Origin of the sequence: Pseudoxanthomonas sangjuensis (genome assembly GCF_010211755.1) — a bacterium.
Taxonomy (GTDB): Bacteria; Pseudomonadota; Gammaproteobacteria; order Xanthomonadales; family Xanthomonadaceae; genus Pseudoxanthomonas_A; species Pseudoxanthomonas_A sangjuensis.
This window is the reverse complement of sequence record NZ_PDWR01000007.1, coordinates 56926-114596: the sequence shown is the minus strand read 5'-3', so window position 1 is coordinate 114596 and position 57671 is coordinate 56926. Positions and strand designations below refer to the sequence as shown.

General features: G+C 69.3%; 50 protein-coding genes and 1 tRNA gene (2 of these 51 only partly in view). 32 read left to right on the top strand and 19 right to left on the bottom strand.

The features are described from left to right. On the bottom strand, nt 1-996 hold the 5' portion of the coding sequence (locus tag CSC71_RS05435; RefSeq protein WP_162373334.1) for an efflux RND transporter periplasmic adaptor subunit. Its footprint begins 276 nt before the window's first position; the window shows 996 of its 1272 coding nt (coding positions 1-996); it begins with the start codon at nt 994-996; the stop codon falls past the left edge of the window. A 218-nt stretch (nt 997-1214) separates the two neighbouring features. Between CSC71_RS05435 and glmS the strand changes: the two genes are divergently transcribed. Then, nucleotides 1215-3044, top strand: coding sequence for a glutamine--fructose-6-phosphate transaminase (isomerizing) (gene glmS / locus CSC71_RS05430; RefSeq protein WP_162373333.1), 1830 nt, complete (start codon nt 1215-1217; stop codon nt 3042-3044). A gap of 61 nt (nt 3045-3105) precedes the next feature. Here the strand turns inward: glmS and CSC71_RS05425 are convergent, their stop codons facing one another. The 8 genes from CSC71_RS05425 to CSC71_RS05390 form a co-directional block, all read right to left on the bottom strand. Next, nucleotides 3106-3417, bottom strand: coding sequence for an HPF/RaiA family ribosome-associated protein (locus tag CSC71_RS05425; protein ID WP_162373332.1), 312 nt, complete (start codon nt 3415-3417; stop codon nt 3106-3108). A gap of 146 nt (nt 3418-3563) precedes the next feature. Then, complete coding sequence (locus tag CSC71_RS05420; protein ID WP_162373331.1) at nt 3564-6101, bottom strand: DNA topoisomerase I; 2538 nt, start codon at nt 6099-6101, stop codon at nt 3564-3566. A gap of 174 nt (nt 6102-6275) precedes the next feature. Further along, a complete protein-coding gene (locus CSC71_RS05415) occupies nt 6276-7262 on the bottom strand; it encodes an RDD family protein (protein ID WP_162373330.1) in 987 nt (328 codons plus the stop codon). Between the two features lie 55 nt (nt 7263-7317). Further along, nucleotides 7318-8007: a pilin gene (locus tag CSC71_RS05410; RefSeq protein WP_162373329.1), complete on the bottom strand. Its 690-nt coding sequence runs from the start codon at nt 8005-8007 to the stop codon at nt 7318-7320. A 22-nt stretch (nt 8008-8029) separates the two neighbouring features. Continuing rightward, on the bottom strand, nt 8030-9073 hold the full coding sequence (locus CSC71_RS05405) for an RDD family protein (protein WP_162373328.1): 1044 nt from the start codon (nt 9071-9073) through the stop codon (nt 8030-8032). A 152-nt stretch (nt 9074-9225) separates the two neighbouring features. Next, complete coding sequence (locus tag CSC71_RS05400; RefSeq protein WP_162373327.1) at nt 9226-9699, bottom strand: DUF494 family protein; 474 nt, start codon at nt 9697-9699, stop codon at nt 9226-9228. A gap of 44 nt (nt 9700-9743) precedes the next feature. Beyond that, a complete protein-coding gene (gene dprA, locus CSC71_RS05395) occupies nt 9744-10886 on the bottom strand; it encodes a DNA-processing protein DprA (protein ID WP_162373326.1) in 1143 nt (380 codons plus the stop codon). Nucleotides 10887-10967: 81 nt separating this feature from the next. Next, the gene (locus CSC71_RS05390; RefSeq protein ID WP_162373325.1) at nt 10968-12092 is read right to left on the bottom strand and encodes a LysM peptidoglycan-binding domain-containing protein; all 1125 of its coding nucleotides are present in this window, start codon (nt 12090-12092) and stop codon (nt 10968-10970) included. 131 nt (nt 12093-12223) lie between these two features. Between CSC71_RS05390 and def the strand changes: the two genes are divergently transcribed. The 6 genes from def (at nt 12224) to CSC71_RS05360 (ending at nt 18388) form a co-directional block, all read left to right on the top strand. Beyond that, entirely contained in the window at nt 12224-12739 is a 516-nt protein-coding gene (gene def, locus CSC71_RS05385; RefSeq protein WP_162373324.1) for a peptide deformylase, read from the top strand. Between the two features lie 91 nt (nt 12740-12830). Then, the gene (fmt, locus tag CSC71_RS05380) at nt 12831-13754 is read left to right on the top strand and encodes a methionyl-tRNA formyltransferase (protein ID WP_162373323.1); all 924 of its coding nucleotides are present in this window, start codon (nt 12831-12833) and stop codon (nt 13752-13754) included. 12 nt (nt 13755-13766) lie between these two features. Continuing rightward, complete coding sequence (gene rsmB / locus CSC71_RS05375) at nt 13767-15059, top strand: 16S rRNA (cytosine(967)-C(5))-methyltransferase RsmB (protein WP_162373370.1); 1293 nt, start codon at nt 13767-13769, stop codon at nt 15057-15059. 40 nt (nt 15060-15099) lie between these two features. Further along, nucleotides 15100-16116, top strand: coding sequence for a CDP-glycerol glycerophosphotransferase family protein (locus CSC71_RS05370; RefSeq protein WP_162373322.1), 1017 nt, complete (start codon nt 15100-15102; stop codon nt 16114-16116). Between the two features lie 13 nt (nt 16117-16129). Continuing rightward, nucleotides 16130-16609, top strand: a complete 480-nt coding sequence (locus CSC71_RS05365) for an FAD synthase family protein (protein WP_162373321.1) — start codon at nt 16130-16132, stop codon at nt 16607-16609. A 141-nt stretch (nt 16610-16750) separates the two neighbouring features. After that, the gene (locus CSC71_RS05360) at nt 16751-18388 is read left to right on the top strand and encodes a sulfatase-like hydrolase/transferase (RefSeq protein WP_162373320.1); all 1638 of its coding nucleotides are present in this window, start codon (nt 16751-16753) and stop codon (nt 18386-18388) included. Between the two features lie 86 nt (nt 18389-18474). Here the strand turns inward: CSC71_RS05360 and CSC71_RS05355 are convergent, their stop codons facing one another. The 3 genes from CSC71_RS05355 to CSC71_RS05345 are packed head-to-tail and all read right to left on the bottom strand — an operon-like array spanning nt 18475 to nt 21451. Then, nucleotides 18475-20013 (bottom strand): PH domain-containing protein, encoded by a 1539-nt coding sequence (locus CSC71_RS05355; RefSeq protein WP_162373319.1) that lies wholly within the window; start codon nt 20011-20013, stop codon nt 18475-18477. Further along, nucleotides 20010-20537 (bottom strand): PH domain-containing protein, encoded by a 528-nt coding sequence (locus CSC71_RS15450; RefSeq protein ID WP_162373318.1) that lies wholly within the window; start codon nt 20535-20537, stop codon nt 20010-20012. Before CSC71_RS15450 ends, CSC71_RS05355 begins: the two co-directional genes overlap by 4 nt. Then, nucleotides 20534-21451 carry a lauroyl acyltransferase gene (locus tag CSC71_RS05345; RefSeq protein ID WP_162373317.1) on the bottom strand — a complete coding sequence of 306 codons (918 nt, stop codon included), beginning with the start codon at nt 21449-21451 and terminating at the stop codon, nt 20534-20536. Before CSC71_RS05345 ends, CSC71_RS15450 begins: the two co-directional genes overlap by 4 nt. A gap of 109 nt (nt 21452-21560) precedes the next feature. Between CSC71_RS05345 and dtd the strand changes: the two genes are divergently transcribed. The 3 genes from dtd (at nt 21561) to CSC71_RS05330 (ending at nt 24146) form a co-directional block, all read left to right on the top strand. Beyond that, nucleotides 21561-22001, top strand: a complete 441-nt coding sequence (gene dtd / locus CSC71_RS05340; RefSeq protein ID WP_162373316.1) for a D-aminoacyl-tRNA deacylase — start codon at nt 21561-21563, stop codon at nt 21999-22001. A 133-nt stretch (nt 22002-22134) separates the two neighbouring features. Continuing rightward, on the top strand, nt 22135-23994 hold the full coding sequence (rpoD, locus tag CSC71_RS05335; RefSeq protein WP_162373315.1) for an RNA polymerase sigma factor RpoD: 1860 nt from the start codon (nt 22135-22137) through the stop codon (nt 23992-23994). A 76-nt stretch (nt 23995-24070) separates the two neighbouring features. Beyond that, a tRNA-Ile gene (locus tag CSC71_RS05330) sits at nt 24071-24146 on the top strand. Nucleotides 24147-24193: 47 nt separating this feature from the next. On the opposite strand, the gene CSC71_RS05325 is transcribed toward CSC71_RS05330, so the two are convergent. Continuing rightward, entirely contained in the window at nt 24194-25120 is a 927-nt protein-coding gene (locus CSC71_RS05325) for a LysR family transcriptional regulator (RefSeq protein ID WP_162373314.1), read from the bottom strand. Between the two features lie 141 nt (nt 25121-25261). On the opposite strand from CSC71_RS05325, the gene CSC71_RS05320 reads away from it, so the two are divergent. The 3 genes from CSC71_RS05320 to CSC71_RS05310 all read left to right on the top strand — a co-directional run bounded on the left by CSC71_RS05320 (nt 25262) and on the right by CSC71_RS05310 (nt 27188). Continuing rightward, nucleotides 25262-26125: a pirin family protein gene (locus CSC71_RS05320; protein ID WP_162373313.1), complete on the top strand. Its 864-nt coding sequence runs from the start codon at nt 25262-25264 to the stop codon at nt 26123-26125. A gap of 100 nt (nt 26126-26225) precedes the next feature. Further along, a complete protein-coding gene (locus CSC71_RS05315; protein ID WP_162373312.1) occupies nt 26226-26867 on the top strand; it encodes a hydrolase in 642 nt (213 codons plus the stop codon). A 75-nt stretch (nt 26868-26942) separates the two neighbouring features. After that, complete coding sequence (locus CSC71_RS05310) at nt 26943-27188, top strand: hypothetical protein (RefSeq protein ID WP_162373311.1); 246 nt, start codon at nt 26943-26945, stop codon at nt 27186-27188. Between the two features lie 45 nt (nt 27189-27233). On the opposite strand, the gene CSC71_RS05305 is transcribed toward CSC71_RS05310, so the two are convergent. Beyond that, on the bottom strand, nt 27234-28085 hold the full coding sequence (locus tag CSC71_RS05305) for an adenine nucleotide alpha hydrolase family protein (protein ID WP_162373310.1): 852 nt from the start codon (nt 28083-28085) through the stop codon (nt 27234-27236). Between the two features lie 296 nt (nt 28086-28381). On the opposite strand from CSC71_RS05305, the gene CSC71_RS05300 reads away from it, so the two are divergent. The 19 genes from CSC71_RS05300 to CSC71_RS05210 all read left to right on the top strand — a co-directional run bounded on the left by CSC71_RS05300 (nt 28382) and on the right by CSC71_RS05210 (nt 52483). Next, nucleotides 28382-29161 (top strand): iron-containing redox enzyme family protein, encoded by a 780-nt coding sequence (locus CSC71_RS05300; RefSeq protein ID WP_162373309.1) that lies wholly within the window; start codon nt 28382-28384, stop codon nt 29159-29161. Then, nucleotides 29158-29577 (top strand): VOC family protein, encoded by a 420-nt coding sequence (locus tag CSC71_RS05295; protein ID WP_162373308.1) that lies wholly within the window; start codon nt 29158-29160, stop codon nt 29575-29577. Before CSC71_RS05300 ends, CSC71_RS05295 begins: the two co-directional genes overlap by 4 nt. Before the next feature lie 9 nt (nt 29578-29586). Further along, the gene (locus CSC71_RS05290) at nt 29587-30954 is read left to right on the top strand and encodes an aspartate aminotransferase family protein (protein WP_211367878.1); all 1368 of its coding nucleotides are present in this window, start codon (nt 29587-29589) and stop codon (nt 30952-30954) included. A gap of 76 nt (nt 30955-31030) precedes the next feature. Then, nucleotides 31031-31477 (top strand): low molecular weight protein-tyrosine-phosphatase, encoded by a 447-nt coding sequence (locus tag CSC71_RS05285; RefSeq protein ID WP_343037672.1) that lies wholly within the window; start codon nt 31031-31033, stop codon nt 31475-31477. A 271-nt stretch (nt 31478-31748) separates the two neighbouring features. Further along, a complete protein-coding gene (locus CSC71_RS05280; protein WP_162373306.1) occupies nt 31749-33503 on the top strand; it encodes a UDP-N-acetylglucosamine 2-epimerase in 1755 nt (584 codons plus the stop codon). A gap of 109 nt (nt 33504-33612) precedes the next feature. Beyond that, nucleotides 33613-35877: a polysaccharide biosynthesis tyrosine autokinase gene (locus CSC71_RS05275; protein WP_162373305.1), complete on the top strand. Its 2265-nt coding sequence runs from the start codon at nt 33613-33615 to the stop codon at nt 35875-35877. Between the two features lie 3 nt (nt 35878-35880). Next, nucleotides 35881-37323, top strand: coding sequence for an asparagine synthase-related protein (locus CSC71_RS05270; protein ID WP_162373304.1), 1443 nt, complete (start codon nt 35881-35883; stop codon nt 37321-37323). Beyond that, nucleotides 37301-38404 carry a right-handed parallel beta-helix repeat-containing protein gene (locus CSC71_RS05265; protein WP_162373303.1) on the top strand — a complete coding sequence of 368 codons (1104 nt, stop codon included), beginning with the start codon at nt 37301-37303 and terminating at the stop codon, nt 38402-38404. Before CSC71_RS05270 ends, CSC71_RS05265 begins: the two co-directional genes overlap by 23 nt. A gap of 254 nt (nt 38405-38658) precedes the next feature. Continuing rightward, nucleotides 38659-39870, top strand: a complete 1212-nt coding sequence (locus CSC71_RS05260; RefSeq protein WP_162373302.1) for a right-handed parallel beta-helix repeat-containing protein — start codon at nt 38659-38661, stop codon at nt 39868-39870. Between the two features lie 243 nt (nt 39871-40113). Beyond that, nucleotides 40114-41292: a glycosyltransferase family 4 protein gene (locus CSC71_RS05255; RefSeq protein WP_162373301.1), complete on the top strand. Its 1179-nt coding sequence runs from the start codon at nt 40114-40116 to the stop codon at nt 41290-41292. Beyond that, complete coding sequence (locus CSC71_RS05250; protein ID WP_162373300.1) at nt 41289-42599, top strand: lipopolysaccharide biosynthesis protein; 1311 nt, start codon at nt 41289-41291, stop codon at nt 42597-42599. The genes CSC71_RS05255 and CSC71_RS05250 overlap by 4 nt, the downstream gene beginning before the upstream one ends. Further along, nucleotides 42589-43767 (top strand): polysaccharide pyruvyl transferase family protein, encoded by a 1179-nt coding sequence (locus CSC71_RS05245; RefSeq protein ID WP_162373299.1) that lies wholly within the window; start codon nt 42589-42591, stop codon nt 43765-43767. Before CSC71_RS05250 ends, CSC71_RS05245 begins: the two co-directional genes overlap by 11 nt. Next, a complete protein-coding gene (locus tag CSC71_RS05240) occupies nt 43710-44594 on the top strand; it encodes a glycosyltransferase family 2 protein (RefSeq protein WP_162373298.1) in 885 nt (294 codons plus the stop codon). Before CSC71_RS05245 ends, CSC71_RS05240 begins: the two co-directional genes overlap by 58 nt. After that, on the top strand, nt 44591-45652 hold the full coding sequence (locus tag CSC71_RS05235; RefSeq protein ID WP_162373297.1) for an EpsG family protein: 1062 nt from the start codon (nt 44591-44593) through the stop codon (nt 45650-45652). Before CSC71_RS05240 ends, CSC71_RS05235 begins: the two co-directional genes overlap by 4 nt. A 24-nt stretch (nt 45653-45676) precedes the next feature. Continuing rightward, nucleotides 45677-46417 (top strand): YdcF family protein, encoded by a 741-nt coding sequence (locus CSC71_RS05230; protein WP_162373296.1) that lies wholly within the window; start codon nt 45677-45679, stop codon nt 46415-46417. A 175-nt stretch (nt 46418-46592) separates the two neighbouring features. Then, nucleotides 46593-47696 (top strand): polysaccharide biosynthesis/export family protein, encoded by a 1104-nt coding sequence (locus CSC71_RS05225; RefSeq protein WP_246192007.1) that lies wholly within the window; start codon nt 46593-46595, stop codon nt 47694-47696. A gap of 306 nt (nt 47697-48002) precedes the next feature. Continuing rightward, on the top strand, nt 48003-49130 hold the full coding sequence (locus CSC71_RS05220) for a PLP-dependent cysteine synthase family protein (protein WP_162373295.1): 1128 nt from the start codon (nt 48003-48005) through the stop codon (nt 49128-49130). Nucleotides 49131-49181: 51 nt separating this feature from the next. Beyond that, nucleotides 49182-51200: a M3 family metallopeptidase gene (locus tag CSC71_RS05215; RefSeq protein WP_162373294.1), complete on the top strand. Its 2019-nt coding sequence runs from the start codon at nt 49182-49184 to the stop codon at nt 51198-51200. A 116-nt stretch (nt 51201-51316) separates the two neighbouring features. Then, the gene (locus tag CSC71_RS05210) at nt 51317-52483 is read left to right on the top strand and encodes an aromatic ring-hydroxylating oxygenase subunit alpha (RefSeq protein ID WP_162373293.1); all 1167 of its coding nucleotides are present in this window, start codon (nt 51317-51319) and stop codon (nt 52481-52483) included. Nucleotides 52484-52645: 162 nt separating this feature from the next. On the opposite strand, the gene CSC71_RS05205 is transcribed toward CSC71_RS05210, so the two are convergent. The 5 genes from CSC71_RS05205 to CSC71_RS05185 all read right to left on the bottom strand — a co-directional run. Beyond that, a complete protein-coding gene (locus CSC71_RS05205) occupies nt 52646-53959 on the bottom strand; it encodes an APC family permease (RefSeq protein ID WP_162373292.1) in 1314 nt (437 codons plus the stop codon). 60 nt (nt 53960-54019) lie between these two features. Continuing rightward, the gene (locus CSC71_RS05200) at nt 54020-55150 is read right to left on the bottom strand and encodes a GDSL-type esterase/lipase family protein (protein WP_170295387.1); all 1131 of its coding nucleotides are present in this window, start codon (nt 55148-55150) and stop codon (nt 54020-54022) included. 62 nt (nt 55151-55212) lie between these two features. After that, nucleotides 55213-55971 (bottom strand): 2-dehydro-3-deoxy-D-gluconate 5-dehydrogenase KduD, encoded by a 759-nt coding sequence (gene kduD, locus CSC71_RS05195; RefSeq protein WP_162373291.1) that lies wholly within the window; start codon nt 55969-55971, stop codon nt 55213-55215. Nucleotides 55972-56011: 40 nt separating this feature from the next. Continuing rightward, nucleotides 56012-56857, bottom strand: a complete 846-nt coding sequence (gene kduI / locus CSC71_RS05190) for a 5-dehydro-4-deoxy-D-glucuronate isomerase (RefSeq protein ID WP_162373290.1) — start codon at nt 56855-56857, stop codon at nt 56012-56014. Nucleotides 56858-56969: 112 nt separating this feature from the next. Beyond that, nucleotides 56970-57671, bottom strand: the 3' portion of a protein-coding gene (locus CSC71_RS05185) for a LacI family DNA-binding transcriptional regulator (protein WP_162373289.1). Its footprint extends 348 nt past the window's final position; only the last 702 of its 1050 coding nucleotides appear in the window; its start codon lies off the right edge, out of view; it ends in the stop codon at nt 56970-56972.

The window sequence follows — 57671 nt, the reverse complement described above, 5'->3', positions numbered from 1 at the left end:
CTGGTCCTTGCTGAAGCGGATGCGCGCGACGACCTCGCCGTTGACCACTTCCGGCGACACCGCGGAGATCTCGCCCGGGTACGGTTGCCCGCTGCCGCTGGTCAGCTGCGCCGGCATGCCGATGGCCAGGTCGCGGGCGAAGCTTTCCGGCACCCTGATCTCGACTTCGAACTTGCTCAGGTCGACCACGCTCAGCACCGGCCCATTGGCGACCACGCTGGTGCCCTGCGGCACCTGCACCTGGCCGACCTGGCCGTCGAACGGCGCGCGCAGGGTCAGCGCGTCGACCTGGCGCCGGGCCTCGGCGACGACCGCGCGCTGGCGGTCGGCCAGCAACTGCTTGTTGCGCGCATCGAGCCCGGCGCCGGCGGCCTGCAGGTCGAAATCCTTGTGCGCGCTGCCGAGGCCGATCTGCGCCTTCTTCACCTCGTCCTCGGCGCGGTTCAGTTCGTTCTTCGACACCGCGCCGCCGTCGTAGGCGCGCTGGTACCGCTCCAGGTCGCGCAGCGCGGCGGTGTGGTCGATCTGCGCCTGGTCCAGCGCCTTGCGCGCGGTCAGCCGCGCGATCTGCGCGTCGAGGCGGGCGCGGCCGGCTTCGGCCTCGAGGCTGGCCAGCGTGGATTCCTCCTGCACCAGCTTGCTGCGCAGTTCCGGGCTGTCGATCACCGCCAGTTCCTGGCCCTTGGCCACCTTGTCGCCGGCGACGACCTTCAGCGAGACCGTGCCGGCGGCGATGGCGTACAGGGTGGGGCTGTTGGCGGCGATCACGCGGCCATCCGCGGAAATGTCGCGGACCAGGTCGCCGCGGGTGACTTCGGCGATACGCAGCCGCGAAGCGTCGTACGACCGCGCGCCGCCCAGCCATTGCACCCCCACCCAGACGATGCCCAGGACCAGCAGCGCGGCACCGGCCGCCGACCAGGCCCAGCGTGGCAGCCGGCCGCGGCCGGCGGGTTTGGCGAGTACCTGGTCCTGCGCGGAGGTGTCCCGAATCATCGATGCTTGGCGTTATGGGTAGACAGGCATCCAGCAGCACGACTCGTGCCAATCGCAAGTCGTTGATGCGAAAGGGGGTGCAGGGCGTCCGAACAGGTGTCCGCGTGTCCGCGGACACTGTGCGGACACCGGTTGGCGCAGGCTTGTCCGGGGCCGGTCGCGGCCGACGCTAGAATGTCCGCGGGATGTCTTCACCTTGAACAACGGAGTGCGGCTGCATGTGCGGAATCGTGGGCGCGATCGCCGATCGCGACGTGGTACCGGTCCTGATCGAGGGCCTGAAGCGACTGGAATACCGCGGCTACGATTCCGCCGGCATCGCCGTCGTCAACGATCGCGACGTGCGCCGCGTGCGCCGCACCGGCCGGGTGGCGGAAATGGCCGACGCCGCCGCCGCCGAAGGTTTCCACGCCAGCCTCGGCATCGGCCATACCCGCTGGGCCACGCACGGCGGCGTCACCGAGGCCAACGCGCACCCGCACATCAGCCACGGCATCGCCCTGGTCCACAACGGCATCATCGAGAACCACGAGGAACAGCGGGAGAAGCTGGGCGCGCTCGGCTACGCGTTCGAGTCGCAGACCGACACCGAGGTCATCGCCCACCTGATCCACCACCACCTGAAACAGGGCAACGGCGACCTGCTCGGCGCGCTGCAGCGCGTGGTCAAGGAACTCACCGGCGCCTACGCGCTGGCGGTGATCAGCCGCGCCGAGCCCGGGCGCATGGTCTGCGCGCGCATGGGCTGCCCGCTGCTGATCGGCCTGGGCGAGGGCGAGAACTTCGTCGCCTCCGACGTTTCCGCGGTCGTGCAGGCCACGCGCAATGTCGTCTTCCTCGAAGAGGGCGACACCGCCGAAGTCGCGCGCGACGGCGTGCGCGTCTACGACCGCAACGACCAGCCGGTCGAACGCGAAACCCACGTTTCCAGCGTGTCGTTGTCGTCGCTGGAGCTGGGCCCGTACCGCCACTTCATGCAGAAGGAAATCCACGAACAGCCGCGCGCGATCGGCGACACCATCGAGGCGACCATCGACGGCGGCTTCGTGCCGGAACTGTTCGGCAGGAACGCCGCGGCGGTGCTGGAGGGCATCGAGGGCGTGCAGATCCTCGCCTGCGGCACCAGTTACTACGCGGGGCTCACCGCGCGCTACTGGATCGAGGGCATGGCCGGGATGCCGTGCAGCGTCGAGATCGCCAGCGAATACCGCTACCGCCAGGCCTATGCCGATCCGAAGCACCTGGTCGTCACCATCTCGCAGTCGGGCGAAACCCTCGACACGATGGAGGCGCTGAAGCACGCGAAGTCGCTGGGCCGCGCGCACACGCTGTCGATCTGCAACGTGCCGGAGAGTGCGATCCCGCGCGCCAGCGAACTGGTCTGCTATACCCGCGCCGGCGCCGAGATCGGCGTGGCCTCGACCAAGGCCTTCACCACCCAGCTCGCCGCGCTGTTCCAGCTGGCGGTGGTGCTGGCCAAGCTGCGCGGCCGGCTCGGCGCCGACGACGAAGCGCAATGCCTCGAGCAGTTGCGCCAGTTGCCCGGCGGCGTGCAGCAGGCGCTGAACCTGGAACCGCAGGTCGTCGCGTGGGCGGAGAAATTCGCGGCCAAGCAGAACGCGCTGTTCCTCGGCCGCGGCCTGCATTACCCGATCGCGCTGGAAGGCGCGCTCAAGCTCAAGGAAATCTCCTACATCCACGCCGAGGCCTACCCGGCCGGCGAGCTCAAGCACGGCCCGCTGGCGCTGGTCGATTCGGCGATGCCGGTGGTCGTGATCGCGCCGAACAACTCGCTGCTGGAGAAGGTCAAGTCGAACATGCAGGAAGTGCGCGCGCGCGGCGGCGAGCTGTTCGTTTTCGCCGACCAGGACAGCAACTTCGGCGAGTCCGAGGGCGTGCACGTGATCCGCACCCCGCGCCACGTCGGCCTGCTCAGCCCGGTCGTGCACACCATCCCGGTGCAGCTGCTGGCCTACCACACCGCGCTGGCGCGCGGCACCGACGTCGACAAGCCGCGCAACCTGGCCAAATCGGTCACGGTGGAGTAGCCGGCCCGGCATCGCCGGGCCCGGCGCGGGGCGTTGCCCCGGCGATCGCGGCGCGTGCGGCTCAGTCGCCGCGCTGGATCCTGACCTGGTCCTCGATCTGCCGTTGCAGCGCATCGAAAGCCTGGTGTGCCGCAACGTAGGCGTCTTCGTGGGCCTTCTCGGCTGTCGCCGTGCCGCCGGGAAGCGAGGCAAGCAGGCGCACGAGGTAGCGGTTGCCCTGGCGATGGCGGCCTTCCTCCAGCCCGACCACCGCGTTGCAGCCCTGCAGGTGCTTGGCGAACCTGCCGAGTTTTTCGGCATGGCGCGCGATGTCGGCGCGCAACGCCTCGGAAGGATCGATGCCCTGGAAAACGACGTTGACGTTGGGGGTCATGGGCGGCTCCTGCAATGCGGTGGATGCATCTGCAGCATAGCGCCGGACGAAGGCGCCGCCTTGATCCAGATCAGCCGTCCGTCCCTCGATCCCACGGCGGATCGGGCGCCGGGCGCCGCCCCGGGCAATGCTTGCGTGGCCCGGCGTCAGGCCGATTTCTTCACCACGCGCTTCTTGCCGATCTCGATGTCGGTCTTCTTGGTCAGCAACGACTTGGCCGGCTCGACTTCCGGGGTGAGGGCGGACTTGCGCGCCGTGGTCTTCTTGGCGGTGGTTTTCTTGCCGGCCTTCGCCGCCTTCTTCGCCGGCGCCTTCTTCGCGACGGCCTTCTTGGCCGCAGGCTCCTTCTTCGCCGGCGCCTTCCTGGCCGCGGTCTTCTTCGCGCCGAAGCCGCGCCGCGCCGGCTTGCCGGTTTCCTCCAGCAGCTTCTGCACCTCTTCCAGGGTCAGCGAGGCCGGGTCGCGGTCCTTCGGGATCTTGCCATTGAGCTTGCCGTCGCTGATGTACGGGCCGAAGCGGCCGTTCAGCACCTGGATGTCGCTGCCTTCGAATTCCTTGATGATGCGGTTGCGCGCGATCTCTTCCTTTTCCTCGATCAGGAACACCGCCCGCGCCAGGTCGATGGTGTGCGGGTCGTCTTCCTTCTTCAGCGAGGCGTAGGTGGACCCGCGCTTGGCGAACGGGCCGAAGCGGCCGATGCCGACGCTGACTTCCTCGCCGTTGCTCAGGCCCAGCTTGCGCGGCAGCTTGAACAGCTCCAGCGCTTCCTCCAGCGTGATCGTGTGCATCGACTGGCCGGGACGCAGGCTGGCGAATTCCAGCTTCTCGTCCACGTCCTTGTCGCCGATCTGCGCATACGGCCCGAACCGGCCCAGGCGCACGCTGACCGGCTTGCCGCTCTTCGGGTCGCTGCCCAGTTCGCGCGCGCCGGTGGCCTCGGAACGGTCGACCGATTCGGATTTCTCCTCGACCAGTTCCTTGAACGGGCCCCAGAACTTTTCCATCAGCGGCACCCACTCCTCCTCGCCGCGCGAGACGGCGTCCAGCTCGTCTTCCATGTTCGCGGTGAAGTCGTAATCGACGTAGCGGGTGAAATGGCTGCTGAGGAACTTGCTGACCGCGCGGCCCACGTCGGTGGGCTTGAACGCGCGGCCTTCCATCTCCGCGTACTTGCGGAACAGCAGGGTCTGGATGATCGAGGCGTAGGTCGACGGCCGGCCGATGCCGTATTCCTCCAGCGCCTTGACCAGCGCGGCCTCGGTGTAGCGCGGCGGCGGCTGGGTGAAGTGCTGGTCGGCGTGAATGCGTTCCAGCGGCACGCGGTCGCCGGGCTTCATCGCCGGCAGCTTGCGGCCTTCGTCGTCGTCCTCGCTCTTCGCGTCGCGGCCTTCCTCGTACACGGCGAGGAAGCCGGGCACGACCACGGTGGTGCCGCTGGCGCGGAAGCTGTGCTCGCCGCCCGCGGCCAGGTCGACGCTGACGGTGTTCAGCGTCGCCGGGATCATCTGGCAGGCGACCGCGCGCTTCCACACCAGTTCGTACAGCTTGCGCTCGTCGTCGGTCAGGTAGCGCGCCACCTGCGCCGGGGTGCGCAGCGCCGAGGTCGGGCGTATCGCTTCGTGCGCTTCCTGCGCGTTCTTCGACTTGGTCTGGTAGAAGTTCGGCTTGTCCGGCAGCGACGCGGTGCCGTAGTCGCGCGCGATCACGTCGCGGATCTCGCCCAGCGCGTCGACCGACAGGTTGACCGAGTCGGTACGCATGTAGGTGATCAGGCCGACCGTGCCTTCGTCGCCGATGGCCACGCCTTCGTACAGCTTCTGCGCCACCTGCATGGTCTTGCGCGTGGTGAAGCCGAGCTTGCGCGAGGCCTCCTGCTGCAGCGTCGAGGTGGTGAACGGCGGCGCCGGGCGGCGCTTGCGTTCCTTGCTGGCGACGTCGGTGACGTGCAGCATGCCCTGCGCGGCCTGCTGGATGCGCGCGCGCGCGGCCTCGGCGGTGTCGCCGTCGGTGATGGTGAACTGCTCGAACTTCTTGCCGTCGAGCTTGGTCAGCTTCGCGCCGAACGACTGCGACGGGTGCGCGCACTCGGCTTCGATGGTCCAGTACTCGCGGGCGACGAAGGCTTCGATCTCCTCCTCGCGCTCGACGATCATGCGCAGCGCCGGCGACTGCACGCGGCCGGCGGACAGGCCGCGCTGGACCTTGCGCCACAGCACCGGCGACAGGTTGAAGCCGACCAGGTAGTCGAGCGCGCGCCGCGCCTGCTGCGCATCGACCAGGTCGCTGGCGATGCTGCGCGGCTGGGTCATCGCTTCCCTGATCGCGCGCGGGGTGATCTCGGTGAAGACCACGCGGTGCAGGGGCTTGTCCTGCAGCAGGCCGCGCTCCTTCAGGATCTCGGCGATGTGCCAGCTGATCGCCTCGCCCTCGCGGTCCGGGTCGGTGGCCAGCCAGATGTCGTCGGCGGCCTTGGCGGCTTTCGCTATCGCGTCGACGTGCTTCTCGTTCTTGTCGATCAGCTCGTAGCGCATCGCGAAGCCGGCGTCCGGGTCCACCGCGCCCTCCTTCGGCACCAGGTCGCGCACGTGCCCGTACGAGGCCAGGACGTGGAAGTCCTTGCCGAGGTATTTGTTGATCGTCTTGGCCTTGGCGGGCGATTCGACGATGAGCAGGTGCTTGGGCATGGGCGGGAAAGGCTGGGGCCGGCGGGCCGGCGATGGTCGTACAAAACGGGTCGTGGAAGAAGCCGACGCCCGGACTCGGGGGCCCGGGCGTTCAGGTTTCACGCTATTTATAGTGGAATCACGGCCGGGGCCGGGCTGTCAAGCCGGCCCCGGCCGGAGGCTGTGACGGCGGTCTCAGCGTCCCGCGCCGCCCATCGAGGCGGCGATCCCGATCAGGACGAAGTAGCCGACCAGCATCAGCGCGCTGACCACGATGGCGATCAGGGTGACCACGCCCAGCTCCCGGCGCTGCCGTTCCGGGTGGGCGGTGAAGGCCCAGCGGTCCACGACCAGGGTACCGGCCGCCATGTCGTGCAGGGCCTGCTTGCGCCCGGTCAGGCCGGTGGTGAAGGCCGAGACCAGGCTGGCGATGCCGCAGCTGAGCAGGTGGAAGAAGAAATAGCCGGCCCAGCGCCCCAGCGACTGGCCGGTGCCGATCGGGTTGCCGTCGAGGTCGGTGACCTTGATCCCGACCGCCAGCTTGCCCAGCGTGGCCTGCGACGCCGAGGCGTGCATCCACACGAAATAGAACGCCTGCAGCACGATCGGCACCACGTAGATGCCCAGCACCATCAGCGGCGCCAGCGTGCCGGTGGCCATTTCGCTGCCGAGCGTCGACAGCCCCAGACCGAACAGGCCGCCGACGACCATCATCACGACGAGCATGACGACGAAGAACAGCAGCCCGTCGATCACCGAGGCCGCATAGCGCTTCCAGAAGCCGGCATAGACCACCTCGCCGCCGTGCACCACCGCGTCGTGCGCGGCGACTGCGGCGCGCGGCGGGGCGTAAGGCGTGGCAGGCGCCGCGTAGGCCGCGTCGGTTGCGGGCGCCGGGGCGGGTTCGCTTGTGGCGAACACGGCGCGGCCTTCGCTGGCGGGTTCGGTGGCAGGCGCCGGCATCGGCGCCGCGTCGTCGCCGGGTGCCGCACCGGCGGCCGCGGATTCCAGCAGGCCCAGCTCGCCGGCGAAATCGCCCAGCACCTGCCATTGCTCCAGTCCTTCGCGCCACACCAGCGTCTCCGGCGAAACTTCGTTGCGGCGGAACAGCACGGCCAGCTCGTCGGCCTCGATCGGACCCTGGCGCTGGCGGTTGCGGTCGGCGTAATACCACTGGGTCATCGGTTTTCCCCCTGGATTCCCTGTTGCGACGTTAACGCATGCGCGTTGCCGCGCGCTAGCCGCGGCAGGCCCGCGGCAGGTAGCGGTTCTCGATTTCGGAAGTGCAGGTCCAGCGGCCGGCATTGGCGTCGAGCTCGAACCATACGGCCTTGCCGTCGAGCCTGTCGCTGCCGGTGCCGCGCAGCCGCAGCTCCATGCCGCATTTCCCATCCTCGAACTCGCCCAGCCGGATCGACGCGACCTGCGCGGTAGCGTAGCTTTCCGCGGGGCCGAAGCCGGCATCGCCGTTGTCCGGGCAGCGCCCGTCGCGCGCCCGGAATTCGGCGGCCGCCACCTTCAGCGGGGCGGCCTCGGTCAGCGCGCCGGCGACCTTCGCGCGCAGGGTGTAGTCCTGGTACGCGGGCAGGGCGATCGCGGCGAGGATGGCGATCGCCGGGACGCTGCACGCCGCAACGATGATCAGCGCGATCATGCAGCCGGACAGGCCGCGCTTCGGCGTCGCGGGCGCGGGCGCCGCGGCCTGTCCGGGCATCGTCGGCGGCAACGGCAACGGCGGCGGCGCGGCGGCGACGGACAGGCCGAGTTCGCGCGCGAACTCGGACAATGGCCGCCACTGCGGCAGGCCTTCGCGCCAGACCCAGGTGTCGAGCCCGATGCGGCCGCTGCGGAACAGCTCGGCCAGGTCGGTTTCGGGCAGCGGGCCGCGCCGCTGTTGGTTGCCTTCGGCGTAGTACCAGTCGCTCATCGCGATTCCCCTTGCGAGTCGTTCAATGGATGCCGCGAGCGGCTTGGGCCAGGCCCAGCGCGAAGAAGGCGACGAAGATCAGCACGAGCAGCAGCGCGTAGAGGCCCAGCACCACCTTCGCGGCGGTGCCCAGTTCGTGGCGCTGCATGCCCGGCTGGTCGGTGAAGGCCCATTTGTCCGTCACCACGGTGCCGCAGATCATGTCGTGCAGCGCCTGCTTGCGCCCGGTGAAACCGGCCATCAGGTAGCCGACCATCAGCGGGATGGTGCTGAGGACGGTGGCGATGTAGCGCGCAAGCGCGTGCAGGAAGCCGATCGGTTCGCCATCGCTGCGCACGACCTTGATGCCGATGGCCAGCTTGCCCGGCGTGGCCATCATGAACGACGAATGGAACCACGCGAAGTAGAGCGCGTACATGGCGGCGGTGACCAGCAGGACCCACACCATCAGGGCCGCTTCGCCGCCGCCGCTGAGATCGCTGAATATCGTGCCGAGCACCTCGCCACCCAGGCCGGCGACGACGGACAGGATGACGCCGTCGATGATCATGGCCGCCGCGCGCTTCCAGAAACCGGCATAGACCACGTCGCGATCGCCGCTGCGCCGCCCGTACAGTGCGGACGACGGGGACAGCGACGCCTGCGACGGCGCGTAGGGATTGTGTTCGGCCTGCGTGTCGGGGTCCGGGCTCGCGTACGCGGGCGCGGGCCTCGGCGGCGGCGCCTCCGAGGGTTCGACGCCGAGGCTGAACATCGCGCGCCCGGTCAGCGGCGGCGGCTCCGGCGGCGGAGGTTCGGGCGCGGGAGGCGGTGGCGGCATCGGCGGTTGCGGCGGTTGCGGTGGCGATGCCGGCGCCGCGGCGTGGATTCCGGCAGCGGCCGGCGGCGTTTCCACCAGCCCCAGCTGCGCGGCGAGCTCGCCGAGCGGGCGCCATTGCAGCATGCCGTCGCGCCAGACCAGGGTGTCCGGCGTGATCGTGCCGTCGCGGAAAAAACGCTTCAGTTCGTCGGTCGACAGCGGCCCCAGCCGCTGCTGTTCGGCATCGGTGTAAAACCAGATCGACATTTGTTCCCCCTGAACCTGCCGCTAAGTTAATGCATGCGACACGCCGCCCGCTAGCCGGGGGCAGGATTCGGGAAACGCGATCGATGCGCCGGCGATGATTCTGGCGCGGGAGTGAAGGTGAATGCCGGTGGCGTTGCGCCACCGGCGGGACGTCAGTGCACCGGTTCCGGTTCGTCGGCGAACATCTGCGTTTCCATCCACGCGTACGCCGCTTCGCTGCCGGGCTGGTTGAACAGCACCATCAGCACGACCCACTTCAGGTCGTCGAGGTCGAGTTCATCCTGGTCCAGCGCCATCGCGCGGTCGAGCACCAGTTCGCGCTGGTCGGCGTCGAGGATGCCGTGCTGCTCCAGGTACAGCAGGAAGCCGCGGCAGTCGACGTCGAGCTTCTCCAGCTCGGGGCCGTGGTAGACGCGGGTCGGGCCGCCGACGCGCGGCTCGGCCACGCTCGGCCGCTGTTCGGCGAGGGCGTCGAGCCAGTCGAAGGCACGGTTGATTTCGGCGGGGCTGAAACCGGCCTGGAGCAGGCCGTTCTGGAGCGAATCGCGGTCGCGGACGGGGTCGGCGTCTTCGGTGAAGTAGTGTTCGAACAGATACAGCAGGACGTCCAAGATGCTCTCTTTCATTGCCCTCGGCCTGTGCCGGTGCCGGCACTGTGGAGGTGGGAAAACTAAGATTTTCGCGAGTAGCGGCCGTGTTCGACCGCAACCCGTCCATCCAGTTCCATGACCAGCAGCATGGACGACAGTTCGGCCGCCGTCAATCCGGTGCGTTCGACCAGTTCATCCATACCGGTTGGGTCGTGGCCGAGCGCCACCCACAAGGTCTGGTAGTCGGGGTCGAGCCCGGCCGGCGGACCCGACGGGCCCTCGACCGCTCCTGAATGGGGGCGGTCGGCACCGTCCACAAGCCGACCGCGCAGGCTCGCGACCAGCTCGTCGGCCAACGGGGCGATGGCGGCGAGGATCTCGCCGGCGCTTTCGACCAGCGCCGCGCCGTCGCGGATCAGCCGGTGGCAACCGCGGGCCAGCGGGTTGTGGATCGAACCGGGTACGGCGAACACCTCGCGGCCGCAGTCGGCGGCCTGGCGCGCGGTGATCAGCGCGCCTGAGCGTTCGGCGGCCTCGATCACCAGCGTGCCCAGCGACAGTCCGGCGAGGATGCGGTTGCGGCTGGGGAAGTGGCCGGGCTTGGCCGCGGTGCCGGGCGGGTGTTCGCTGAGCCCCGCGCCGCGCGCCGCGATGCGCTCGCGCAGGCCGGCGTGGCCCGGCGGATAGGCCAGGTCGGGGCCGGTGCCGAGCACGGCGACGGTGATGCCGCCGTCGACCGCCAGGGCGGCTTCGTGCGCGGCGGCATCGACGCCCGCCGCCAGCCCGCTCGCGACGGCGACGCCGGCCGCGGCCAGCGCACGGGCGAAGCCGCGGGCATTGTCGCGTCCGCCCGCGGTCGGCGAACGGCTGCCGACCACGGCCACGGCCGGGCGCCACAGCAGGGCCGGGTCGCCGTCGACGAACAGGGCCAGCGGCGGGCTGGGGCAGCGCCGCAGCAGCGGCGGGTAGTCGGCGTGGTGCCAGCCGAGCAGGTGGTGGCCGGGCTGCGCCAGCCATTCGAGCGACGCCCGCCACTCCGCCGGCGGCGGCGAGCGCAGGCGGCTGCGCTGCGTGTCGTCGAGTGCGCCAGCGCGGCGCAGGCCGGCGGCGACCGCTTCGACGGCATGGCCGCCGTGCGCATCCAGCAGGTCGCGGCGCGCGGCCATCGCGCCGCCGGCCAGCGCGAGTTTCAGCAGGGCGAGGAGGTCGTCGTCGATTTCCATCCGCCCAGCGTAGGGCGGAAACGAAGCAGGCGCCCTCGGGCGCCTGCTTCGCTGTGCGTAGGGGAATTCCGACCCGCCGGCTCAGTACGTCGCGTCGGGGTGCTTCAGTTCGTAGCCGACGCGCGCCGGCTTGGTGCCTTCCATCACCAGCGCGTAGCTGACCTTGTCGAAGGTGCGGAACACCATCGCGTGCGCGGCGTACTCGTCGGGCAGCGAAACCCGGCCGGCGCCGCTCTTGTAGGCGTCGTCCATGCGCGAGGACTCGCGGTGGCGCACGTTGTTCTTGACGTGGCTGCCCTGGCGCCAGATCGAGAACACGGTGCCGTTGTCGATGCCCTCGCGGCGGCCGCCGGAAATGGCGATGACGTCGCGCGGGCCGGCGGCGGTCAGCGCGTCGGCCACGGCCAGCACGCGCAGCTTGCCCTCGGCCGCCTGCGTCGCCGGCGCGTGCGGGAAGAACTGCAGGTCGTACGGCTGCGCCTCCAGCGGGACGATACGGTCGCCGGCGCGCACTTCGTAGCCGTCGTCGCCGACGGTCAGGGTGCTGACCTCGGTACCGGCGGTCACGCCGCGCACGGCGGTGGCCACCGCGACCTGGGCCAGTTCGTAGCCGAGCAGCTCGCTGTTCTCGTTCGGCGGGGTGTAGTCCTTCCACAGCCTGCCTTCGCCGCGGATGTGGGCGCCGCGGAAATCGAGGTCGGTGCGCGGCTTGGGTTCGGCGTAGATCGCGGTCGGGCGGACCACGGCGTAGCGCTGGCCGGGCTGCACGTCGAGGCCGAGCACGTAGAAGGTCTGGCCGTTGGAGCCGCGCAGGCGATTGTCCTCGAGGCCGGCCACGTACGGCAGCTCCTTGAAGCTGTCGACCACGCGCAGGTTCTTCAGGAACGGTTCGATGTCGGACAGCGGCACGCCGGTGATCGGCGCTTCCTCGCGCGGGCCTTCCTGCACCGCCACGCGGTCCAGATAGGCGAGGCTGAGCACGTCGCCGGGGTAGATCAGGTGGGGATTCTTGACCTGCGGGTTGGCCTGCCAGATTTCCGGCCACAGCCACGGCTTCTTCAGGAACTTGGCCGAGATGTCCCAGAGGGTGTCGCCCTTGCGCACCACGTAGGTGTCGGGATGGCCATCGGCCATCTCCGCGGCGGCGGCAACAGTGGCCACGGTCAGGGCCGCGACGGCGACAACCGTACGAATTTGTTTAAACATGGCGGTATCTACCTGATTCCCCACAGGTGGTCGGTCCACTATAGTCCAGATTCCGGGCCGTTGGGCAAGCGTTGGCGTTAGAATTCGTGAGCTCCGGCCGGATTCCCCGGCGGCCCCAGTCCCGGAACGACATGTCCCTGCTCCCGATCCTCGAATTCCCCGACCATCGCCTGCGCACCGTGGCTGCGCCGGTGGATGCGGCCACGCTGGCCGATCCGGCCTTCCAGCGCCTGCTCGACGACATGTTCCAGACCATGTACGAAGCGCCGGGCATCGGCCTGGCCGCGACCCAGGTCGACACCCACCGGCGCTTCATGGTGATCGACGTCACGGAAGGCCGCGAACAGCCGCTGGTGTTCATCAACCCGGTGATCCGCGAACGCTCGGTCGACCTGCGCGCGCACCAGGAAGGCTGCCTGTCGATCCCCGGCATCTACGCCGACGTGACCCGCGCCGACGGCATCGTGGTCGAGGCGCTGGACCGCCATGGCAAGCCGTTCGAACTGCGCACCGACGGCCTGCTGGCCACCTGCGTGCAGCACGAGGTCGACCACCTCGACGGCAGGCTGTTCATCGACCACCTGTCGCCGCTGAAGCGCGACCGCGCGATCAAGAAGCTGGAAAAGCTGCGCAAGCAGGGCGGCTAAGGCAGAAGAGCAGAAGCGAGCGAAGAGGAGTGAGTCGTAAATCGCCTTTGCTCACTCCTCGCTCCTCTCCGCCCACGCCTCGTCATCCCGCATGAAGATCGTTTTCGCCGGCACCCCCGACTTCGCCGTTCCTTCGCTGCGCGCGGCCGCGGCGGGCGGGGAGGTCGTGGCCGTGTACACGCAGCCCGACCGGCCGGCCGGCCGCGGTCGCGGGCTGGCGGCATCGCCGGTGAAGCAGGAAGCGCTGCGCCTCGGCATTCCGGTGCGGCAGCCGGAAACGCTGAAGGGCCAGGCCGCGCAGGACGAACTGCGCGCGCTGCAGCCCGACCTGATGGTCGTGGTCGCCTACGGCCTGATCCTGCCGCGCAAGGTGCTGGCGATCCCGCGCCACGGCTGCTGGAACGTGCATGCCTCGCTGCTGCCGCGCTGGCGCGGCGCGGCGCCGATCCAGCGCGCGATCGAGGCCGGCGACGCCGAGACCGGCGTGTGCCTGATGCAGATGGAAGCCGGGCTCGACACCGGGCCGGTGCTGCTGTCGGCATCGATCCGCATCGGCGCGGAAGAAACCGGCGGCCGGTTGCACGACCGCCTCGCCGAACTCGGCGCGCAGGTCCTCGCCGACGGCCTGCAGCGACTTCGCGAGGGCACGCTGCCGCCCGCGCGGCCGCAACCGGAAGCGGGCGTCACCTACGCGCACAAGCTCGACAAGGCCGAGGCGAAACTCGACTGGTCGCTGCCCGCCGAAGTCCTCGCGCGCAAGGTGCGTGCGTTCAATCCGTGGCCGGTCGCCGAAGCGCAGGTCGCCGGCGAGCGGTTGCGCATCCACGAGGCGGTCGCGCTGCCGGCGGCATTCGTGTCGGACCACGGCCGCGTCGCCGCCGCGGGCAAGCACGGCATCGACATCGCCTGCGGCGAAGGCGCGTTGCGGCTGCTGCGCGTGCAGCGCGAAGGCGGCAAGGCGATTTCCGCCGCGGACTACCTCAATGCGCGGCGCGATCTGCCGGTCGCGGAGTAGGCGCAGGTGAACATGCAGCCCGGCGTCGGGGTCCGCGTCGTCGCGGCGAAAGTCATCGACGCGGTACGGCGCGGCCGCTCGCTGAAGGCCGAGCTCGCCGCGGCGCTGCCGAAAATCGCCGACGTGCGCGACCGCGCCCTGCTCGAGGCGATCTGCTTCGCCGCGCTGCGCCAGCGCGCGCGCTACGACGCGGCGCTGCGCGCGTGGATGCAGAAACCGCCGGGCACGAAGGACGGCGAATTGCACGCACTGCTGCTGGTCGGGTTCGCCCAACTCGACGAACTGAAGCTGCCCGCGCATGCCGCGCTGTCGGCGACGGTCGAGGCCGCGCGCGCGCTCGGTCGTCCGCACCAGGCCGGCATGATCAATGCGCTGCTGCGCCGCGCGCAGCGCGAAGGCTTCCCGGCCGCCGATGCGTCGGCGACGTGGCCGGCATGGCTGCGCAAGAAGATCGAGGCCGACTGGCCGGAACAGGCGACGGAAATCTACGCCGCCAGCGCGCAACCCGCGCCGCTGTGGCTGCGCGCGAACCGGCGCAAGGCGATGCGCGACGGATACGCCGCGAAGCTGCGCGGCGCCGGCATCGCCTTCTCCATCGACGAGGCGTTGCCCGACGCGGTCCGCGTCGACGAACCCGTCGCGGTGAGCGACCTGCCCGGTTTCGGCGAGGGCGAGGTTTCCGTCCAGGACGGCAGCGCGCAGCTCGTCGCCGACGCGCTGGCGCCGCCGCATGGCGCGCGCGTGCTCGACGCCTGCGCCGCGCCCGGCGGCAAGACCGCGCACCTGCTCGAACGCGATGCGTCGCTGCGGGTGCTCGCGCTCGACGTCGACCCGCGTCGCCTGGCACGGGTCGGCGAGAACCTCGCGCGCGTCGGCGTCGAAGCGGAACTGAAGGCCGCCGACGCGTCCGATCCCGGCGCGTGGTGGGATGGCGAGCCGTTCGACTGCATCCTGCTCGACGCGCCGTGCTCGGCCACCGGCATCGTCCGCCGCCAGCCCGACGTGCTGCTGCACCGTCGTGCCGGGGACATCGCCGCGCTGGTCGCGCTGCAGGCGCGCCTGCTCGACGCGCTGTGGAAGACGCTCAGGCCCGGCGGCAGCCTGCTGTATGCGACCTGTTCGATACTGAAGGACGAGAACGAACGCCAGGTCGCCGGCTTCCTCGCGCGCACGTCTGGTGCGCGGGCTGAGCCGCTGGATGAGCGCTTCGGCCATGCGTCCGATGTCGGTCGCCAGTGCCTGCCGGGCGAAGGCGGGCGCGACGGTTTTTTCTACGCGCGCCTGTATAAGTCGGCACCAAGCTGAGCCAGTGCGATAATCGCCGCCCTTGCCGCGTCGAGCCACCATGCCCAAGCCATCGCGCCGCCACCTGTTCTTTGTCGAGCTCGATTACAGTTTCGAGATCCTTCGTCCCCTGCAGGCGGCGGCGCGTGCGCGTGGCGACGAGGTGGCTTGGTTTCTCAATGGCTTGGCGCCGGATTGCCTGCGCGACGACGAGAAACTGTTGCGCAGCGTTGCCGACGTGAGGGAATGGAATCCCGACGCGGTATACGCGCCGGGCAACGAGGTGCCGCCGTTCTTCCCCGGCTTGAAGGTTCAGGTCTTCCACGGGCTGGGTATCGAGAAGAAGGGCCACTTCCGAATCCGGGGAATGTTCGACCTGTTCTGTACTTTTGGTCCCCTGACCACGATCCCGTTCCAGCAGGCGGCCAGAAAGCATGGCTGGTTCAGGGTCGTGGAAACCGGTTGGCCGAAGATGGATCCGCTGTTCGAAACGACCGACGAGAGCACGGCGGATGGCCGCAGGCTCGTGTTGTACGCGCCGACGTTCAGCCCTTCTCTGACGTCGGCACCGGCACTGGCCGAAGCGCTGGCCGCGCTGGCCGCACGCCGCGACTGGCAATGGATCGTCAAGTTCCACCCGAAAATGGAAGAGCGTTTCGCTGCCCCAATCCGTGCCATCGAAGCACCGAACTTCCGCATTGCCGGCAGTTCTCGGCTGCTGCCCCTGCTGCGCCGGGCCGACGTGATGCTGACCGACACTTCTTCCGTGGCGGCGGAATTCATGCTTGCCGGCAAACCGGTGGTGGCGTTCCGCAATCGCGCGCCGGGGCCGCACTTGATCAACGTCGCCGAGCCAGGGGAGCTTGAAGCGGCGCTCGACGCCGCGCTGGCTGGCACCGATGCTTCAAGGGATGCGCGCGAGCGCTATGCACGCGACATGCATCCGTACCGCGATGGAAAATCGAGCGAGCGTGTCCTCGATGCGGTCGAGGATATGCTGGCCAGCGGGCGGGGCGGCCTCAAGCGCAAGCCCCTGAGCCTGATGCGCCGCTTCAAGTACTGGCGCGCGCTGTCCTGACCCGGAGCCACAGATGAGCCCAGAATCGCAGAGGAAGAAGGTGGTGCTGACCTATGGCACCTTTGATCTCTTTCACGTCGGGCACCTCAACCTGCTTGAAAGGCTCAAGGCGCTGGGAGACTATCTGATCGTGGGGGTCTCCACTGACGAGTTCAACGCCGGCAAGGGCAAGCAGACCATCATTCCTTTCGTGGACCGCCTGAAGATCGTGCAGAGCGTCAAGTGCGTCGACTTGGCCATCGCCGAGGAAAGCTGGACGCAGAAGGCCGACGATATCCGCCGCTACGGAGTTTCGGTGTTCGGTATGGGGGCGGATTGGGAAGGCAAGTTCGACGACCTGAGACAGTATTGCGAGGTGGTTTACCTGCCGCGCACCGAAGGGATTTCCAGTACAAGTTTGAAGCAATTGACCAGGGTGTTGGACAAGGGGCACATCGAGGACCTGAAGCAGGCACTGGGCATCATCTCGGCGATCGTGGACAAGCTGGAATAGGCGGCATGTGCGTCCTGGCCGATGTGGAACGGGGTGCGCGAAAGTGTTTCAGGTGTCTTTCACGGGGCAGGTCGGCATGATTAGGGTGCTGTGCCGTCGCCATTTCCCGCCGGGCGGCCGGCCTGTTCGAGTCGCGAGCGCATGAGATACCCAGTCTGCTTCAAGGAGATCCCGGTCGCCTTCCTCGCCTGTGCGGCGCTGGGGATATTCGCCAGCAGGGTGATCAGGGTGGCTTGGGATATTCCGAGCGCGTATGGTGCGGTGCCTGCCTTGCTGCTGTTCATGTTTCTGCTCTCGCGCATGTCGGGGCGCAATCGCGACGTCGTCCGTGGCGGTCGCGTGACGTTCGTTCTCGGCGCTGCCGCCAGCGCGTTGCTGATGGGCTATTGCTACGTGGTCGATGCGTTCGGAAGCTTCGACATCCCTGCGGTCCTGTTTCACCTGTCGCAGGGCCTTGAGGTGGAGGGCGATCCCAAAGTCGTTCGATATTTTTTCATGTACGTGCTGATCTGGGCAGCGTTCACGTGGGCCGTCAGCTACGTGAAGAGCAACGACTTGCGATTGCGGCACACGGGTCGCATTGCGCTCGCCGCCTGCCTGCTGTTCAATCCCCTGTGGTTGCAGGCCTTCGATTATGTATCTACCGACGAAAGCCTGCGCGGACGTCTGGCAGCGCAATACCAGCCGCCGCGGCTCGGGGATGCGATGCGGGTTCCAAGGAAGAACCTGGTGATCATTTATCTGGAAAGCATGGAAAGGACCCTGGGCGATCCGACGTTCGGCGACATCTACGATGATGTCGAGGCCATGGAAGCCGACGCGTTGAGCTTCACCGGGCTGGAGCAAGTGGAGGGCGTCGGCTGGACCACGGCGGGCATGGTCGGCAGCCAGTGTGGCGTCCCGCTGATGCCGGATGGAATCCTCGGAGGAAACAACCTTGAACGCGCCGAGGAATTCCTGCCGGGTGCGGAGTGTTTGGGTAGCGTCCTCGCGGAGAAAGGTTACGCGACCACCTATGTAGGAGGCGCGGATCTGGATTTCGCAGGCAAGGGCGATTTCTACCGCGAGCACGGCTTCCAGCGCGTTTATGGGCGGGACGATCTGCTGCAGGCCCATCCCGGCGATGTAAACGGCTGGGGAGTTCCCGACGATGCCGTCTTCGAGGCGACGCTGGGCGAGTGGCGACAATTGCATGCACAGGGGCAGCCGTATTTCCTGGCCATGCTAACCACGGGGGCACACGCCCCGGACGGGTTCCCGACACGTGCTTGCGAGCGCGAATGGGGAGAGCGTTACGAGAAAAACATCGAACTGGGAGTCAAATGCTCGGCGTGGTTGGCGCGCAGGCTGATCGCCAGGGCTCGTCGGCAGGGGTTGCTCGAAAACACGGCCGTGGTCGTGTTGAGCGACCACCTGATGCACAAGAGCTCGATCAGCGGCCGATTGGAGGAATTGCCGAGGCGCTTGTTGTTCATGGTGTTCGACGACGACTTGGCCCCAGGCAAGGTCGATCGCGCAGGCAGCATTCTTGATGCGTACCCGACGATGCTGGATGTGCTGGGCCTCGTCGACGAACGCGCGCCAAAAGCTGGACTCGGCGTGTCGTTGTTTTCGGGGAAGCGGAACTTGATCGAGTCGTTCGGAACCGAAGGCCTGGATGAAATGATTCGCAAGGACAGGCCATTGCGGGCCCGGTTGTGGGGCCACGACCCAAGCGAGACTGCCGACGCCGAGGCTGCACGGGAAGGCGCTGGCTTGACGGCGGCGTCGAAGCGTTGACCGGAAAGGTCATTCGTGTCGCATTGCGGAGCGTGGAGGTTCGTCTACGCACACCCGTTGCGTCGATGTTGCCGCAAACGGGGGCGTCACCAATGCAGCTTCCGTCGCGTCAGCGTCGCGGCAAGCCGTTCGTACAGCACCGAGGCTTCGCTTTCCGGCAGGAAACGGATCCGCAGCGGCGTTTCCAGTCCACCGGCGCCGGCGGTGTCCAGCCACAGCGTGGCGGTGCCGCAGCGGCGGTCCAGCGGCGAGCGCGACAGGCGCAGCGCCTGCAGCTTGTCGATTTCGGCGAAGCGCCACCAGCGCGACCACCAGCCGCCGCGCACCGCGACGATGCGGTCGTCGGCCGCATAGCCGAGCCGCTGCGCCTGCCGCCACGCCGAGTACGCGCCCCACGGCAGCCACAGCAGCGGCAGCAGGCCCCAGGCGCTGCGCGAGAAGCCGGCCGCGGCGACCGCCAGCGCGATGGACAGCAAGGCGCCCGGCCACAGCAGGCGCCACAGGCTGCCCCGTAGCGCGCGCCACTGCGCCGGCGGCCAATGCGCCTGCGCCAGCACGTGGTTGACCAGCGCGTCGCAGGCTTCCGGCGTGGCGATCGGCGCCAGTTCCTTCAGCGTGCGGCTTTCCTGCCGGCCCTGTTGCGTCGACGCCGCGGTGTCGACGTGCAGGCTGCGGCGCCCGAACAACCGGTGCAGCATGCCTTCGTGCAGGGTCCACGCCTGGATGCGGCGGCGCGCGACGCTGGTGCGCAGCCGCGTCAGCAGGCCGCGCTCGACGGTCAGCCGATGCTGCGCCTCGCTGAGGATGAAGCCGTGGTACTGCACGAAGGCCAGCGCGATCGACAGCACGCGCAGCAGGACGATGCCGAGCGCGACCAGCACCGCGACCGCGATCGCGCCCTGCAGCCAGGTCAGGTGCAGCTGGTCGGCGTAACCGAACAGGCGGCGGGCGAAGTTGCCGACGAAATTCCTGAAGAAATCCTCGATCAGGTCGTCGGGGAACATTTGCCACGCGGCGCCGAACGCCGCGGCGAACGCGATCATGCCGCGGTTGGAGATCAAGCCGAGGCGGACGATTTCCAGCGGCGACAGCGCCAGCAGCACGTCGCGCTGCACGGGAGCGTCCGCCGCCCCCGCGTCCGCCGTCGCGGCGCCGCGGCCGCGCTGGCGCACCTGTTCCTCCAGCGCCAGCGCCTGGTCGAGGCGCAGCACCCGCATCCGCGCCTCGGGTTTCTGCCCGCCGGCCGATTCCAGCCTCACCTCGGCCACGCCGAACAGCCGGTGCAGCAGCGACTGGTGCACGACCACGTTGTGGATGCGCGCGAACGGGATCTCGCGCAGGCTACGGTGCAGCCAGCCGCTGCGCACGGTCAGCTTGTCGGTGCCGATGCGGTAGCGGTAGGTGAAGTATTCCAGCAGCGACACCGCGGCGAGCACGCCGACCGCGATCAGCGGCGCGAAGTCGGCCCAGGGCCCGCCCGGATTGCGGCGGCCGCCGCCGAACAGGACCAGCGCGATCAGCGGCACGATGAACTGCTTCAGGTGCTGGACCAGCACGAACAGCCACGACCACGGATGCAGCCTGCGTTCGTCGCCCGTTTCGGCGCCGGTCGGGTCGAAGCTCACAGCGCGTCGCCGTCCTGGTCGAGCTGGCGCGCCAGCAGGTCGCGCAGGTATTCGGCGTCGTCGTCGTCGAGCCCCGACAGCGACACCGCGGCCAGCTTGGTGCCGGCGGTGTGCACCACCAGCGTCGCCAGTTTCAGCGCGCGTTCCAGCGGGCCGCGCTTCAGGTCGAGGTGCTGCACGCGCGAGGTCGGCACCCGGGTTTCGCTCTGCCAGATCCGCCCGCGGCGCACGGCGAAGCCGGATGCGTCCAGCTTCCACGCGGTGCGGCGGTGGCGCTTCCCGCCCAGCCCGGCGCCATAGGCCGCGCCGGCCAGTCCCAGCAGCGGCGCCAGCAGCCACGGCGACGCCAGGTTCGTCGCGACGGCCAGCGGGATCGCCACGCCGCAGCTCGGCATGAAGAAGCCCAGCGCCCCGCCCAGCGCCGCCAGCTTCGCGCCGCGCGGCGGCAGCGGTTGCCAGTCGCCATGGGCGAAGGCGGATGCGACGGTCGACGGGGCGGGCGGAAGTTCGGGCGACTGGTTCATGCCGGCGATGATGTCACGTAAGGATTGCCTTCGCCGCTGCCGGGCGGGCGCAGCGTGTAGCGCTTGTAGGTCCACTGGTACTGCGCCGGGTCGCGGCGGGCGACGCGCTCGATCGTGCGGTTCAGCGCGATCGCGGCAGTGCGCGGGTCGGTATCGGCGACTGTCGCCTCGACCGGCTCCACGTGCAGGGCGAATTCCAGGTCGGGACCGGTCCGCTCGCACCACGCGCACAGCACGGTGGCGCCGGTGCGTTCGGCCAGCCGCGAGACCAGGGTCATGGTCAGCGCCTCGATGCCGAAGAACGGCGCGAATTCGCCGTCGCCCTGCTTTGGCTGCTGGTCGGGCAGGATCGCCAGCGAGCCGCCGGCCTTGAGGATCTTCCACAGCTGGCGCACCGCCGGGCCTTCGGCGCGCACCTGGGTGACCTCGCCGGCGTTGCCGCGCGCGCGCAGCAGGAAGGCGTTGCCGATCGCCGATTCCGGCGGCGCATAGACGAAGGCGAACGACCCGCGCGAGGTCAGCCATTGGTTCAACAGTTCCCAGTTGCCGAAATGCGGGGCGATCACGATCACGCCCTTGCCCGAGGCCAGCGCCTGGTCGTACAGCGCGTCGCCGGACCTGCTGCGGATGCAGGCCAGGTTGCCGGCCGGCGGATGGGTCCAGAAACGCAGGGTTTCCAGCGCCTGCCGCGCGGTGGTGCGCAGGATCCGCCCGTGCAGCTCGGCGCGCTGGGTCGGCAGCAGTTCCGGATAGACCAGTTCCAGGTTGCGCCGCGCCACCCGGCTCTCGCGCGCATCGATCTTCAGCCACAGCCAGGCGATCGCGTCGGCGAAGCGGCGCAGCCACGGCCATGGCAGCGAGGTCAGCAGGGCCGTGGCGCGGTAGAGCAGGGCGGCAATGGTTTCCGGCTTCATCCGCGGAGTGTAGCGGGGAGGCCAGAGTGGAGAGGAGTGAGAAGCGAGCGAAAGCGGTTAGGCTTTCCCCCTCGTTCCTCACGCCTCTCCGCTCTCCGCTCCCCGACCCATGCTCTCCCTGATCCAGCGCGTCGCCCAGGCCAGCGTCGCCGTCGAAGGCGAAACCCTTGGCGCCATCGGCCCCGGCCTGCTGGCGCTGGTCGCGGTCGAGCCGGGCGACGGCGAGGCGCAGTTCCAGCGCATGGCCGAGCGCCTGCTCGGGTACCGGGTGTTCGAGGACGCCGCCGGCAAGATGAACCGTTCGCTGGCCGATACCGGCGGTGGCCTGCTGCTGGTCAGCCAGTTCACCCTGGCGGCCGACACCCGTTCCGGCATGCGTCCCAGCTTCAGCACCGCCGCGCCGCCGGCCGAGGCTGAACGCGGTTTCAACCGTCTGGTCGAGATCTGCCGGCAAAAGCACGCACCGGGGGTGGAAACCGGCCGGTTCGGTGCCCATATGGTGGTCAGCCTGGTCAACGACGGCCCGGTGACCTTTCTGCTACGACCCTGACGTTCCGCTGATCGATACCGGGAGAAAACGGCGCCGGGACGGCGTCAGGGCGGTTTTTCCCGGACTTTCCCCGGGCTTGGCTGGTATAATGCTAGGTTCCCCTCAATCCTCTCTGCCGGTGGCGCAAGCACTCATGGCCAACGAACGTCCTGCCCAGCAATCCGACATCAAGCTGTTGATCAGCAAGGGCCTCGAGCAAGGCTACCTGACCTACGCCGAAGTCAACGATCACCTGCCCGACGACCTGGTCGATCCGGAGCAGATCGAGGACATCATCGGCATGATCAACGGCATGGGCATCGACGTGCACGAGGTCGCGCCCGACGTCGAGACCCTGCTGCTCAACGACAGCAGCACCGGCAACCGCGAAGTCGACGAGACCGCGGCCGAGGAAGCCGCCGCCGCGCTGACCTCGCTCGACACCGAGGGCGGCCGTACCACTGACCCGGTGCGCATGTACATGCGCGAGATGGGCACGGTCGAGCTGCTGACCCGCGAAGGCGAAATCGCCATCGCCAAGCGCATCGAGGAAGGCCTGGCGCAGGTGCAGGCTTCGCTCGGCAACTTCCCGTGGTCGATCGAGCTGCTGCTGGAGGACTACGAGCAGCACAAGGCCGGCAAGAAGCGCCTGGCCGAAATCGTCATCGGCTTCAACGACGTCGAGGAACCGACCGGGGAAATCCCGGTAGACGACGTCGAGGCCGGCGCCAGCGACAACGACAACGACGACGAGGACGAAGACGACGATGTCGGCGACGCCGAGGACACCGGCCCGACCGGCCCGGATCCGGAAGAGGTCGCCCGCCGCATGCAGGCGCTGGCCGACGGCTACGCCAAGTTCAAGAAGTCGTACGCGAAGAACGGCCCCGGCCACAAGGCGGTGGCCAAGCTGCGCGAGGAGATGGCCGAGGTCTTCGTCACCCTGAAGCTGCCGTTGGCGCTGACCGACGCGCTGGTGAAGAAGGTCCGCGACGTGCTGGCGCAGATCAAGGAGCACGAGCGCCGCGTGCTGCACCTGGCCACCAACGTGGCGAAGATGCCGCGCAAGGACTTCATCCGCGCGTGGGAAGGCAACCAGGTCAACCTGGGCTGGGTCGACGACGTGCTCAAGCGCAAGCAGAAGTGGTCGTCGGGCCTGCGCGAGGTCAAGGAGCAGATCGTCGCCGAGCAGGAAGCCACCATCGCCATCGAGAAGGCGATGCACCTGAGCCTGGCCGACATCAAGGAAATCAGCCGTGCGATGGCCTATGGCGAGGCCAAGGCGCGCAAGGCCAAGAAGGAGATGGTCGAGGCGAACCTGCGCCTGGTGATCTCCATCGCCAAGAAGTACACCAACCGCGGCCTGCAGTTCCTCGACCTCATCCAGGAAGGCAACATCGGCCTGATGAAGGCGGTCGACAAGTTCGAATACCGCCGCGGCTACAAGTTCTCGACCTACGCCACCTGGTGGATCCGCCAGGCGATCACCCGCTCGATCGCCGACCAGGCGCGCACCATCCGCATCCCGGTGCACATGATCGAGACGATCAACAAGCTCAACCGCATCAGCCGGCAGATGCTGCAGCAGTACGGCCGCGAGGCCACGCCGGAAGAGCTGGCGAAAGAGATGGACATGCCCGAGGACAAGATCCGCAAGGTCATGAAGATCGCCAAGGAGCCGATCTCGATGGAGACCCCGATCGGCGACGACGAGGACAGCCACCTGGGCGACTTCATCGAGGACACCAACGTCGAGTCGCCGATCGACACCACCACCAACATCAACCTGATGGAAACGGTGCGCGAGGTCCTCGCCGGCCTGACCCCGCGGGAGGCGAAGGTGCTGCGCATGCGCTTCGGCATCGACATGAACACCGACCACACCCTCGAGGAAGTCGGCAAGCAGTTCGACGTCACCCGCGAGCGCATCCGCCAGATAGAGGCCAAGGCGCTGCGCAAGCTCCGCCATCCCTCGCGTTCGGAACAGCTGCGCAGCTTCCTCGACATCGACTGACGCGCGGAAACGAATGCACGGACCGAAGACCCGCCATTGGCGGGTCTTCGGCTTTCTGCGGGTAGAATTGCGCGAGGGGCCTATAGCTCAACGGTTAGAGCAGGGGACTCATAATCCCTTGGTTCCAGGTTCGAATCCTGGTGGGCCCACCAACCGGTCGGTCGCGAACCGTCGTGTTGCGATATCCCCGATGCCCGGGTCAACTTTCCGGGCGGCCGATCTGGGCCGGTCCGGCTTGCGCGAACCGGGTGGCGAGGAAGTCGACGAGCGTGCGTACCGACGGCAGCAGGCCGCGCCGCGATGCGAACACCGCGTGAGCGATCTCGTGGCGCGGGCGCCAGTCGGGGATCACGGGCACGAGTTCGCCGCGTGCCAGTTGCTCGGTGATCATCAGCGTCGGCAACTGCACCATGCCGACGCCGGCGACGGCGGCGGCGCGCAACGCGAGCATCCCGCGGGTAATGAAACGCGGACGATGGTAGATCGTCGCTTGCGCGCCATCCGGGCCGAACAGGTTCCAGGCGTGTTCGTTCTGCGGCATACCCAGGTCGAGGCTCGGGTATCGTGAAAGATCCGCGGGTCCTCGCGGCAGTCCATGTTGCGCCAGCAAGTTCGGACTCGCGACCAGGCACTGGCTGAGTTCGGCCAGCGTCCGCATCACCAGGTCGCTGTCCTCCAGCGGCGGCGGCCGCACGCGCAGCGCGACGTCGACGCCTTCGACGATCACGTCGACGCGGCGGTTGGTGGCTTCCAGGTGCACTTCCACGCGCGGGTACTCGACCATGAAATCCGCGAGCATCGGCGCGACCAGGGTGTCCAGCAGCGACACCGGGCTGGTCACCCGCACGATGCCGCGCGGTTCGCTGCGCGCCGCCTCGATCGCCTCTTCGGCCGCCTCGGCTTCCACCCGCATCGCCTTGCAATGGGCGTAGTAGGTCTGCCCGATCGGCGTGACCGAGAAGTGCCGCGTCGAGCGATGGATCAAGCGCACGCCCAGCCGTTCTTCGAGCAGGGCGATGCGGCGGCTCAGCTTGGACTTGGGCATGCCCAGCGCGCGCCCCGCGGGGGCGAAGCCGCCGTGCTCGACCACCTGGGTGAAGTAGTAGAGGTCGTTCAGGTCCTGCATGCCGCATGCCTGCCAGCGTTCACCAAACAGGACGCTGAGGATAAATCCTGCCGACTACCGGGGCCAGCGTTCCAGTTTCATCATTCGCCCAACGTAAGCGACCGCCTCCCGCGGTTCCGCGAAAAGCTGGAGTGAATCGGCATGAAAAAGATCCTTGGCGTCTACAGCGCCCCCCGCCCGCACTGGGTCGGCGACGGCTTCCCGGCCCGCTCGCTGTTTTCCTACGACAGCCACGGCCGCGACCTGAGCCCGTTCCTGCTGCTCGACTACGCGGGCCCGCACTGGTTCGACCCGGCAGCCCGGCCGCGCGGCGTCGGCCAGCACCCGCACCGCGGTTTCGAGACGGTGACCCTCGTCTACGAGGGCGAGGTCGAGCACCGCGACTCGACCGGCGCCGGCGGCAAGATCGGTCCGGGCGACGTGCAGTGGATGACCGCGGCGTCGGGCATCCTGCACGAGGAGTTCCACTCGGGCGACTTCACCCGCACCGGCGGCAACCTGGAAATGGTGCAGCTGTGGGTCAACCTGCCGGCGAAGGACAAGATGGCCGCGCCGGGCTACCAGACCCTGCTCGATGCCGAGATCCCGAGTGTCGGGCTGCCCGACGAAGCGGGCCGCGTGCGCGTGATCGCCGGCGAGTACGGCGGCCATCGCGGCCCCGCGCGCACCTTCACCCCGATCGACGTGTGGGACGTGCGCCTCAACGCCGGCAAGACCGCGAACTTCAGCCTGCCCGAAGGCCGCACGCTGGCGCTGGTCGTGCTCAAGGGCACGGTGCTGGTGAACGGTTCGGCGGTGACGCGCGAAGCGCAACTGGTGACGCTGGCCCGCGACGGCAGCGACATCGCGATCGAAGCCAACAGCGGCGCCACCGTGCTGCTGCTGTCCGGCGAGCCGATCGACGAACCCATCGTCGGCTACGGCCCGTTCGTGATGAACACGCAGCAGGAAATCAGCCAGGCCATCGCCGATTTCAACAGCGGCAAGTTCGGCCGCATGCAGTAGAGGCGCGGCGCCGGCCCTTCGGGGTCGGCGCCTTTCCTTGCGGAAATCCTTTCGCAACACGCGTGCCGCGTTTCGGCACACATCCAACCGGAGCACTCCCATGGCAAGCGAACCGATCCGTGATCCCGTCAACGACCACCTGCTGACCCCGCAGAACGCCGCCTTCGTCATCATCGACTACCAGCCCGTGCAGGTGAATTCCATCGCCTCGATGGACCGCCAGTTGCTGATCAACAACATCGTCGGCACCGCCAGGGCCGCCGTCGCCTACGGCCTGCCGATCGTGCACTCCACGGTCAACGTCAAGACCGGCCTCAACAAGCCGCCGATCCCGCACCTGCGCAAGGTCCTGGGCGACTATCCGACCTACGACCGCACCACGATCAATTCCTGGGAGGACGTCGAGTTCCGCAAGGCGGTCGAAGCCACCGGGCGCAGGAAGCTGATCATGACCGCGCTGTGGACCGAAGCCTGCCTGACCTTCCCCGCGCTGGACGCGCTGAAGGAAGGCTACGAGGTCTACGTCGTCGCCGACGCCGTCGGCGGGACCTCGGTCGCCGCGCACGAAATGGCCCTGCGCCGCATCGAGCAGGCCGGTGGCAAAATGATCAGCGTCGCGCAGCTGTTCTGCGAACTGCAGCGCGACTGGCAGCGCAAGGAAACGGTGCCGGCCTTCCTCGACCTGTTCATCCAGACCGGCGGCACGGCGGGCATCCAGTTCTCCTACGATCGCGCCGAATGAGGCCGCTGCGGCAGGGCTTTCCCGTCGGGCAAGCCCTGCCGGTTTCCGCACCGATCTCCGAATGGAGCCTGGCTCATGATCGAAATCGTCCTGTTGTGGGGCCCGAACAACCATGCCGTCGAGCATTGGGAAGAGGCGCCGGAACTCGCCAGCTGGAATGGCGCGCTGTTCTCGCGTCGCGCGGGCCCGCGCCCGCCGCGCGGCGGCGGCGAACCGGTGGCGGTCTACGCGCCGGACGAATTGATGGAAGAGGAATTCCAGGACCTGTTCGATGCGCTCCAGCCGGAAGTGCCGCAGCTGCGCCTGAAGTTCGATTCGTAGCGCGCGAACGCCGCCGTTGCGCAAAAGACCCCGGGGCGGCCCGCGTCACGGACCGCCGAGGTCGGGGGCGGCGGGACGCGCGCCGTTCCGGTTGCCGCGCAGCCATGCGCGCAATCGCCGCAGCGGCGACTTCAGCGGCAACACGAAGCGGCGATAGAGCAGCGACAGCACGCGCCGCGACGGCGGCACCCGGTGCGCCAGCCCTTCCTCGATGGTGTAGAGGCAGGGCGCGCAGATGCCGCAGGGCCTGCCGCGCACCGGGTTGTGGCAGAACCAGGTCATCTCCATCACCGCGCCCCAGCCTTCGGCTTCGGCCTGGCGGCCGATGCCGACCTTGTCGATGCCGAACAGCGGGAAGCTGAACCAGCGGAACAGCCGGTATTCGGCCGAGGCTTCGTGCCTGGGGTCGACGCGGAGGCTCCGGTAACCGCAGGGATGCTCGAACGTGGTCACGAACCCGCGCAGCAGCGCCTGCACCTTGTCGTCCACGTGCACGCCCAACTCCATGTCGTCGATGCCGTGCTGCCTGCAGAACGCCGGCAGCCACGCGTACTGGCTGCCGATGTAGCTGCGGCGGCGTATCGCCTGCAGCGCGCTGGCGATCCCCGCATCGACCTCGACGTCTGCCACGCGCGCGACGCGCAGCGGCCGCAGCAGTTCGCGGGTGTGCGGCCAGTCGTGGCGAATGCGATCGCCGATGCGCGCCATCGTCTCCAGTTCGATCCGGGTCGATGCGCGCGCGGGATCCTCCAGGTAATGCGGCACCACCGGAACGCGATGCAGCAGGAGCAACTGCAGGAGGCGGAAGGTCGAATCCCAGCCGCCGGTCCACAGCAGGTGCGTCGCCGGGAAGTCGGCGGCGGGCGTCGTCTGTGGCGATGTGGTTCCTGCGCTCACCCTGGTGGTGTTCCGTCCGGAAAGCCGATGGATACCGCGTTGCGTTGCCAGTTTGCGCAACCGCGGATGAACCCGGCCCGCGGTTGCGGAAGATGAATGCGGGCGCATTCCGCAATCGCGGAGGGAAGCGCGCACGACTGCATTCATCGTTGTCGAAACTACGCCACGTTGGTCAACGCGAAGTGAATCGCGCGCGCGGAGCGCGCCGCGATCCCGCCATCATCGCGATTCCTTCACTCCGCGACTGCATCGCGGCAGTGACACTCGTGCGCATCCGTCGTCAACGGAGTGGCTGCATGGCATTGCAAGATCATCCGAACGCCGCGCGGGCGACCTTCGCGCAATCCGGCGCGATCCCGCCGCGCGCGCTGGACCGCGACAGCTTCTGGGAATTCGCCGACCGGGCGAAGGAAGCGACGGAGGCGCTCGCCGGGCGGCGGATGGAAGCGCTGCCCCTGCTGTCCGTCGAGGCGATGCGCCGCGTGTGCATGCAGTACCGTTTCTTCACCATCGACTACATCAAGGACCTCGCGCTGCTGCTGGCGAAGCTGCCGTTCGGCGGATTGCGCAGCCTGCTGGGCCAGATCCTCGCCGAGGAGCTCGGCGAAGGCGACCCCGCGAAGGCGCACCCGGAAGTCTACGACCGCTTCCTCGCCAGCATCGGCGTGCCGGCGGAGGAACTCGGGCGCCGCCTGCCGCGCAATGGCGCGATCCTCGAAGCGCTCAGCGACGAGCTGGCCGAGCGCAGCCCGGCCTTCGGCGTGGGCCTGCGCGGCATGGGCGGCGAATGCCTGTGCCAGACCTATTTGTCGGTGATGTTCGAGCACCTGCGCGAGCACCCGTACATCCGCGCGCATGCGGACGGCATCGAGTGGGAGTTCTGGACCATCCATACCGGCGAGGTCGACATCGTGCACGGCGAGCTGACCCGCCGGGCGATCGACGACTACATCCGCGAGGAGCCCGCCGCGCTGCCCGAGCTGGCGCTCGGCTACGAGCGCAGCATCACCGCCTGGAACCGGTTCTGGCAGAACATCTTCGAGGAGTGCGTCCCGCGCCGGGGCGCGACGGCATGAACCGCATCGCCCAGTTCCACCTTGCCTTCCCGGTGCGCGACCTCGACGAGGCGCGCCATTTCTACGGCGAGGTCATCGGCTGCCCGCAGGGACGCAGCGACACGAGCTACCAGGACTTCGACTTCTTCGGGCACCACCTGGTCGCGCACGTTTCGCCCGAAGGCCAGCCGCTGCAGAGCGGCCGCTTCGACGGCGAGGCGGTGCCGGTGCCGCACTTCGGCATGAACCTCGACCGCGCGGCTTGGGAAGGGCTGGCGAACCGGCTGCGTGGCGCGGGCGTGGCGTTCGCCGAGGAGCCGCACCTGCGCCTGAAGGGCAAGCCCGGCCAGCACGTGACGATGTTCCTGTTCGATCCGTCGGGCAACGCATTGGAGTTCAAGTCGTTCGACGATCCGGAACAGACCTTCATTCCCTGAGGGCGCGCGATGGGCGACGACCGCATGGACGGCATGCGCGACGACGTTTCGCCCGTGCGTCGCGACGATCGCCGGCACGTGCTGCATCCGTGGTCGGCGCACGGCGCGTTGGCGCCGACCGTCGTCGTCGGCGCGGAAGGCGCGTACTTCCGCGACGAGGACGGTCGGCGCTGGCTCGACTTCTCCAGCCAACTGGTCAACGCCAACGTCGGCCACCAGCATCCGAAGCTGGTCGCGGCGATCCGCGCCCAGGCCGGACGCCTGTGCACCATCGCGCCGTACCACGCCAACGCGGCGACCAGCGAGGCCGCGCGGCTGATCGCCGGGGTCGCGCCCGGCGGCCTGGATCGCGTGTTCTTCACCAATGGCGGCGCGGAAGCGGTGGAGCACGCGGTCCGCATGGCGCGGCTGCATACCGGGCGGCACAAGGTGCTGACCGCGTATCGCAGCTACCACGGCGCGACCACGGGCGCGATCACCGCGTCCGGCGATCCGCGGCGATGGCCGTCGGAGCCGGGCGCACCGGGCTACGCCCGCTTCTGGGGGCCGTACCTCTATCGTTCCGCCTTCCACGCCTCGAACGCGCAGGAGGAATGCACGCGCGCGCTGGCGCACCTGGCCGACACGATCATGGTCGAGGGCGCGCAGGGCATCGCCGCGGTCCTTGTCGAATCGGTGGTCGGCGCCAACGGCGTCCTGGTGCCGCCGGACGGCTATCTGCAGGGCGTGCGCGCGCTGTGCGACGCGCACGGCATCGTCATGATCGCCGACGAGGTGATGGCCGGCTTCGGCCGTTGCGGCGAATGGTTCGCGGTCGATCGCTGGAACGTCGTGCCGGACCTGATCGCCTTCGCCAAGGGCGTCAACTCCGGCTACGTGCCGCTGGGCGGGGTGATCATGAGCGATGCGGTCGCCGCGAGTTTCGCCGTGCGCGCGTATCCGGGCGGGCTCACCTATGCCGGGCATCCGCTCGCCTGCGCCGCGGCGGTCGCCTGCATCGGCATCTATCGCGAGGAAAACCTCATCGAACGCGCGCGCACGCTGGGGGAAACGCTGATCGGCCCGGCGCTGCGCGCGATGCAGCAGCGCCATCCATGCGTCGGCGAGGTGCGCGGCCTCGGCGCGTTCTGGGCGATCGAACTGGTGCGCAATCAGGATTCCCGCGAGCCGCTGGTGCCGTTCAACGCGTCCGGCGCGGACAACGCGCCGATGCTGGAATTCGCGGCCGCATGCAAGCGGCGCGGGCTGTGGCCCTTCGTCGCCGGCAATCGCCTGCACGTGGCGCCGCCGCTGGTCATCGACGAGCCGGCGTTGCGCGAAGGGCTGGCGATCGTCGACGAGGCGCTCGCCGTGGCCGACCGCCACTGCCCGGCCTGAGCGGCCGGATACGCCGGGGTGCCGACGGCCCCGGCTGCCCAGGCCGCGCCGGAAGCCTTCCCCGGCAGGGAGCGCGATGCCCATGTCACGCCACATCCTGATCGTCTGTCGAGGCAACGTCTGCCGCAGTCCGATGGCCGAGGCGGTGATGCGGCGCCATCTGGCCGCAGCGGCGATGGAACTGACGGTCGCGTCGGCCGGATTGGCGGCCGTGAATGGCGCCCCGATCGATCCGGCCGCCGAACGCGCGCTCGCCGCGCACGGGTTCAGCGCGCGCACGCATCGGGCGCGGCAGCTCGACCGCGAGGAACTCGAGCGCTGCGATCTGGTGCTGGCGATGGAGCAACGGCATGTCGCCGCCCTGCTGGCGCTGTCGCCGACGTTGCGCGGGAAAGCGTTCCTGTTGTCCCGCTGGCAGGACGGCGCCGACATCCGCGATCCGTTCGGGCGCGCACAGGATGCGTTCGAGAATGTCTACGCACGCATCGAGTCGGCGGTATGCAAATGGCGGGAAAGGCTGTGACGCATGGCGAAGCGTCCTCTTCATTTTTGTGGCGATCGATCGATTCCGCTACACCTTGCTGAATCCATCCATAAGTGAACCTGCCGCTTCACGAGAGTGAATCAGCGAAATTCACGGGCGCATCAAACGGGGATGCCTAGATTCGATCCGAGTCTGGCACGGCGGTGATGCGGCACGCGTTGCATTGCCATCGTGTCGAAGCCGGTGTCGCCGTCGTCGCGGAACGCATGCGGCGCATCGCCACCGGCCCCGATACGAGGAGCGTGCGTGCATGAGAGATCCCAAGCTGATCGCCGCCAGCGCCATCGCACTGGCCGTCACCCTGTTCGCCATTTTCTCGATCCGGCCGTGGGCGCGCACGATCGGGCTCATCGACCGGCCGGGGAACCGCAAGCAGCATCGTGGCCGGATCCCGCTCGTCGGCGGCCTGTGTTTTTTCCTGGGAACGCTGGTCGGCCTGACCTACCTGGGCTATCTCGACCGCTTCGTCACCAGCCTGATGGCCGGCGCCGTGGTCATCGTCGTCGCGGGCGTGTTCGACGATGCGCACGACCTGAGCGTGCGCGCGCGCTTGTTCATCGAGGGCGGCGCGACGCTGCTGGTCGTCGCCCTGTCCGGCATCTACGTGCGCAACCTGGGCGATTTCGCCGTCGTCGGCGACCCTTTCGGCCTGGGGCCGTTCGCGATCCCCTTCACCGTGGTGGCGGTGGTCGGGCTGATCAACGCTTTCAACATGCTCGACGGCATCGACGGGCTGGCGGCCACGGTCGCGATGATCTGCATCGGCGCGATCCTGCTGTTCGACGAACGGCATTCGGCGCCGAGCGTGTTGTTCCTGCTGCAGGTGCTGTTCGCGGCGCTGATCCCCTACCTCTGCGTCAACCTGGGCTGGCCAGACGGCCGCAAGATATTCATGGGCGACGCCGGCAGCACGCTGATCGGCTTCCTGCTGGCATGGAGCCTGATCTACCTGAGCCACCCCAGGGTGGCGCGGATGGCGCCGGTGGACGTGATGTGGTGCGTCGCCGTGCCGGTCATGGACACGCTGTCGGTGATGTACCGTCGCCTGCGCAACGGGGGTTCGCCTTTCCGCGCCGACCGCCAGCACCTGCATCACCTGCTGCTGGATGCGGGCCTGTCGCCGCGCGTGACGCTGCTGTGCATCGCGCTGCTGTGCGGCGCGCTGGCATTGCTCGGCTACGGCATGCGCAAGCTGCCGGAGCCGAGCAGGGCCACGGCCTTCCTCGCCTGCCTGGTGGCCTATGTGCTCTGGCTGTCGCCGATGCTCGCGCGCAGGCGCCGCGCCGCGACGGCGCCCGGCGCCGACGGCGAGGCCACTGAGCCCGCCGCGCCGCTGGCGGAGGATCTCGCGGCGGTCGACGGGGCGGCGCCCCATGCGCCGGTGAAGGCGTTGTGCGTACTGGCCGATGGGCGGGACGCGCACCAGCTCGCGCCGATCGCGCAGCGGCTCGCCCGCGATGCCCGCTTCGAATCCACGCTGTGCGTGGCGCAGGCGGCGGAGCGGACGACCGCGCGGGTGCTGGACGCGTTCGATCTCGTCGCCGACATCGAAGTGCCGTCGCAGCCCTCTGGGCAGTCCGGGACGCAGGCGATGCCGCTGGACGGACTGCAGCGGGTGATGGGCGATGTGCGGCCCGACCTGGTGCTGGTGCCGGGCGATACCGATGCCACGCTGACGACGGCGCTGGCGGCGCACTACAGCCAGGTGCCCGTCGTCTGCGTCGACGCCGCGCACGCGCGCGACGAGCCGGGCCGGCGCATCGCGCGCGCGCTGGCCGCGCTGCACGTCGCGCCGGACGAATCCACCAGCCAGCGGCTGATCGACGAAGGGGTGCCGGCGGACCGCGTGCTGGTCGCCGGCGATCCGGTCGACGATGGCGGCGCCTGCACGCGCATCGTCGATGCATTGGCGTGCCTGCGCCCTGCGGACCAGGCCTTGCTGGCCCCGGCGCGGGGCGCAGGTGCGCCAAACCCGGGACGCGCGGGCATGTGGGAGGCCTCGTGAGCGGCCCGCGCCCCGCGCATCCGCCTTCCTGCCCGCCGCCGCTTGCGCGCCGCCGCAATGCGCCGCCGGCGATGCCTTCCTTCCATCCTTGCACACTCGGTAACGATCCATGCCCAGCCATCTGATCCCGCGCACGCAAGCCAACCTGCACCTGTTGCCGTCGTCGGCGCCGCGCGACGACGACATCGACATCCCGATCCTGCTGTCCACGTTGACCGATCGCAAATGGACCATCGCCTTCGGCACGCTGCTGTTCTCACTGGCCAGCCTCGCCTACGTGCTGCTGGCGACGCCGCAGTACGAGGCCAATGCGGTCGTCCAGGTGGAAAGCCGGCCGCCGACCGTGCCGGGCCTGGCGACCAGCCAGAGCGCGCCGGTGCCGCCGCCCGTGGATGCGCCGACGGCCACGGAATCGCAGTTGATCACCTCGCGCCGGGTGCTCGGCGAAGCGATGTCGCGGCTCGGCCTGGACGTTTCCGCCGCGCCGGTGCGGATGCCGTTGCTCGGCGACTTCGCCGCGCGCGTGCAGCAGCGCCTGCAGCCGGGCGCGCTGGCGCCGGCATGGTTCGGCCTGGACCAGTACGGCTGGGGCGGCGAACAGATCCGGATCGCGCGCCTGGCGTTGCCCGCGGAGTTGATGGATGCGCCGCTGCGGCTGGTGGCGGGAGAGCGCGGGCGCTTCGTGCTGTTCGGCCCCGAGGACCGTCCGTTGCTGACCGGCAGCGTCGGCCAGGTCGCCGACAACGGCCACGGCGTGGTGCTGGACGTGCGCACGCTGGTCGCCAATCCCGGCGCCCGGTTCGACGTGCGCAAGTTCAGCCCGATGGCGGTGCTCGCCGGCCTGAAGAACGACATCACCGTCACCGAGCAGGGCCGCAACTCCGGCATCATCGCGCTGACCTACGCCAATCCGGACCCGCAGCGCGCCCGGCAGGTGCTGGAGGAGATCACCCAGGCCTACGTGCGGCAGAACATCGCGCGCAACTCCGCCGAAGCGGCCAAGCGCCTGCAGTTCGTCACCGAGCAGCTGCCCAACGTGCGCCGCGAACTGGCCGATGCGCAGGCCGCGCTGAACGCCTTCCAGACCAATACCGGCACGCTCGACGTGGGCATGCAGAACCAGGCGCTGCTGAACCAGAGCGTGGCGCTGGATTCCAACATCCGCCAGCTGCAGATGCAGCTGGCCGATGTCGCCAGCCGCTTCACCCCTTCGCATCCGACGTACGCGGCGCTGGCGTCGCAGATCAAGCGCTTCCAGTCGGAGAAGGCGCGGCTGCAGGGGCAGATCAACCAGTTGCCCGACACGCAGCAGGGCCTGTTCCGGCTCAATCGCGACGTCGAGGTGATCAACCAGACCTACGCCAACCTGCTCGACCAGGCGCAGCAACTCAACATCGCCCGCGCCAGCGCGGTCGGCAACGTGCGCCTGATCGATTCGGCGGACGTCAATCCGACGCTGCCGGCCTGGCCGAAACCGCTGCTGACCGTCGCCGGCGGCACCGCGCTCGGCGCGATGCTGATGGTCGCCTTCGTGCTGCTGCGGCAGATGCTCAAGCGCGGCGTCGAGGACCCGATCGACATCGAGCTGCTCGGCCTGCCCGTCTACGCCTCGATCCCCTTCAGCGAAAAGGGGCGGCAGGTCGCCCACCGCCCCGGCCGCCTGCGCCGCGACGGGCGCCCGCGCCTGCTCGCGCTGCGCTCTCCGTCCGACCTGGCGATGGAGGCGCTGCGCACCCTGCGCACCAGCCTGCATTTCGCACTGGCGGAGATGGAGAACAACGTCCTGATGATCGCCGCGCCCAGCCCCGGCGTCGGCAAGACCTTCGTCTGCGCCAACCTCGCGGTCACGATCGCCCAGTCGGGGCAGAGCGTGCTGCTGGTCGACGCCGACATGCGCCGCGGCACGCTGCACCAGGCCGTCGGGGTGCGTTCCGAAGGCGGGCTGTCGGAGCTGATCGCCGGGAAGATCGATCCGGAGCAGGCGGTGCGCGCGGTGCCCGGGACCGAGCGCATGTCGTTCATCTCCCGCGGCGCGATTCCGTCCAACCCGTCCGAGCTGCTGATGAGCCCGCGCTTCAAGCAACTGCTGGGGCAGCTTTCGCGGCGTTTCGACGTCGTCGTCGTCGACACGCCGCCGGTGCTGGCGGTCACCGACGCGGCGCTGATCGGCCACCACGCCGGCACCTGCCTGCTGGTCGTGCGCTGGGGCCTCAACCAGCAGCGCGAGATCGCCCTGGCCAAGCAGCGGCTGGAGCAGAACGGGGTCGACGTGCGCGGCGCGATCTTCAACGCGGTCGAGAAGCGCGGTTCCGGCCAGTACACGTACACCTATTACGACTACCAGACCTTCCACAAGCCCGTGCCGGGGAATTGACGCGTGCGCCTGCAGATCACCATGTCGCCGTACTACGGCACGCCGGATTTCTCGGCGCTGTCCGGCGGCGAGCGGCCGCCGCTGGATCCGGTCTCGATCGCCGACCTGCTGCGCAACGCGTTCGTGTATCCGCCGTTCTCGATCTTCGAGGGCGTGCGCCTGGTCACTTTCGGTTTCTCGCCGCACGACGACATGCACGAGGCGCCGCGGTTCCGCTTCAAGTTCCGCAACGCCGGCGAAGTGCCGGAGGAAGCCAGCAGCGAGCAGGACTGGGTCGGCGAATACCACCGCCTGCTGTGCGACGCCGTGGCCGGCAGCTGCCGCGGGATGCGCGCGCCGTGGCTGCTGCAGAGCGGCGGCAAGGACTCGACCACGCTGGCGATCGCCATTGCCGATGCGCGCCCGGACACCACCTGCATCACCTACCTGGGCGGACCGGAGGAGAACGAGGTCGACTCGGCGGCGCATGTCGCGCGCACGCTGGGCCTGCGCCACCATGCGCTGGCCTGCGATCCCGGCCGCGCCTACGACCGGTACCTCGCCGTCGTCGCGCGCATGCCGCTGCTGACCGCGGACTTCGCCCTGCTGTCGTGCATCGACCTGGGCACGGAAATCGCCGCCTGCGGCGGCGACGGTTTCATCGACGGGCTGGGTGCCGACAGCTACTTCGGCACGCCGATGAGCCGCCACCAGCACCTGCTGAGAAGGCTGGCGCGCGACATGCGGCTGCCGGCGCGGTTGATGGACCTGCCGCCGGTCGCGCGCAGCTTCCGCCTGTGCTACCTGCTCAGCACGCTCATGATGAGCCCGGTCGAGCGGGCCTTTCCCGGTTCGCGCTTCGCGGACGAGGAGGTCGATGCGCTGTTCGGACGCAGGATCGCGCATCTGTCGCGGCAGCGGCTCGCCCTGTTCGAGCGGGAGATCGGTTCGGCGACCAGCGCCAGCGAATGGCGCGACATGTCCACGTCGATCGCCGGCTCCGCCGGCGCCTTCGCCAAGGGCCTGTACGTCGCCGACGCGCTGTCGCTGCGGGCCGCCTATCCTTTCTGCGACATCGCCCTGCGCGAGTGGATCCACCACGAGGTGCCGCGTTACGAGAAGGTGGATCCCGTCACGCAGTTGAACAAGCTGCTGATCCGCCAGCACATCGCCACGCGCTTCCAGGGCTTGCCCTACACGCGGAGCAAGGGCTCGTTCCGCTTCGACCTGCGCGGCCTGGCGCGGCAACGGTTCGACCGCGTGCGCGACTGCGCCGACCGCATGCGCGACCTGTTGCCCGGCGCGGGCGCCTGGCTGGACCGCAACCGCAAGCGCCTGGACAACAAGTTCCATGCGTCGAAGTTCTACCTGCTGGCGATCGCGCTGCCGTGGCTGGACGCGGCATCCCATCGCGGCACGCCGGCGACGGCCGGGACAGCGCGCCATGGGCATCCGCCGCCGAACTGACCCGGACGCGGGGCGCCGGGCGCTGCTGCAGTGCCTGGCTTGCGCATTGCTGCTGCCGCGGCCGTCGCGCGCGCAAGGCGCGGCGGTGGCGAAAGCGCGCGCGCGCGGCGCGACCCGCGTCGACGTGCGCGCCTGTGGCGCCCGTGGCGACGGTCGCCACGACGACACCGACGCGTTCCGGGCTGCGATCGCCGCGCTGCCGCCGGCCGGCGGCACCGTGCGGGTGCCCGCTGGCGACTACCTGCTCGACCCGGTGCGCGGCGTGCGCCTGCGCAGTCGCATGCACCTGCGGATGGACCCGGGCGCGCGCCTGCTCGCCAGACCGAATGCGGCCGCGCGCGCCTACGTGCTCGAGGCCCGCGACGTGCACGACGTGGAGATCTCCGGCGGCCAGATCGTCGGCGAGCGCGACGGTCATTTGGGCACCACCGGCGAGTGGGGCCACGGCCTGATGATCCGCGGCGCCACCGCCGTCACCGTCCGCGACCTGCACGTCGCGCGGTGCTGGGGCGATGGCCTCAGCATCGGCGGCAGCAAGGCTGCCGACGGCAGGCCGACGCCGAGCCGCGACATCGTCGTGACGCGGGTGCGCAGCATCGGCAACCGCCGGCAGGGATTGACCATCGGCCGTTCGCGCCACGTGCGCGTCAGCGATTGCGAATTCGCCGACACCGGCGGCACGCTGCCCGGTTGCGGCATCGACGTCGAACCCGACCCCGGCGACGTCGCCCGCGACATCGTCATCGCCCGCTGCGCGATACGCGGCAACCGCGGCGCCGGCATCCAGCTGTACCGGCGCAGCTTCGCGGTCACGGTGCGCGATTGCGTCATCGAAGCCAATCGCGGCCACGGCGTGCTCGCCATCGGCGCCGAGGATTGCCGGATCGTCGGCAATGCGATCCGCCGCAACGCCCTCGGCGGTATCGCCCTGCGCCCGGGCGCGCGCGGGATCACCGTCAGCCTGAACGAGTTCGCCGGCAACGGCCGCGTCGGCGCGGCGCGCGCGTGGCGCCGGCAGATCGCGGTATCGGGGCGGGCGCGGCAAGTCCGCATCGCCGACGACAACCGCGTCGTCGATTGAATTTTTCTCCCTTCGTCATTCACGTTTGTAGTCGTTCGCACATTCATCAACTTGAATGCGCAATCGTCTGAATGGTTCAGGAAGAAATAGTTGCGCGCGTGCACAGATACGCGCCGAAGCTCTGGCGAGTCGATGCGACTGCATCTATCTTTGCGTCCCGCAGTCGCAGATGTTTCGGAAGAAGCGCGACTGGAACGCGTGCAACGCACGCACGGCAATTCCGCAATCGATCCTGCAGCTCCAGGGGATATCCGGTGAACCACGCAACGCGCACCCACGACGCGCGCGACACGAAGCTGTCGCGCCGCAATTTCCTTCGCAACTCCCTGCTCCTCGCCGCCACCGGCGTCCTGACCGCCACCGGCCTCCAGCGCGCGTTCGCCGCCGCCGGCAGCACCCTGGATTCGACCTACATCCCGCCGAAGCGGGCCCGTGGCAGCGCGATCCTGAACGTGCGCGATCGCGGCGCCCACGGCGACGGCATCCACGACGACACCACCGCCATCCAGAGCTCGATCGATGCGCTGCCGTCCGATGGCGGCACCATCTACATTCCCGCCGGCACCTACGTGATCGACCCGACCCGCAACCTGCGCCTGCGCAGCAAGATGCACCTGCAGCTGGCGGACGGCGCCAAGCTGGTGGCCAAGCGCAACGACGCCGACCGCGCCTACGTGGTGATGGTCTACAAGGTCAGCGACGTGGAGATTTCCGGCGGCCAGATCGTCGGCGACCGCGACACCCACCTGGGCACGACCGGCGAATGGGGCCACGCGATCATGGTGCGCGGATCTTCGCGCGTGACGATCCGCGACATCCACCTGTCCAAGTGCTGGGGCGACGGCCTTTCCATCGGCGGCGCGATGGTGGCCGGCGCGCCGACCATCGCTTCGCAGGACGTCGTCGTCGCCAACGTCGTTTCCACCAACAACCGCCGCCAGGGGCTGTCGATCGGCCGCTCCAGCGGCGTCAAGGTCTACGACTCGGAATTCAGCTACAGCAACGGCGTCGCGCCCGGTTGCGGCATCGACATCGAGCCCGATGCGAACGACTCGGGAACGACCTCGACCGTCCACATCGAGAATTGCCTGGTCCGCAACAACCAGGGCAACGGCATCCAGGTCTACAAGCGCGTCAGCGGCGTGACGATCAGGCACTGCACCGTCGTTTACAACGGCGGCTACGGCATCCTGGCCATCTCGCCCTACAAGGGCTACGTCGCGCTCAACCGCTTCGAGCACAACTACCTGCAGGGCGTGATGCTGCGCTCGGCGACGACCTCCTACCAGGTCAGCGGCAACGTCTTCCGCAACAACCACACCCGCCTGCACGGCGTGAATACGGCCATCAACCCGCTGGTGGCGATGACCGGCCTCGTCGGCGGCAACCACGGCAACGGCGCCCACATCCAGGCCACGGACGACTGCGTCGACATCCGCGTGACGACCAACTACTACGCGAAATGACGATGGCGGCGCGGCGCTTGCCGCCGCGCCGGGCCGCGGCCGGGCTGAACGGGCCTTCACGCGGTCTTCCGGTGCGGACGCGAATCGGCGTCCGCGCACCGGCCCGCATGCCATTCATGCCGCGAAGAGGAAGGTGATTGCGACGTCAAGGGTTCGGCGAAGCCGCGCCGATACACTCCGATTTCCCGAATTCGGATGACTTGTCCGCCACCTCTCGCTCGCGATGCGTGGCGGCATCGGCAGATGCGGATCGTCTTCTTCGCCAACACCGACTGGTACCTCTACAACTTCCGCCTCGCGACGGCGTTGCGCCTGCAGGAATGCGGCGTCGAGGTGGTGATGCTGTCGCCGCCGGGGGAATTCGGCGGGCGCTTCCGCAGCCACGGCATCCGCTGGCGCACGCTGCCGATGCGGCGTGCGAGCCTGAATCCCCTGCGCGAGCTGTGGACGCTCGGGCATCTGGTGCGGCTGCTGTGGTCGGAGCGCCCGGACCTGCTGCACAACTTCACCGTCAAGTGCGCCATCTACGGCGGCATCGCCGCGGGCCTGGCGCGCGTGCCGGCGGTGGTGAACGCGATCGCCGGCATGGGTTTCGTGTTCGCCAGCGATCGTCCGAAGGCGCGCGCGCTGCGCCCGCTGGTCCGCGCCCTGATGCGCATCGCGCTGGGCGGAAGGCGCTCGCGCGTGATCCTGCAGAACCCGGACGATGCGCGGACGCTGACCGAAGCGCGCCTGGTGCCGGAGCGCAGCATCCGGCTGATCCTGGGCTCCGGCGTCGACGTGCGCCGGTTCCGGCCGCAGCCGGCCCGCGCCCGCTCGCGGCCGTTGCGCGTGCTGCTGGCTTCGCGCCTGGTCCGCGAAAAAGGCGTGGGCGAGTTCGCCGAAGCGGCGCGGCTGCTGCGCACGCAGGCGCGCGACATCGAATTCCTGCTCGCCGGCATGCCCGACGCGGGCAACCCGGGTTCGATCGGCCGGGACGAAGTCGAGGCGTGGCAGCGCGAAGGCCGGCTGCGGTGGCTCGGCCATGTCGAGGACATGCCGGCGCTGCTGAATTCCGTCGACGTGATGGTGCTGCCCAGCTATTACCGCGAAGGCGTGCCGCGCTGCCTGCTGGAGGGCGCGGCCAGCGGCCTCGGCCTGATCACCACCGACCGCCCCGGCTGCCGCGAGGTGGTGACCGCGCACGGCGTCGAGGGCCTGTGGGTCCGGCCGCGCGACGCGCCGGGGCTGGCGCGATTGCTGGTGCAGCTCGACGCGGACCGCGACCTGCTGCAGCGCCTCGGCGCCGCCGCGCGGAGGCGCGCGGTGCGCGATTTCGACGAGCGGCTGGTGATCGGCCGCACGCTCGAGGTCTACGACGAACTGCTGCCGGCCCCGCTGCCCGGCGCGGCGGCGGCGAACGGACAGGTGCGGTCGCCGTGAACGCGATCCCGCAAGGCTGGCGTCCGGCGGTCGCCGCGATCTCGCTGCTGTGGGTGGCGACGCTGGCCGCGGCCGGCATGGTGTTCCTGGCGCAAACGCTGCTCGCGCGGCGGCTGGGGCCCGACGACTACGGCCTGTTCGCCTCCTCGCTGGCGACGGTGACGATGATCGCGCCGCTGGCCGGATTCGGCCTTTCGCAGTTCCGGCTGAAGGCCTACGGCAGCGAAGGCTGGGATGCCGACCGCTGGATGCGCCCGGCGTTGCGCTTCTCGCTGCTGACCACGCTGCTGGCGCTGGCGCTCGTCGTCGGCTGGGCGTTGCTGGGCGCGGCGGGGGATGCGGGCACGCGCACGACGTTGCTGTGGCTGGCGCCGATGGGGCCGGGGCTGTTCGCGGGCGATTTCGTCGGCAGCAAGCTGCGCCTGGAGGAACGCCCCGGCGCGCTGGCCCTGTGGCAGTTGCTGCTGCCGGGCGGTCGCCTCGCGATCGCGCTGCTGGCATGGACGGCGGCCGCGGCATCCGCCGCGCAGGTCGCGTTGGGCCACGGCCTGCTGGCCATCCTCGTCGCCGCCGTGGCGATTCCGCAGCTGTCGGCGATGCAGGCGGGACGCAGGCGGCTGAAGGGACACGGCCCGCGGCGCATGGAACCGCCGCCGCCATCGCCGGGCGTGCGCGAACTGTGGTCGCAGGCCTGGGCCTACGGCCTGTCGGCGGCGCTCTATCCGGTGTTCTTCCAGGTCGGCACGGTGCTGCTGAAATACCTCGGCGGCAACGCGCACGCCGGCCGGTACGGCATCGCGCTCGCGGTGATGACCGCCATCTACCTGTTCCCGGCGACCGTCTACCAGAAGTACCTGCTGTCGCGGCTGCACCGCTGGGCCGTGCACGACCCGGAACGATTCCGGGGCGCGTACCGGACGGGCAACGCGGCGATGCTCGCCGCCGGCATCGCCACCGGCGCCACGCTGGCGCTCGTCGCGCCGTGGCTGGTGCCGCGCGTGTTCGGCGCCGCCTACGGCGAGGTCGCGACGCTGTTGCAGGTCATGTCCATCTGCGTGCCGCTGCGATTCCTTTCCACGGCGGTGGGGTCGGCGCTGCTGACGCGCGACCACATGCGCTACCGCGTGAACGCGATGCTGGCGGCGACCCTGGCCGCGGTCCTGCTGAACCTGTGGCTGGTGCCGCGCCACCAGGCACTGGGCGCGGCGTGGGCGACGGCGGCCGCCGAAGCCTTGTTGCTGCTGGCGATGTGGCGCGGCGCGCGGCGCCTGACCCGCGAGGCAGGGAGCGGCGGCGATGCGCGATGAGCCGCGCGTGGCCTTCACCGGCTATTACGGCATGCGCAATTTCGGCGACGACCTGTTCGGCGTGCTGTGCGCGGCCGCGGCAAGGCGTTTCTGGAACGCCGCGCCGCGGCTGATCGGCCCGCCGCTCGCCGGCCTGGACGCGCCCGGCACCTGGCCGCGCGCCTTGCCCCGCGACTGGTACGGCGGCACCGGCATCGCCGGCCGCACCGCGCGCCTGCTCGGTTTCGCGCGCGGCCTGCGGGGCAGCGACGTGCTGGTGCTCGGCGGCGGTTCGGTGATCAACGCGCGCCGCTCGTTCCGCACGCCGCTGATGCGGTCCGCGCAACGCCGCGGGCGCCTGCGGCTGGCGGCGCTCGGCGTGTCGATCGGGCCCTTCCCCGATGCCGCCGCGCAGGCCGCCGCCGCGCGCAACGCCCGTGCGTTTTCCTACATCGCGGTGCGCGACCGGCGCTCGTTCGAGCTGGCGCAGGCAAGGGGGCTGGGCGAGGTCGCGCACGACGGGCGCGACCTCGCCGGATTGCTGCCGCTGCTGTTCCCGCGCAACGGGCGCGACGGGAAGGCGGGGCCGCGCACGGTGGGAATCGCGCCGTGCCGCTATGCCGTCCGCGACGATCATCCCGCGCCCGCCTGCGATGCATGGCTCGATGCCTGCGTCGATGCCCTGGCCGGCGCAGCGGCGCCGTTGCGCGTGCGCGTGTTCTGCCTGAACAGCCATCCCGAACACGGCGACGAGGCCATCGCGACGCGGCTGCATGCGCGCCTGCGCGAACGCGGCGTCGACGCGGTGCTGCAGCGCTACGACGGCCGCGATCCGCTGGCGACCGTCGGCGGCATCGCCGACTGCGACGCATTCATCAGCGCGCGCCTGCACGGCGCCATCGTTTCCTATCTGTGCGGGGTGCCGTTCACGATGGTGGAATACCACCCGAAATGCCGCGATTTCGCCGACGACATCGGGCTCGATGCCGCCTGCCGGATCACCTCGCGCTGGTGCGGGCGCGCGGCCTTCGCGGACGCGATCGCGACGATGCTGAACGAAGACGCCACCCCCGTCCGCCTTTCACCCGATTTATACGCGCGGCAGGCGCTCGGCATATTTCAATGCGCCCCATGGTCGATTTCGTTGCCGCCAACGATCGCCCCGATGCCGCGAGCGACGGCGCCGTGAGCGGCGAAGTCGCGCCGGTGACCGTCGTGGTGCCGTGCTACCGATGCGCGGACACGATAGGCGATGCGCTGGCTTCGGTGGCGGCGCAGCGCCTGCCGGTGGCGCAGGTGCTGCTGGTGGACGACGCCAGCGGCGACGGCACGCTCGCGCGACTGCACCGGCTTGCGGCGGACTACCCGCCGGGATGGGCGACCGTCGTGGCCTTGCCGGCGAACGGCGGGCCGTCGCGCGCGCGCAACGCCGGCTGGAGCCTGGCCAGCCAGCCTTACATCGCGTTCCTCGACGCCGACGACACCTGGGCGCCGGACAAGATCGCGCTGCAGATGCGGGCCTTGCGCGCCGATCCGGCGATCGCGCTGATCGCGCACCGGATGCGGGTCAGCGAACGCGGCGCGGCGATGCCGCGCGCGGCGGCGCGGCCCGCGCGCACCCGGATCATCGGCCGGCGCCGGCTGCTGCTGCACAACCCGTTCCCGACCGCATCCGTCGTATTGCGCCGCGACCTGCCGTTCCGCTTCAACGAGAACTTCCGCCGCGTCGAGGATTTCCTGCTGTGGGCGCAGATCGCGTTCTCCGGCTACCGCTGCGCGCGCGTCGAACGCGTGCTGGCGTACTGGCACAAGCCGAACTACGGCGCCGGCGGGCTCAGCCGCGACCTGCGCGCGATGCACGCGGCCGGGCGCCTGGCCAGGCGCGAGTTGCTGCGGCAGGGACTGGTCAGCCTGCCCGAGCACTGCTTCGCGCGCGCGTTCGGCACGTTGCGAAAAGGCCGGCAGTATCTGCTCGTCGCGCTGCGCCGCGACCGCGACAACCGGGTCGCGCCATGAGCGGCCGCGCCGATTCGCTGCCGTTGCCGCCGCGCCGCCACCATGCGGTCAATACCGCCGCGGCCGCGGTCCTGGGCTTCCTGCTGCTCGCCGCGGTCGCCGTTTTCGCATGCTGGCTGGTCGGCACGCGCGGGCCGGACGTCGGCACCGATACCCACACTTACGCCGGCTTCTTCGAGGGCCTGGGGCGATCCTCGATCGAAACGCGGCTCGAACCCGGCTTCACCTATCTCAGCTACGCGCTGTGGAAACTCGGCGTCGGCGTGGTCGGCTACCAGACCGCGCTGTTCGCGACGATGCTGGCGACGGTGGTCGTGGCCACGCGCCGCTACCACGCCTTCCTGGGCGAGGGCACCGGCTACCTGACCTTCCTCGGCACGGCGCTGATGCTGCTGTTCGTCTCGCCGATGTTCGTCAACGCCACCATCAACGCCGTGCGCCAGGGCCTGGCCGCGTTGCTGGTGTTCACCGCGCTGCTGTCGTTCCGCGAACGCCGCTGGTGGTCGTTCGCGACCTACGGGTTGCTGGCCAGCAGCCTGCACATGTCGTCGCTGCTGTACCTGGCGTTCGCGCCGCTGCTGCTTTTCGGCGTGCGCATGCAGCGGCTGGTCGCGGCGGCCGCCTTCGCGCTCTACGTCACCGGGCTCTCGATGGTGCTGGTGCGCGGCTTCGTCCCGACCCTGTACGAACTGGTGATGTCCTACACCGCGAACAGCTACTACCGCTCCGGCGTGCGGACGGATTTCGCGGTGTTCTCGATCTTCTGGTACGCCTTGCCCTACATGCTGATGCCGCTGGTGCGCGGGGAGTTCCGCGAGAAGATCAGGGAAAGCACCGGCGTCTACCTGGTCATGCTGCTGCCGTTCTTCGCCATCGGCTGGGGCTTCTTCTCCAACCGCTACCTGCTGCCGGGCTGGCTGGCGGTCTCGCTGATCCTCGCCGCGGTGGTCTGCCACAGCCGCCTGCGGATGCTGCGCCATCCGCTCCTGCTCAGGATCGGCCTGCTGGCGTCGTGCGCGGTGTTCTACTTCTACGTCACCCACGAGATCGTGATCTGAGGTCCGTCCCGCATGATGGCATCGTTGTCGAAATTCGCGGTCTCGCTGACCTATCCGCCCGCGCTGAGCCTGTGCCTGGCACTGTTGGCCATCCCGGTGCTGCTGCGCCATCGCCGGGCCGGCGTCGCGCTGATGCTGGCCGCCGCGGGCTGGTCCGCGCTGTGGTCGGTCCCGCTGGCTTCCGACTGGCTGCGCGGCCGGCTGGAGGAACGCTACCCGGTGGTGGAAGAAGCCGCCTTGCCGCGGGCCGATGCCATCGTCGTGCTCGGCGGCGGCAGCCACTACGGCTGGCTCAGGCGCTCGAACGTCAGTGCCGAGGACCTGGAAAGCAGCCGCCTGGCCGCGGGCGCGCGCGCATGGCTGGCCGGTCGCGCGCCGCGGATCATCCTGTCCGGCGGCGGCGACGGCGCTTCCAGCGAAGCGCGCACGATGGCCCGCGCGATCTCCCGGCTCGGCGTTCCGTCTTCGGCGCTGATGCTGGAGGAGCGCAGCCGCAACACCCGCGACAACGCGCGCTATACCGCGGCGCTGGCGCAGCGGCACCGCGTGCGGAGCGTGCTTCTGGTCACGTCTTCGCTGCACATGCCGCGCGCGATCGCCGAGTTCCGCGCGGCGGGCATCGATGCCGTCGCCGTTTCCGTGCTCGAACGCGCGACGCGGAGCAACTGGCGCGAACGCTGGTTGCCGTCGCACAGCGCGCTGTGGCGGAGCGGACGCGCGTTCAAGGAATATGGTGGTTTGTTGATGATGCGTCTACACGGCTGAATCGGCGGCGGCGCGGATCGCGCCAAAGCCGCGGAACGACGATGAATGTTCCGGCACCAAGCGCGGCGAATATCACGATGCCTGCACCCGGCACGGCCTAGGCTTCGTGCATCACGACGGCCCAGCGCAAGCGCGCCATTGGCGGCGTTGCGCGCCAAACGAGGACCTTGCATCGATGAAGATGACGCTGCCCGTTCGTTCCTTCGTATCCGTTGCGTTGCTGGCGGTCTTCGCCGCGGCGTGCGTTCCCGGCCAGCAGATGACCCGGCAATCGTCGGGCGATGCCGAGGTCGCCGGCGGCAGCGACGTGCGGATGGTGCCGATCACCGCCGACCTGGTCGCGCCGGCGCGGCCGGTGGCGAGCATCCCGCAGGAACTGCTCAGCGTGCGCGCCGAGCAATACCGCATCCAGCCCGGCGACACGCTGCTGGTGACCGTGTGGGACCACCCGGAACTGACGACGCCCGCCGGCAACCAGCAACAGGCCGTCACCAACGGACGCCTGGTGCAGCCGGACGGGACGTTCTTCTATCCCTATGCCGGCAAGCTCAACGTCAAGGGCATGACCATCGAGGAACTGCGCAGCACGCTCGTGTCGCGGCTCGCCCAGTACCTGCGCAACCCGCAGCTGGACGTCAACGTGGTCGGCTACGGCAGCCGCGTTTCGCTGCAAGGCGCGTTCGTGGACACGACGCCGCAGGAACTGACCACCGTGCCGCTGACGCTGTCGCAGGCGATCGGCCGCGCGCGCATCAACGCCGAACAGGCCGACCTGGCCGGCTTCGTGCTTACCCGCGACGGCCGCAACTACGCCCTCGACCTGGATGCGCTCAACCGCGATGGCTCGGTCGCGCCGGACATCTACCTGCGCCCCGGCGACCATCTGTTCCTTCCGTTCAACGATCGCAAGGAGGTCTACGTGATCGGCGAAGTGCTGCGCCCGCAGGCGCTGAACTTCAAGACCACGGACATGTCGCTGACCCAGGCGCTGGGGCGCACCGGCGGCCTGAACCCGGTGACGTCGAAGGGCGAGGCGGTGTACGTGATACGCGGCATCGAGGACCGGCAACGCGAACCGGCCACGGTCTACCACCTCGATGCCGGTTCGCCCACCGCGTTCGCGCTCGCCGACCGGTTCTCGCTGAAGCCCGGCGACGTGGTCTGGGTCGGCCCCGCCGGCATCACGCGCTGGAACCGGTTCCTGTCCCAGCTGCTTCCGCTGTCGGGCATCATCAACAATGCCGCGGCCGCGGGTTACAACATGGGAAGAGGGGATTAGGAACCCTCCCGGACTCGGGAAAACCGGTCGTCGCGTGGATGGCAGCCTGGACCTGATGCACGACGAGGGAAATCGCCAACGCGATGGCGTTTCCGCATGACCATCGGCGGCAAGAATGCCGCTGATCCTTCAGCGCCAGCCGCGGCTTCTCCGACGCCAGCCCGGACTGGGGCGCCGGCGCGGCGATCGGCGCCGGCTTCTGAACGGGGGCGATCCGCCAAAACCGCGATGCGCTCCAAGGGGTGCGCCGCGCCGACGCGGTAAAATGGGCGCTTCGCGGAAGACGGGCAGGGTGCGGGCGTGCGGATGGACAAGTTGAACACGGGCAGCGGCCAGCGCGCCTGGACCGCGCAGGCCATCGCCCGGATCGAGGCGGACTTCAACCGTTCCGCCGACACCCACCTGATCCCGCTGGCGTTGCCCGGTTATCCGGGCATCGACGTCTACCTGAAGGACGAATCCAGCCACCCGACCGGCAGCCTCAAGCACCGCCTGGCGCGCTCGCTGTTCCTGTATGCGCTGGCCAACGGCTGGCTACGCGAGGGACGGCCGGTGATCGAGGCGTCGAGCGGCTCGACCGCGGTGTCGGAAGCCTATTTCGCGCGCCTGCTCGGCCTGCCGTTCATCGCGGTGATGCCGCGCGGCACCTCGCCGGAGAAGATCGCGGCGATCGAGTTCCAGGGCGGCCGCTGCCACCTGATCGAGCGCGCCTGCGACATCAACGCCGAGTCGGAGCGGCTGGCGCGCGAAAGCGGCGGCCACTTCATGGACCAGTTCACCTACGCCGAGCGCGCGACCGACTGGCGCGCCAACAACAACATCGCCGAATCCATCTTCAAGCAGATGGAGCGCGAGCCGTACCCGATCCCCGAATGGATCGTCTGCAGCCCCGGCACCGGCGGCACCGGCGCCACGCTCGGCCGCTTCGTGCGCTATCGCCAGTACCCGACGCGGATCCTGTGCGCGGATCCGGAGATCTCGGTGTTCTTCGACTATTACAAGGGCGCGCTCGGCGGCCGCGGCGATGCGACGTTGTCCCTGGCGGACGGCTCGCGCGTCGAAGGCATCGGCCGGCCGCGGGTCGAGCCCAGCTTCGTCGCCGGCAGCATCGACGCGATGGCCAAGGTGCCGGACGATCTTTCGCTGGCGGCGATGCGCTGGGTCAGCGCAAGGCTCGGCCGCCGCGTCGGCGGCTCCACCGGCACCAATTTCGTCGGCGTGCTGGCCGCGGCGCGGCGCATGCGCGACGCCGGCCGCAACGGTTCCATCGTCACCATCCTCTGCGACAGCGGCGAGCGCTACGCGCACAGCTACTACAACCGCGACTGGTACCTGGAACGGCAGATCAACATGGTCGACACCGACGCGGCGATCGCCGCCGCGGCCAACGGCGGCGCGTTGCCGGAATTGCCGTTCGTCGAACGGGCGGATTGAATTCCGGCGCGACGGCGCCTATTACTGGGACTCCCGAACCGGATTCCCTCCATGACCAACCCGCTCCTCGATTTCTCCGGCCTGCCGCGTTTCGGCCAGATCCGGCCCGAACACATCACCCCGGCCATCGAGCAACTGATCGCCGAGGCCGAGGCGGCGGTGAAGCGGGCGGAAACCGTTGCGCCGGTCACCTGGGAAAGCTTCGTCCAGCCGCTCGACGACGCCACCGAGAAGGTCTGGCGCGCATGGAACCAGGTCGGGCACCTGAAGGCCGTGGTCGACACGCCGGAACTGCGCCAGGCCTACAACGACAACCTGCCGAAGATCACCCGCTTCGGCAGCGCGCTGGGCCAGAACCTGGCGCTGTTCGGCCAGTACAAGCGGCTGGCCGGATCGGCGGAATACGCCGGCTACAACGACGCGCGCAGGAAGGTGGTCGAGCACGCGCTGCGCGACTTCCGCCTCGGCGGCGCGGAACTGCCGGAAGACGGGAAGGCGCGCTTCGCGCAGATCCAGGAGGAACTGTCGGCGCTGTCGGCGAAGTTCTCCGAGAACGTGCTCGACGCGACCGATGCCTACGCGTTGTACGTCGAGGACGAGGCGAAGCTCGCCGGCCTGCCCGCCGACGTCGTCGCCGCCTGCCGCGCCGCGGCGGAAAGGGACGGGAAGCCCGGCTGGAAGCTCGGCCTGCAGATGCCGGTGTACCTGCCGGTGCAGATGTACGCCGACGACCGCGGCCTGCGCGAGACGCTGTACCGCGCCAACGGCGTGCGTGCATCGCAGGGCGAACTCGACAACACCGGCAACATCGGGCGCATCCTCGAGTTGCGCCGGGAACTGGCCGCGCTGCTCGGTTTCCCGACCTACGCCGACTACTCGCTGGCGACGAAGATGGCGGATTCGCCGGACGAGGTGCTGGCGTTCCTGCGCGACCTCGCGGCGCGCGCGCTGCCGTACGCGAAGAAGGATCGCGCGGAGCTGGAGCGGTTCGCGAAGGAATCGCTGGGCATCGACCGGCTCGAGGCCTGGGACGTGTCGTACGCCAGCGAAAAGCTGAAGCAGGCGCGCTACGAGGTCTCGGCGCAGGAAATCAAGCCGTACTTCACCGAGCCGAAGGTGCTGGCCGGCCTGTTCGACGTCATCGAGACGCTGTACGGCGTGAAGGTCGAGGCCGACAGCGCGCCGACCTGGCACGAGGACGTGCGCTTCTTCCGCATCGTCGACCGCGACGGTTCGCTGGTCGGCCAGTTCTACCTGGACCTGTACGCGCGCGAAGGCAAGCGCGGCGGCGCGTGGATGGACGATTGCCGCAACCGCCGCGACAAGGGCGCGGCGACGCAGACGCCGCTCGTCTACCTGGTCTGCAATTTCGGCAAGGGCGTCGGCGGCAAGCCGGCGACCTTCAGCCACAACGACGTGACCACGCTGTTCCACGAGATGGGCCACGGCCTGCACCAGTTGCTCACGCAGGTCGGCGAGCTGGGCGTGGCCGGCATCAACGGCGTGGAGTGGGACGCGGTGGAGCTGCCCAGCCAGTTCATGGAGAACTTCTGCTGGGAATGGGAGCGCCTGCAGGCGATGACCGCGCACGTCGACACCGGCGAGCCGCTGCCGCGCGCGCTGTACGACCGCATGCTCGCGGCGAAGAATTTCCAGAGCGGCATGTTCACCGTGCGCCAGCTGGAGTTCGCGCTGTTCGACATGCTGCTGCACGGGGGCGGCTTCGACCCGGCGCGCGACGATTTCATGGCGCTGCTGGAGCAGGTGCGCGACGAGGTGGCGGTGAACCGCGCGCCGGCCTGGCACCGCTTCCCGCAGAGCTTCAGCCACATCTTCGCCGGCGGCTACGCGGCGGGCTACTACAGCTACAAGTGGGCGGAAGTGCTCAGCGCCGACGCCTATGCGGCGTTCGAGGAAGCGCCGGACCAGGTCGCCGAAACCGGCGCGCGTTTTCGCCGCGAAGTGCTGTCGCGCGGCGGCAGCCGCGACGCGCTGGACAACTTCCGTGCGTTCCGCGGCAGGGCGCCGAAGATCGATGCGTTGCTGCGCCACGGCGGCATGGCGGGTTGAGTCCGGTAGGGCGGGTCTCTCGCCCCGCCGCCGCCTCGCGAAGCGCTTCATGGCGGGTCAGGACCCGCCCTACCGGCTCTGCCGGTTCTTTCTTCCGCCCGCAGGGGAAAGAGGGAGTGGCAGAATGGATCGAGCCGATTCGCGAGGTTCCGATGCAGCCGTCCGTCGCCGACCTGATCCGCCAGTACGACCCCAGCCTGCCGCTGGATGAGGCGAGCACGCCGCCGGCATCGTGGTACCTCGACCCGCGCATCCACGAGCTGGAGCGGCGCACCACCTTCTCCCGCACCTGGCAGTACGCCGGTCGCGTCGACCAGGTCCGCGAACCCGGCCGGTACCTCACCTGCGAAATCGCCGGCGAGCGCATCCTCGTCGTGCGCGGCGACGATGGCGTGTTGCGCGGCTTCTTCAATGTCTGCCGCCACCACGCCGCCGCGGTGATGACCGAAGCCGAAGGCTGCGCGAAGAACCTGCGCTGCCCGTACCACGGCTGGACCTACACCCTCGAAGGCGCGCTGAAAGGCACGCCCAGCTTCGTCAACGAATGCAACTTCGACCGTGGCGCGCACGGACTGGTGCCGGTCGGCGGCATCGCCGAGTGGGAAAACTGGGTCTTCGTCCGCCTCGACGACGCGCCCGACAAAGGCAAGGAATCCGGCATCGAGGAATTCTTCGGCCAGCGGCTCGTCGACGAAATCGCCGCGCTGCAACTCGGCAAGCTGCACTGGTTCGCCCGCCAGCACTACCTGTTCGACTGCAACTGGAAGGTGTTCGTCGACAACTACCTCGACGGCGGCTACCACGTCCCGCACCTGCACAAGGGCCTGAACAGCGTGCTCGACTTCAAGCACTACGCCATCGAGAACGGCCCGCGCCATTGCCTGCAATCCAGCCCGATGGTCCAGGGCGAGATCGCGGACTTCGCCGCGGTGCGCAAGGGCGAACGTGCGCTGTACTACTGGCTGCATCCCAATTTCATGATCAACTGGTACGAAGGGCAGATGGACACCAACCTGGTGTTCCCGCTGGGCCCGGACCGCACCGAGGTGATCTTCGACTTCTGGTTCGCCGACGTGTCGCCGCAGGCCGAAGCGCGCAACCGGCGCAGCATCGACGTGGCGAACATCGTGCAGGACGAGGACATGGGCATCTGCAAGTCGGTGCAGCAGGGCCTGAAGTCGCGCAGTTACGACACCGGCCGCCTGTCGGCGCGGCGCGAGGCCGGCGAGCACCTGTTCCACCGGCTGCTGCATGCGGACCTGAGCGCAGGACTCGCCGGATGAGCGGCAGGAACCCTTCTCCCGCGCGCGGGAGAAAGTGCCGAAGGCGGATGAGGGCGCGAGCATAGCGAGCGATGCTCTTGCAGTCGCTTCCACGAAAGTCAAAAGCCGACCCCTCACCCTCGGCGCTGCGCGTCTTTCCCTATCCCGCATGCGGGGAGGGGGTCAAAGCGTAGAGGCGCCTTGGTTGCCGGCTCGGCGGCGCAGCAGGAAATACAGCGGCAAACCGGCGACGGTGAGCAGCAGCGCCAGCCAGAACGGTTCGCTGCCCAGGCCGATGAAGGCAAACACCGAATAGGCCGCGCCGAGCGCGGCCAGCAGCGCGCCGGATACTTTCCAGCGCCGTGCCAGCACCAGCAACGCCAGCGAGCAGCAAAGGTACAGCGGCAGCGCGGCGGCGGTGACGACCTTGGTCAGGAAAGTAAAGCCCTCGACCAGCGAGCGGCTGTAGCTCATCAGCACCATCGCACTGGCCAGCCCGCCGGTCGTCCATAACGCGGCCGAGGCGACGCCACGCGCATTGGCGCGCGCCAGCCATGCCGGCAGCGCGCGCTGCACGGCCATGCTGCGGGTGACTTCGCCGGCCAGCAGGGTCCAGCCGTTCAGCGCGCCGAGCCCGCTGACCACCACGAACAGCGCCAGCGTGCGGCTCGCCGCGTGGCCGGTGTGGCGGTCCATCAGCGCGCTGAGCGGCACGCTCGACTTCGCCAGTTCGTCCTGCGGCAACAGCAGCATCGCCGTCGCGGAGATCGCGATGCAGATCGCGGCGACCAGTGCGGTGCCGGCGACGGTCGCGCGCGGGATGGTGCGTTCGGGGTCGCGTACCTGCGCGGCGGGCATCGCCGCCGATTCGAGGCCGAGCATCGCGAACAGCGCGATCGTCGAGGCGGCCAGGGTGCCGCCGAAATCGAGCGGTTCCGCCGGCACGTAGATCGCTTGCCGCGAATCCGGCTGCAGCAGCACCCATGCGCCCAGCCCGATCACCGCGAGCAGCGGCAGCAGTTTCAGGATCGTGGTGGCCACCTGCACGTCGCCGCCCGCGCGCACGCCGGACAGGTTGATCGCGACGAACAGCCACACCAGGCCGAGCGCGAGCAGCGACGGCGGGACGCCCGCCAGCGCCGGCAACGCGGCCTGCAGGTAGCCGACCACGCCGGTGGCGAGCGCGGCGTTGGTGATCCAGATCGATACCCAGTACGACCACAGCGCGACGAAGGCGGGGAAATCGCCGAGGGATTCGCGGATGTAGGCGTAGGGGCCGTCGGCCAGCGGCATCCGCTTCGCCAGCCGCGCGATCACCCACGCCAGCACCAGGCACCCCGCCGCGGTGACGACCCAGCCGAGCAAGGCGTTCCAGCCGTACGGCGCCAGCGAGGCCGGCAGCACGAAGATGCCGATGCCGATGGTGTTGCCCACCACCAGCGCGGTGCAGATCCAGAAGCCGATCTTTCGTTCGGCCTGGTTGTGGGGGTCGCCCATCCGCGTCTCCGTCGTGGCGGGCATGGTCGCACGAAGCCCGCCGGAGATGCAGGGCCGGGGCTATTGCTTCGGATAGGTGATCAGCAGCACCAGGTCCTCGTCGCCGCGTTGCTGGATGCCGTGGATGCTGCCGGGGCGGGTCAGCATGGCGTCGCCGGCGGCGACTTCGTAGGACTTCCCGTCCAGCAGGTACAGGCCCCTGCCGCTGACCACGTAATAGACCTCGTCGTGGTCGTGCGGGTGCGGGCCGATGCCCGCGCCCTTGTGCAGCACGCGCTTGCGGAAGAAGAAGCCCAGGCCGGGCGCGTCGGCGAAGAACGGATATGCGGTGGTCGCGCCGGCGCCGCCGTGCGGGCCGGGTTGCCGCATCGCGATGTCGGCTCTATGCGCGACCAGCGACGGGTTCGGCTGCGCGGCGCGGTCCGCCAGCGAGGTCGGCCGCGCGCCGCAATCGGTGTCGCGCACCACGTGCTCCGCCAGTCCCGCGTCGAGCCGCTTCCAGCCGCGCACGACCATGCACGCGACCGCGTAGGCGCCATGGTCGCGCAGGTGGGTATCGTCGGCCTGCCCCAGTTCCGGCACGTGCATGTAGAACGCCTTCGACGGCTCGTCGCCGAGCGCGCGCAGCCAGTCCATGCTCATCGCATCGAGGTCGATCAGCCCGACGCGCTCGTGGGCCGCGAGGTCGCGCACCGCCTGCGCGTACGCGCCATGCGTGTCGAGCAGCTGGTCGATCTTGCTGCCGCGCTCGAACTTGCGCCGCGCCAGCGGCGTGACCAGGATCGGCGTCGCGCCCCTGGCGCGCGCCAGCGCGACGTAGCGCATCAGCCATTGCGGGAAGGCCTGCGCCGGTTCGTCGTAGCGCGACGGGTCTTCCCGTTTCTCGTCGTTGTGGCCGAACTGGACCAGCAGCACGTCGCCGCGGCGCAGCGCTTCCTCCACCGGCGCCAGCCAGCCTTCCTCGATGAAGCTGCGCGAACTGCGCCCGCTCTGCGCGTGGTTGCGCACTTCCCAGGCCCGCGGGTCGAGGTACGACTGCAGGCGCATGCCCCAGCCTTCGCGCGGGGCGCGCTCGGGGCCGTACTGGCTGGCGGTGGAATCGCCGACGATGAAGACCCGGTGCGGCGATGCGGCGTTGGCGGCGGCCGCCAGTATCAGGAGGGCAATGGCAGGGAGGATCTTTGCGGCCACGACGATCTCCGGAAATTGCCGCAGGCCTTTTCCCCGCGGGGGCGTGGCCGCGGCGCGAACGGTCAGCGCGCCAGCCAGCCGCCGTCGACGGGAATGATCGCGCCGTTGACGTAGTCCGACGCGCGCGAGGCGAGGAACACCGCCGCGCCGCCGAGGTCGGCCGGGATGCCCCAGCGCCCCGCGGGGATGCGGTCGAGGATCGCCTTGCTGCGTTCCTCGTCGGCGCGCAGCTGCGCGGTGTTGTCGGTGGCCATGTAGCCGGGCGCGATCGCGTTGATGTTGATGCCCTTGCTGGCCCATTCGTTGGCCAGCAGGCGGGTGATGCCGGCGATGCCGCTCTTGCTGGCGGTGTACGAAGGCACGCGGATGCCGCCCTGGAACGACAGCATCGAGGCGATGTTGACGATCTTGCCGCCGCCGTTGGCGATGAAATGCCGGCCTGCGGCCTGGGCCATGAAGAACGCGGACTTGATGTTGACGTTCATGACGTCGTCCCAGTCCTTCTCACTGAAATCCACCGCGTCGGCGCGGCGGATCAGGCCGGCGTTGTTGACCAGGATGTCGAGGCGGCCGAGGCCGGCCACGGTTTCCTCGACGATGCGCCCGACCGGTTCGATCGTGATCAGGTTGGCCTGGATGTTGACGAAGCGGCGGCCAAGCGCGCGCACCTTCTCGCCGGTTTCGTCGGCCGGCACGATGCCGGCGCCGGCGATGTCGGCGCCGGCTTCGGCCAGCGCCAGCGCGATGCCCTGGCCGAGGCCGGTGTTGGCGCCGGTGACCAGCGCGACCTTGCCTTCCAGACTGAACGGGTTGCTTGCCATCTTCGATTCCCTCGGTTCGTGGGTGCGGTGGGCGTTTCGGTCACTTCAGCTGGCAGATGTCCAGCACGTGCATGTCGGTGTAGTCGAGGTTCTCGCCGCCCATCGCCCAGATGAAGCAGTAGTTGCTGGTGCCCGAGCCCATGTGGATCGACCACGGCGGCGACACCACCGCCTCGTCGTTGGCGACGACGATGTGGCGCTGCGCGTCCGGCTCGCCCATGAAGTGGTAGACGCGGTCGTTGTCGCCGAGGTCGAAGTAGAAGTAGACCTCGCTGCGGCGGTCGTGCAGGTGCGGCGGCATGGTGTTCCAGACGCTGCCCGGCTTGAGGATGGTCAGGCCGAGCAGCAGCTGGCACGACTTCACCGTGGCCGGGACGATGTACTGGTAGATGGTGCGTTCGTTGCTGGTCTCCAGCGCGCCGCGCTCCAGCGGCACCGCGTCCTTGATCGAGATCTGCTTCGCCTCGTGGCGCGCGTGCGCCGGGGTCGAGGCGAGGTAGTACTTCGCCGGGTTCGCCGCGTCGTCGGAGGCGAAGCTCACTTCGCTGCCCATCGGCACGTACAGGCCGTCCTTCGGCGCCAGCTTGAACGCGGTGCCGTCGACGCTGACGGTGCCGCTGCCGGCGCCGACGTTGACCACGCCCAGTTCGCGGCGCTCGAGGAAGGGCTTGCCGGCGGCCGAGGCGGGCTCGGCCTGTTTCGGCAGTTCGACCGGTCCGTTCACCGGCGCGGCGCCGCCGATCACGAAGCGCTCGTTGTGCGAATAGTTCAGCTGCACCGAGTCGGCGACGAACAGGTCCGGGACCAGGTAGCGGTCGCGCAGCTGGTCGTTGCTGGCCCCGGCCATCATGTCGGGATGGGTGGCGTGGTAGGTCTTGCGGAACATGGACTTTCTCCGGGGGGAGCTGCGGTTGCGTGGATTCTAGCGGGTCATGGTAACCGGTGTCATTGCGCGATGCGGAAACGGCCGCGCATCGCGCAGGGGCGCGGCGGCGCGGTTATTCCGGTGGCTGGCAGGAATCGCGGATGACCAGGTGCGGGCGCACGCTGGCGGTCTGCACCGGCGCGTCCTCGGGCCGGGTCAGCATGGCCGCGGCGAGGCGGCCGGTGTCGCGGGTGTCGCGGCGCACCGAGGTCAGCGGCGGCCACAGCCGCGAGGCCAGCGGGCTGTCGTCGTAGCCGACCACCGACAACTCGCGCGGGATGCTGATCCCCGCGCGCAGCGCGACGCGGTACACGCCGGCGGCCATCTCGTCGTTCTCGCAGAAGATCGCGCTGGGCCGCGGCTTCGCCGACAGCAGCTTCTCGGCCGCGGCGACGCCGGATTCGAAGGTGTAGCCGGCCTCGACCACGCGCTGCTTCGGCAGGTCGATGCCGCGCTTGCGCAGGCCTTCGACCAGGCCGTTGGTGCGCTCCACTGCGGAACGGTAGCCGCGCGGGCCGGCGATCACCGCGATGTCGCGGTGGCCGAGCGAGGTCAGGTAGTTGGCGACTTCCGCCGCGCCGTCGTGGTCGTGGGTGACCAGCATGCGCTCGGGCCGGTCCATCGAAACCGCGGCGATGCGCACATAGCGGCAGCCGATCTCGCCGAGCATCTCGGCCAGCGCGGGATCCTCGGACACGCGCGGCACCAGCATCACCCCGTACAGTTTCTGCTGCTGCACGAAGCGGCGCACGCCGTCGATGTAGGCGGGGTCGCG

Bases quoted from the DNA above. Each gene is read 5' to 3' on its own strand.
- glmS (WP_162373333.1), top strand. From the start codon at position 1,215: ATGTGCGGAATCGTGGGCGCGATCGCCGATCGCGACGTGGTACCGGTC.
- CSC71_RS05425 (WP_162373332.1), bottom strand. From the start codon at position 3,417: ATGACCCCCAACGTCAACGTCGTTTTCCAGGGCATCGATCCTTCCGAG.
- CSC71_RS05420 (WP_162373331.1), bottom strand. From the start codon at position 6,101: ATGCCCAAGCACCTGCTCATCGTCGAATCGCCCGCCAAGGCCAAGACG.
- CSC71_RS05415 (WP_162373330.1), bottom strand. From the start codon at position 7,262: ATGACCCAGTGGTATTACGCCGACCGCAACCGCCAGCGCCAGGGTCCG.
- CSC71_RS05410 (WP_162373329.1), bottom strand. From the start codon at position 8,007: ATGAGCGACTGGTACTACGCCGAAGGCAACCAACAGCGGCGCGGCCCG.
- CSC71_RS05405 (WP_162373328.1), bottom strand. From the start codon at position 9,073: ATGTCGATCTGGTTTTACACCGATGCCGAACAGCAGCGGCTGGGGCCG.
- CSC71_RS05400 (WP_162373327.1), bottom strand. From the start codon at position 9,699: ATGAAAGAGAGCATCTTGGACGTCCTGCTGTATCTGTTCGAACACTAC.
- dprA (WP_162373326.1), bottom strand. From the start codon at position 10,886: ATGGAAATCGACGACGACCTCCTCGCCCTGCTGAAACTCGCGCTGGCC.
- CSC71_RS05390 (WP_162373325.1), bottom strand. From the start codon at position 12,092: ATGTTTAAACAAATTCGTACGGTTGTCGCCGTCGCGGCCCTGACCGTG.
- def (WP_162373324.1), top strand. From the start codon at position 12,224: ATGTCCCTGCTCCCGATCCTCGAATTCCCCGACCATCGCCTGCGCACC.
- fmt (WP_162373323.1), top strand. From the start codon at position 12,831: ATGAAGATCGTTTTCGCCGGCACCCCCGACTTCGCCGTTCCTTCGCTG.
- rsmB (WP_162373370.1), top strand. From the start codon at position 13,767: ATGCAGCCCGGCGTCGGGGTCCGCGTCGTCGCGGCGAAAGTCATCGAC.
- CSC71_RS05370 (WP_162373322.1), top strand. From the start codon at position 15,100: ATGCCCAAGCCATCGCGCCGCCACCTGTTCTTTGTCGAGCTCGATTAC.
- CSC71_RS05365 (WP_162373321.1), top strand. From the start codon at position 16,130: ATGAGCCCAGAATCGCAGAGGAAGAAGGTGGTGCTGACCTATGGCACC.
- CSC71_RS05360 (WP_162373320.1), top strand. From the start codon at position 16,751: ATGAGATACCCAGTCTGCTTCAAGGAGATCCCGGTCGCCTTCCTCGCC.
- CSC71_RS15450 (WP_162373318.1), bottom strand. From the start codon at position 20,537: ATGAACCAGTCGCCCGAACTTCCGCCCGCCCCGTCGACCGTCGCATCC.
- CSC71_RS05345 (WP_162373317.1), bottom strand. From the start codon at position 21,451: ATGAAGCCGGAAACCATTGCCGCCCTGCTCTACCGCGCCACGGCCCTG.
- dtd (WP_162373316.1), top strand. From the start codon at position 21,561: ATGCTCTCCCTGATCCAGCGCGTCGCCCAGGCCAGCGTCGCCGTCGAA.
- rpoD (WP_162373315.1), top strand. From the start codon at position 22,135: ATGGCCAACGAACGTCCTGCCCAGCAATCCGACATCAAGCTGTTGATC.
- CSC71_RS05325 (WP_162373314.1), bottom strand. From the start codon at position 25,120: ATGCAGGACCTGAACGACCTCTACTACTTCACCCAGGTGGTCGAGCAC.
- CSC71_RS05320 (WP_162373313.1), top strand. From the start codon at position 25,262: ATGAAAAAGATCCTTGGCGTCTACAGCGCCCCCCGCCCGCACTGGGTC.
- CSC71_RS05315 (WP_162373312.1), top strand. From the start codon at position 26,226: ATGGCAAGCGAACCGATCCGTGATCCCGTCAACGACCACCTGCTGACC.
- CSC71_RS05310 (WP_162373311.1), top strand. From the start codon at position 26,943: ATGATCGAAATCGTCCTGTTGTGGGGCCCGAACAACCATGCCGTCGAG.
- CSC71_RS05300 (WP_162373309.1), top strand. From the start codon at position 28,382: ATGGCATTGCAAGATCATCCGAACGCCGCGCGGGCGACCTTCGCGCAA.
- CSC71_RS05295 (WP_162373308.1), top strand. From the start codon at position 29,158: ATGAACCGCATCGCCCAGTTCCACCTTGCCTTCCCGGTGCGCGACCTC.
- CSC71_RS05290 (WP_211367878.1), top strand. From the start codon at position 29,587: ATGGGCGACGACCGCATGGACGGCATGCGCGACGACGTTTCGCCCGTG.
- CSC71_RS05285 (WP_343037672.1), top strand. From the start codon at position 31,031: ATGCCCATGTCACGCCACATCCTGATCGTCTGTCGAGGCAACGTCTGC.
- CSC71_RS05280 (WP_162373306.1), top strand. From the start codon at position 31,749: ATGAGAGATCCCAAGCTGATCGCCGCCAGCGCCATCGCACTGGCCGTC.
- CSC71_RS05275 (WP_162373305.1), top strand. From the start codon at position 33,613: ATGCCCAGCCATCTGATCCCGCGCACGCAAGCCAACCTGCACCTGTTG.
- CSC71_RS05265 (WP_162373303.1), top strand. From the start codon at position 37,301: ATGGGCATCCGCCGCCGAACTGACCCGGACGCGGGGCGCCGGGCGCTG.
- CSC71_RS05255 (WP_162373301.1), top strand. From the start codon at position 40,114: ATGCGGATCGTCTTCTTCGCCAACACCGACTGGTACCTCTACAACTTC.
- CSC71_RS05245 (WP_162373299.1), top strand. From the start codon at position 42,589: ATGCGCGATGAGCCGCGCGTGGCCTTCACCGGCTATTACGGCATGCGC.
- CSC71_RS05240 (WP_162373298.1), top strand. From the start codon at position 43,710: ATGGTCGATTTCGTTGCCGCCAACGATCGCCCCGATGCCGCGAGCGAC.
- CSC71_RS05235 (WP_162373297.1), top strand. From the start codon at position 44,591: ATGAGCGGCCGCGCCGATTCGCTGCCGTTGCCGCCGCGCCGCCACCAT.
- CSC71_RS05225 (WP_246192007.1), top strand. From the start codon at position 46,593: ATGAAGATGACGCTGCCCGTTCGTTCCTTCGTATCCGTTGCGTTGCTG.
- CSC71_RS05220 (WP_162373295.1), top strand. From the start codon at position 48,003: ATGGACAAGTTGAACACGGGCAGCGGCCAGCGCGCCTGGACCGCGCAG.
- CSC71_RS05215 (WP_162373294.1), top strand. From the start codon at position 49,182: ATGACCAACCCGCTCCTCGATTTCTCCGGCCTGCCGCGTTTCGGCCAG.
- CSC71_RS05205 (WP_162373292.1), bottom strand. From the start codon at position 53,959: ATGGGCGACCCCCACAACCAGGCCGAACGAAAGATCGGCTTCTGGATC.
- kduD (WP_162373291.1), bottom strand. From the start codon at position 55,971: ATGGCAAGCAACCCGTTCAGTCTGGAAGGCAAGGTCGCGCTGGTCACC.
- kduI (WP_162373290.1), bottom strand. From the start codon at position 56,857: ATGTTCCGCAAGACCTACCACGCCACCCATCCCGACATGATGGCCGGG.